This window comes from Kitasatospora sp. NPDC127060 (genome assembly GCF_042724935.1).
Lineage (GTDB): Bacteria > Actinomycetota > Actinomycetes > Streptomycetales > Streptomycetaceae > Kitasatospora.
In genome coordinates this window covers 1-49,949 of sequence record NZ_JBHXEG010000072.1, presented here as the reverse complement: position 1 = coordinate 49,949, position 49,949 = coordinate 1, and the positions used below count along the sequence as shown (strand labels likewise).

Genomic DNA, 49,949 nt, shown 5'->3' with positions numbered 1-49,949 from the left:
CTCCGCACCCACCCCCTCCACCGCCCCCTTCCGCAGCGCGTCCCTCTCGCCTGGGTGGGTGAGGGGGAGGTGGGGGGGTGGGTGCGGGTGGGTGGGGGTGCGGGGGTGGGGGGTGGGTGCCTAGGGGTGGGGGAGATGGGTCTGCCAGCGGGTTTCGCCGTCCTGGGTGTGGGGGGTGGGGTGCAGGCCGAGGGTGCGGGCGATGTGGGCGGAGGCGTGGTGGGCGGGGTGGATGTGGGCGGTGGCGGTGGTGATGCCGGAGGCGGTGAGGTGGGTGAGGAGGGCGCGGGCGGCTTCGGTGGCCAGGCCGCGGCCCTGCCAGGGGGTGCCGACCACCCAGGCGAGTTCGGCTTCGGCGGCCGCGGGGTGGACGGTGGCCTGGACGTAGCCGGTCAGGGTGGCGTCGGCGCGCAGGCGCAGGACCCAGTTGGCCCAGACCTCGGCCGGGTCGGGGGAGCCGGCGGCGAGTCGGGCGCAGCGGGCGCGCTGTTCCTCGGAGGTGGCGGGGCGGCCGCCGGTGAAGGTGTGCAGGGCGGGGTCGGCGAGGGCGGTGGCGAGGTGGTCGGCGTGGTCGGGGGTGAGGGGGAGGAGGTCGAGGCGCTCGGTGTGCAGCGGGGTGATCAGCATGGCGGTATTGAAACGGGGCGGCGCGGCGGTGCTTGGTAGTGGGTGGGGGCTCGGGTCGAATGGGTGGTTCGAGTCGGGTTCGGAGGAGGCTGTGGTGCGATACCTGGTCAGGGAGAAGCTGTTCGCGGTCGGCGACGACTACTGGATCGAGGACGACCGGGGGCACAAGGCCTACCTGGTGGACGGCAAGGTGCTGCGGCTGCGGCACACCTTCGAGCTGAAGGACGCCCACGGGCGGGTGGTCGTGGTGGTGAAGGAGAAGATGCTCACCGTCCGCGACGCGATGAGGATCGAGGACGCCGACGGCGAGGTGGTGGCGACCGTACGGGAGAAGCTGTTCACCCCGTTCCGGGACAAGTACCTGGTGGAGCTGGCCGGCGGTGGTGAGCTGCGGATCCACGGCGACCTGATCGACAAGGACTACCGGATCGAGAACCACCACGGGGACCAGCTCGCCCGGATCTCCCGCAAGTGGTTCCGGGTCCGCGACACCTACGGGGTGGAGGTCGCGGACGGGGCGGACACCGGGCTGCTGCTCGCGATCGCGGCCTGCGTGGACCACCTGGCGGAGGAGGAGCACTGAGGCATCGGTGTCACCGGTTCAGGACGTGGCTCCGGCCCCAGGCGCCCAGCGGGGCCAGGGCCGCGTTCAGGTGCCGCCCCGCTTCGGTCAGCGCGTACTCGACCCGGGGCGGCACCTCCTGGTGGGCCTCCCGGTGCACGATGCCGTCCGCCTCCAGCTCGCGCAGGTGGGCGGCCAGCACCTTCTCGGTGATGCCCGGCACCAGCCGGCGCAGTTCGCCGAAGCGGCAGTGCGGGCGCTCGCCGAGGGCCCACAGGATCAGCACCTTCCACTTGCCGCCGATCACGTCCATCGCGGCGTCGATTCCGCAGACGTGCGCCCCCGGCCTCGGCACGGTCGCCATGCCCCACCCCTTCCGACCTCGTCGCTCACCCCAGGGTAACCACCCACTCCGAAGTGCGTACTTGATCGGGGGTGGGGGTTGATCGAGGCTGATCGGCATGGCACAGAAGGCAGTTGAGAATCAGTCGAAGTTCCCCGTCGCGCTGCTCGGCCTCGGGGCGATGGGCACCGCACTGGCCCGCGCCTGGCTCGCCGCCGGGCACCCGCTCACCGTCTGGAACCGCACCGGCGCCCGCGCCGAACCGCTGGCCGCCGAGGGCGCCGAGGTGGCGGCCACCGCGGCCGAGGCCGTCGCCGCCGGGCGGCTGGTGGTGGTCTGCCTGCTCGACGACGAGTCGGTCGAACAGGCTCTGGGCGTGGTGGAACTGGCGGGGAAGGACGTGGTGAACCTGGTCACCGGCACCCCCGGGCAGGCGCGGGCCCGCGCGGCCTGGGCCGAGGCGCGCGGGGCCCGCTACCTGGACGGCGGGATCATGGCGGTGCCGCCGATGATCGGGGTTCCGGGGGCCGGGGCGTACGTCTTCTACAGCGGCTCGGGGGAGTTGTTCGAGGAGCACCGGGAGGTGCTGGGCGTCCCGGCTGGGGCCCGGTACGTCGGTGCGGACGCCGGGCACGCCGCACTGCACGACGTGGCGCTGCTCAGCGCGATGTACGGGATGTTCGCCGGGATCGCCCACGCGTTCGCGCTGGTGCGCGGCTCGGGGGTGGCGCCGGGCGAGCTGGCTCCGCTGCTGGGGAGTTGGCTCACCGCGATGGCCGGGTCGGTGGCCGGGACGGCGGAGCGGTTGGAGAGCGGGGACTACACCACCAGGGTGGCCTCCAACCTGGAGATGCAGGTCGCGGGGAAGGGCACGCTGCTGCGCACCGCCGAGGAACAGGGCGTGAGCGCCGAACTGCTGTCCCCGTACTTCCGGTTGATGGAGCACCGGCTGGCGCTCGGCAGTGGCGCCGAGGACCTCAGCGGCGTGGTCGACCTGCTGCGGCGGTGAGGGCCTGCCGGTAACGTACCGGCATGGCTGACCTTGAAGAACGCGCCAATGTCGTCGCGTCCGGCCCACCGTGGAGCGGGGTGGGGGTGGGCGTCCGTCGGCGCCGTGCCGCCGACCTCGCCGACTGTGTACGGGCCCTGGACGACGTCCACGCCACCGACGGCTACCCCGCCGAGTGGCCCGAGCGGCCGGCCGCCTGGCTCACCCCGGACGGCCTGCTGGCCGCCTGGGTCGCCGAGGCGGACGGCCGGATCGCCGGCCACGTCGGGCTGGTCCGCAGCGGACCCGGGGACATGGCCCCCGGACTGTGGAGCCTGCGCACCGGCGGCAGACCGGAACTCACCGCCGTGATCGGCCGGTTGTACGTGGCCCCGGCCGCCCGCGGCCGGGACGCCGGCGCCCGGCTGCTGGCCCACGCCGTGGTGCACGCCCGGACGCTCGGGCTGCACCCGGTGCTCGACGTGCTCGCCACCGACACCGCCGCCCTGGCCCTCTACCGCCGCCTCGGCTGGACCCTGCTCGGCAGCGGCGAACAGTGCTGGGCCTCCGGCCGTACGGTCCTGGTCCACTGCTTCGCCGCGCCGAGGGCGTGAGTTCGGTGCCGGACCCTGGGGCGTGTCTTCGAACTCCCGCCTGCGGGACGGCGACACGCCCGAGGCCTCAGGCGGCCGGGCGGTCGGGGGTGGGGCGGCGGCGGAGGGCGGGGGTGGTGAGGGACGGGGGCTGCCAGGCGCCGTCGGCCTGGTAGAGGTCGGTGCCGGGCGGGACGATGGCGTCGATCCGGTCCAGGGTGGCGTCGTCCAGGACCAGGTCGGCGGCCTTGAGGGCGGACTCGAGCTGGTCCAGGGTGCGGGGGCCGATGATCACCGAGGTGACGGCGGGGTGGGCCAGCGGGAAGGCGGTGGCCAGTTCGGGCAGGGTGCGGCCGAGGCCGTCGGCGAGCTCGGTGAAGGCCTCGACCGCGTCCAGCTTGGCGGCCGTGGTGGGCAGCGCCGGGTCGAAGCGGCCCGGGTTGATGGCGGGGCGGCCGGTGCTGAGGTCGACCGGGCGGCCCTTGCGGTAGCGGCCGGTGAGGAAGCCGCCGGCCAGCGGGCCCCAGGTCAGGGCGCCCATGCCGAGCCGCTGCACGACCGGCAGGACGTCCCGTTCGATGCCGCGGGCGAGCAGCGAGTAGGGCGGCTGTTCGGTGCGGAAGCGGGGCAGGGCACGGCGCTCGGCGACGTGGTGGGCGTCCACGATCTGCTCGGCGGGGAAGGTCGAGCAGCCGAAGGAGAGGATCTTGCCGGCCCGGACGAGGTCGCCCAGGGCGGCGAGGGTCTCCTCGATGTCGGTGGTGTGGTCCGGCCGGTGGATCTGGTAGAGGTCGATCCGGTCGGTGCGCAGCCGGCGCAGGCTCTCCTCGACCTCGCGGACGATCCAGCGCCGGGAGTTGCCGCCGCGGCCCCGGCCCTCGCCCATCGGGAAGTGCGCCTTGGTGGCCAGCACGATGTCGTCCCGGTCGCCGCGGGCGGCCAGGGTCTTGCCGACGATCTCCTCGGACTCGCCGGCCGAGTAGACGTCGGCGGTGTCGACGAAGTTGATGCCCCGGTCGAGCGCGGTGTTGATGATCCGGGCGCAGTCGTCGTGGTCGGGGTTGCCGATGGCGCCGAACATCATCGTGCCGAGGCAGTAGGCGCTGACCTCGATGCCGGTGCCGCCGAGGGCGCGGTAGCGCATGGGGGGTCCTTTGGTCGGTGAGTCGGTGGGTCGGGGGAGATGCTAGGAGTTGGAGTGCGCTCCAGGGCAAGGAGTTCCGGGGACCCCCTGGCGGGGGAACGGGATGGCCACCCCGGCAGCTTCGCGGGGACCAGCGGCGAGCAGATGTACGCCGCCTGCGTGCACAACGGCACCGCTACCTGTCGCTGTGCTCGCTCGGGGTGGTCGGCATCCGGCAGGGCGAACCGGCCACGCCCGGGCAGGTGTTGCAGGTGGCCTGGGTCGGGGCCGGGGCCTTCGCCGGGTACGGGGTGGCGCGGGTGGTGGCCGCCCGCCCGTACTGGCGGTGGACCGGGAGCGGGACGGAAGGTGTTTGCTGAGATGGCAACAAGGCTTGCCGGAATCGGGTGGTCGGTCGCAGCCTGGCGGTGGAGGTGAGCGACGATGAGCGAGAAGAGTACGGCGGAGCGCTACGACGCGGTCGTGGTCGGAGCCGGTGCGGCGGGACTGAACGCCGCCCTGGTGCTCGGCACCTCCCCGGCGGCGGTCGACCAGGCGCTGCTGCTGCGGCAGTGGTCGGCCGACGTGGTGCTGCTCGCCCACACCCTGGAGCCGACCGTCACCGAGCGGGAGCGGCTCGCGGCGCGCGGCGTACGGGTGGTCGACCGGGAGGCGGCGTTCGTCGTCCCGCGGCCGGTGCCCCGGGACGCGTTGCTCGTCGGCCTGGGCTGCGCCCGGGACGACGACGGCTGGGTCACCACGGACCGGACCGGCCGCACCAGCGGGCCCGGCGTCTGGGCGGTCGGCAACGTCGCCGACCCGCGCGCCCGGGTGGTCGTCGCCGCCGGGACGGGCGCGGCCGCCGCCTTCGCCCTCGATCACGACCTGCTGGACGAGGAGATCGGCCGCGCGTCCGGCCGGGCGCCGGCCGTCTGAGCGGGCAGGCTGCCATCGACCCGGCACCATCCACCACCGATCCACCATCTGAGAGGGGACACCATGTCCGCACACCAGCAGCACCAGCACCAGCAGCCCGGCCACGGCCACGGCCACAGTCATGGGCAGGTGCCCGCCGCCGACCTCGACTGGGACGCCCTCGCGGCGCACCTGGAGCAGGAGGCCGAACTGCGCGCCGAGGCCGTCACCGGGGCCGGGCACTGGCTGGCCGGGCTCGCCGGTGACGGCGGGGTGCGCCGGGTGCTCGACGTCGGAGCCGGGCCCGGGGTGATCGCCGGGCTGCTCGCGGACGTCTTCCCGGCGGCCGAGGTGGTCGCCGTCGACCAGTCGGCCGCCCTGCTGGAGCGCGCCCGGACCCGTTCCGGCGGCCGGCTCGGCACCCAACAGGCCGAGCTGCCAGCCGAGTTCGACAAGCTCGGCGAGGCCGACCTGATCTGGTCCGGCAACGCCATCCACCACCTCGGCGACCAGCAGGCCGCACTCACCGCCCTGGCCGGCCGGCTGCGCCCCGGAGGGCTGCTCGCCGTCGCCGAGAGCGGACTGCCGCCGCGCTTCCTGCCCCGCGACTTCGGCCTCGGCCGACCCGGCTTCCAGGCCCGGCTGGACGCCGCCCACGAGGACGGCTTCGCCACCATGCGGGCCGAACTCCCGGGCGCCACCGAGGAGATCGAGGACTGGCCGGCCATGCTGCGGCGGGCCGGGCTGACCCCCAGCGGCACCCGCACCTTCCTGGTCGACCGCCCGGCCCCGCTGGACCCCCCGGTCCGTGCGTACCTGCGCACCCAGCTCGCCCGGCGGTACGACCAGCTCGCCGAGGTGCTCGACCCGGAGGACCGCGCCACCCTGGCGGCACTGATCGACGAGGACGCCCCGACCGGGATCCTGCACCGGCCGGACGCCTTCTACCTGTCCGCGATGACCGTCCACACCGCCCGCAGGGGGTGAGGGACTCCGGCCCCGCCCGCCCGGGCGCCCGGCGGGAGACGCCCTAGGCTCGGGGGATGGCAGCGAACGAGCAGGGTTTCGTCGTGGTGACCACCACCCACGAGAGCGAGCAGCAGGCCCGGGGCCTGGCCGCCGCCGTGGTGCGGGAGCGGCTGGCGGCCTGCGCCCAGGTGTACCCGGTGCGGTCGGTGTACTGGTGGGACGGCGAGGTGCAGGACGCCGAGGAGTGGCGGATCGACCTCAAGACCCGGGCCGAACTCGCCGGCCGGCTGGCCGGGTTCGTCGCCGCGCGGCACCCGTACGAGACGCCCGAGGTGATCGCCGTGCCGGTGGTGTCCGGCAGCCCCGGCTACCTGCGCTGGGTGGCCGGGGAGACGGCGTCCTAGTCGGTCAGGGGGCGACCTGGAGGAAGGCCAGCACCGCCAGTACCCGGCGGTGGTCCTCCTCGGAGGGCGGCAGGTCGAGCTTGAGGAAGATGTTCGCGGTGTGCTTCTTCACCGCCCGCTCGGTGATCACCATCCGCTCGGCGATCGCCCCGTTCGAGCGGCCCTCCGCCATCAGCTCCAGGACCTCGCGCTCACGGGGCGTCAGGCGCGCCAGCGGCTTGGTGCGTTCGGTGTTGCTGACCAGCATCGCGATCACCTGGGGGTCGAGCGCGGTGCCGCCCGAGGCCACCCGGTGGACGGTGGCGACGAACTCGTCGGGGTCGAAGACCCGGTCCTTCAGCAGGTAGCCGATCGCTCCGCTGCCGTCGGCGAGCAACTCCTTGGCGTAGAGCTGCTCCACGTACTGGGAAAGCACGAGCACCGGCAGACCCGGGATCTGCCGGCGCGCTTCCAGAGCCGCCTGCAGGCCCTCGTCGGTGAACGTCGGGGGGAGTCGTACGTCGACGACTGCCACGTCCGGCCGTTCGGTGAGGAGGGCCTGCAGGAGGTCCGGTCCGGTGTCCACCGCGGCCACGACCTCGAAGTCGTAGGCCTGCAGCATCCGGATCAGACCGTCCCTCAGGAGGAAGAGGTCCTCCGCGAGTACAACTCGCACGGCAGCTCCATGGTCAGGGTCGTGGGGCCGCCGAGCGGGCTGCGGACGGCCAGGACTCCGTCGAAGGTAGCAAGTCGGCGCTCCAGGCCGCGCAGGCCGGTGCCGCGGGAGGGGTCGGCGCCGCCGGTGCCGTCGTCCGTGATCTGGGCCTTCAGGGTGCCGTTCTCGTACCAGAGTTGGACGTCCACGTGGGTGGCGCCGGAGTGCTTGGCGGCGTTGGTGAGGGCCTCGGAGACGGCGAAGTAGATGGCGGACTCGACCGGGGCCTCGGGGCGGCCGGGCAGTTCGGCGGAGACGGTCACGTTCAGCGGGCTGTCCATGCCCAGGGCCCGGACGGCGTCGGCCAGTCCGCGGTCGGCGAGCACCGGCGGGTGGATGCCGCGGACCAGGTCGCGCAGCTCGTTGAGGGCGGAGGCGGAGGCCTGGCGGGTCTCGGCGAGCAGCTGCTTGGCGGCCTCCGGGTCACGCTCGACCAGCCGCTCGGCGACGCCCAGGTTCATGCCCATGGCGACCAGTCGGGCCTGGGCGCCGTCGTGGAGGTCCCGCTCGATCCGGCGCAGCTCGGCGGCCTGGGTGGTCAGCGCGTCGCGGCGGGTCTCGGTGAGGTGGGCGACCTTGCGCTCGGCGGCCAGCGCCTCGGCCCGGGCGGTCGGGCCGAGCAGCGCCTTGGCGAGGGCGGTGTGGCCGCGCAGGGCGGCGGGGGCGAGCGCCAGGCCGGCCAGCATCACCGGGACGCCGAACAGGGCGGCGGTGCCGGCCGCGGCCGAGTCGGTGACGTGGAACCAGAGGTACCAGGTGTTGCCGCCGTTGTCGGCGATCGACTGCCAGACCTGGGGCAGCACCAGGCCGAAGACGCCGTAGGCGACCACCGCGAGCGGGAGCAGCGCCACCGTGAAGCCGATCACCGGGTCGACCAGCAGCCAGAGCAGGTCGCGCCAGGTGGCCTGGTCCGACAGCATCGCCTGGCAGCGCTTCCAGGCCCCCTTGAAGCCCGCACCGCCCTCCGGCAGCGGCTGGTAGGGGTCGCGGATCTCCACTCCGGACCAGCGGGCGGCCAGCCGGCGCCGCAGCCCGGCCAGGCCGCGGACCGCCAGGATCGTGGGCGGCACCAGCAGGGCGCCGACGCCGAGGCCCAGCAGGGAGGCGGCGACCGAGGCGGCGGTCAGCAGCGCCAGCTGCGGCACCGCGAAGGCGGCCAGGGCCGGGCCGCGGAAGAGCGACGCGACGGCGTTGCGCAGCGCGCCGAGCGGGTTCCGTCGGCCGGCGCGGCCGCTCGTGGTGTCGGTGTTCTGCACGTTGCTCACAACTCCCGTGGTGATGCTGCTGGTCATGACCGCTCGGCCCCTTCCGTGACGGCCTCGCGGCCGGTATCCCTACCCGTTGCGTCGCTTGCTGACGACAACAAGACTGCCGTCCGGCGCCGCTCCGATCACTGGGCCCTGGACCCCTGTTGGTGGTACCTGGGTACACCCCCCGATCGACGCCCAGAGGCCATGTCCCGGTGGTGCTCCCCGACCTAGTGTTGGGGGTGTCGGGAGGCAACCCGCCGCAGGGCGCCGGAGCTTCCACAAGCCACTTGTACCGAACGGGAGTTCACCATGAGCGTGCGACGTGAAGAGGGTAACCGGCCGCTGGTCCGGCGGGGTTGGGTGCGACTGGTCCTGGTGCTCGCGGCGATCGGCCTGTTCCTGTACGGGCTCACGCCGGACCGCGCCCACGCCGCCACCACGACGGCGGCCAGCGGGAGTTCGGCGGCGGCGGGCGGATCGACGGCACCACCCGACCCCGGGTCGGTGAAGCGGTTGTTCGACGAGATCGTGCCGAAACTGCTCGCCGAGCACAAGATCCCCGGCGCGGCGGTCGGCGTGGTGGCCGGCGGGCAGCAGGTCTTCGCCGGCGGTTACGGGGTCTCCGACGTGCCGAACCGCAAGGCCGTCGACCCGGCCCGGACCGCGTTCTTCATGGGCTCCGACGCCAAGGTGTTCACCGCCGTGGCCGTCCTCCAGCAGGTCCGGGCCGGGAAGTTGGACGTCCACGCGGACGTCAACACCTACCTGACCGGCTTCAAGATCAAGGACAGCTACCCGGGGCACCCGGTCACCGTGGAGAACCTGCTCACCCACACCGGTGGCTTCGACGACACCTTCATGGGGCTGGCCGAGGCCGCCCCGCAGCGCGTCGGCGGCCTGGGGGCGGCGCTGGCAGCCCACCAGCCGGACCGGGTCCGGGCGCCCGGGGTGACCGCCGCGTACGACAACTACGGTGTGGCGCTGGCCGGTTACCTGGTCGAGGTGGTATCCGGACAGCCGTTCGACCAGTACGTCGCCGAGCACGTCCTGCAGCCGCTCGGCATGGACCACACCACCTTCGCCCAGCCGCACCCGGCCGGCATCGACGCCGACCTCGCCCACGGCTACCGGCCGGACGGCGACGGCCAGACCGAGACCAAGGGGCTCTACGGCCCGCTCACCCCGACCGGCGCGGCCGCCGTCACCACCGTCACCGACATGGGGCGGCTGATGCTCGCCCAGCTCCAGGGGGGCTCGGTGGACGGCCGCTCGATCCTCGACCGGGAGGGCGACGCCCTGCTGCTCGCCCGGCACTTCGGGCCCGACCAGCGGATCCCCGGCATGGCCTACCTGCTCGAACAGCGCAACCGGAACGGTCAGCAGCTGCTGGTCAAGGACGGCGACGTGCCCGGCTTCCACAGCAACCTGGCGCTGCTGCCGGCGCGGGGCGTCGGGCTGTACGTGACCGTCAACGGGGACGGCGAGGACGCCACCGGCGGGTGGATGACCCAGCAGGTGCTGAACGCCTTCGTGGACCGCTTCTACCCGGCCTCCCCCTCCGCCGCCGCGCCGGCCGCGATCGGCGGGGACCTCGGGAAGTTCACCGGGGACTACCGGTCGACCCGGGTCAGCCAGTCCAATCTGACCAAGGCGGCGGCGCTGATGGGCTCCGTCCACATCGCCGCCCGGGACGGCAAGCTGATCGTGACCGGGCCGGTCAGCCGGGACCCGCAGGTCGACGAGACCCAGTGGGAGCAGGTGCAGCCGGGCCTCTTCCAGCAGGTCGGCGGCTCGGCGCAGCTCGCCTTCGAGCTGAACGGAGACGGGGACGTCGTCTCGATGGTCACGGACAGCGACCCGACCATCGCCTACCAGCCGCTGGCCTGGTACCAGGCCCCCGAGCTGCACCAGCGGATCGCGATCGGGAGCCTGGCGCTGCTGGGGCTCACCGTGATCGGCTGGCTGGTGGCCGCGGTGGTGCGGGCCGTGCGGGGCAAGGGGCGGGCCGGGCAGCCGGTGGTGCGGCTGCTGGGGTGGGTGACCGGCGCGGTGCTGGTCGTCGCCACCGGGTGCTTCGCGCTCCTCACCTCGGACTCCAACGCGCTCAACCAGACGCTCTTCCTGGGGGATTCGCCGCTGCTGAAGGTGGTGCCGGCGATGTACGCGGGGGCGGCGGTGCTCACCCTGCTGATGGTGGTCTGCGCGGTGGTCGCCTGGCGGCGCGGCTGGTGGGGGGTGTTCGGTCGGCTGCACTACACCGGGGTGACGCTGGCGGCGCTGCTGTTCGTGGTGCTGGCGGGCGGCTACGACCTGGTCGGGACGGGGCCCTGGGCGGGGACGCTGGACCTGATCGGGTGAGAGCGGGGTGGGGGTGCGGGAGGGCCCGGGGCCGGGGAGGCTCCGGGCCTCGCGGCTTCTCCGGGGGTGCGGCGCCGTCGGCGGCCGGGTCGGCGGTGTCGGCGGGCCGGCCCGCTACTCGGGCCGGCCGGGCACGGGCGGACGGGGGGTGAAGTCGTGCTTCGTCGCCCGGAGTTCGCGGGTCGTCGCCCGGAGGTCCCGGGGCTGGACGCTGACCAGCCAGACCAGCCAGCCGACGAATAGGACGGCGAGGAGGAGGGCGGACAATCCGGCGACGAGAAGGGCATTCACCGGGGTGCGGAAAAGCGCCGGGGAAGGTGGGGGCGATGGGGAAGGCGGAGAGGCGGGGGAAGGGGCATGGCTGTCTCCGGTCGGTGATGTCGAGCGCCCTGACCATGCATCTGGTGTGTATTTTACGGATGATTGGCGACTGTTTAGGGAGCAACAAGTCAGTGAGTGACACGGATGACCCTAGAGTCAGGGTGCCAGAGTTGCTACCGAGGGACTGGACGTTCACTCCATCGTGGGGTATCCCCCAATTCGCTAGCTAGGGCCCGGTGTGCACGGCACACTTCACCGGAAGCATCGACCGTAGCCGCGATCCGGAGAAGAGAGTCATGCCACCCCGCTTGTCGCCGACCGTGCGCCAGCAGCGCCTGGGGATCGAGTTGCGCAGGATGCGCGAACGCGTGGGCGTGACGCCCAAGAGCCTGGCCGCCACGATCGGCACCGACCTGCCCAAGATCTCCCAGATGGAGAACGGGAAGTCGGGCATCAGCGCCGAGCGGCTGCGGCTCTGGGCGCGCACCTGCGGCTGCCCGGACGGGCCGTACCTGGACGCCCTGCTCGCCATGACGCAGGACCGCCGGAAGTACTGGTGGGACGGCTACCGGGGGCGGATGCCCAGCGGGATCGTCGACATCGCGGAAATGGAGCACCACGCGGCCTCGCTGTCCATCCTGAACAGCACCTTCATCCCCGGGCTGCTGCAGACCCCGGACTACGCGGCCGCGGTGTTCGAGCGGCTCCCCGCGCAGCACCGGCAGGAGGCGGAGGTCCGGAAGGCATTCCGGATTCGGCGCCAGCAGATCTTCGTGGACCGTCCGAAGCCGTACAGCGCAATCCTGCACGAATCCGCGCTGCGCATGCAGTTCGGCGGCCCGGAAGTGCTGCGCTGCCAGCTGTTGGGCCTGCTGGAGAATTCCGAGCGCCCCGGAGTGGAGATCCGGGTGATCCCGTTCAGCGTCCCCACCTACACCGGGTCCGGGGAGAGCCTGTATCTCGCCCGGGGGCCCGTCCCGGAGCTGGACACCGTCCAGATCGACCTCTCCCACGGGCCGAAGTTCGTGCACTCCGAAGCGGAATTGGCCTCCTATCGGCGGATCAAGGAGAAGACCGCGGCGATCGCGCTCGGGACGGCGGAGTCCCGGGACTTCATCCTGGCCTTACTGAAAGATTTCGCATGAACGTTTGGCGCAAGGCGTCGGCCAGCGGTGAGAGCACCGACTGCGTCGAGGTCAGAGCGAGGGGCGGCCTGGTGGAGATCCGCGAGTCGGACCGGCCCGACGTGGTCGTGCGGACGACGCCGCGCAAGTGGGCGGCCTTCGTCCGCGGGGTGAAGGCGGGGGAGTTCGACCGGTACGCCGATCCCGCCCGGCCGTGAACCCGGCCGTGAATCCGGCTGTGGATCCAGCCGTGGATCCAGCCGTGGATCCAGCTGTGAACCTGGCCGTGAACCCGGCCGCCCGGGCCGGGCGGCGGAGCGGTCCGCCGGGTCGGCGGCGGTAGGCTTGGCAGCCCACAGTGGACCCCTGCGCCTGGCACAGCACTCCGGGTGGGGTGCGCGTGCGGGAGAAATCGGAGCATCCGAGGATGGCTCGGCACCTGATCACCAGCGCCCTTCCGTACATCAACGGGATCAAGCACCTGGGCAACATGGTCGGGTCGATGCTCCCGGCGGACGTCTACTCCCGCTACCTGCGCCAACGCGGCCACGAGGTGCTGTACATCTGCGCCACCGACGAGCACGGCACGCCCGCCGAGCTGGCTGCCCAGGAGGCCGGACTGCCGGTCGCCGAGTTCTGCGCCCGGGCGCACGAAGCGCAGAAGGCGGTGTACGACGGCTTCGGGCTGTCCTTCGACCACTTCGGCCGCAGCTCCTCGCCGCAGAACCGGGAGATCACCCAGGAGATCGCCCGCGAGCTGCAGCGCAACGGCTTCATCGAGGAGCGCGCCGTCCGCCAGGTGTACTCCAACACCGACGGCCGCTTCCTGCCGGACCGCTACATCGTCGGTACCTGCCCGCACTGCGGCTACGACAAGGCGCGCGGCGACCAGTGCGAGAACTGCACCCGGGTGCTGGACCCGACCGACCTGCTGGAGCCGCGCTCGGCGATCAGCGGCAGCTCCGACCTGGAGGTCCGGGAGACCAGGCACCTGTTCCTGCTCCAGTCGAAGCTGACCGAGGAGGTCGAGGCCTGGATCGCCGAGCACGGCGACGACTGGCCGGTGCTGGCCTCCTCGATCGCCCGCAAGTGGCTGACCGAGGGCCTCCAGGACCGCTCGATCACCCGCGACCTGGAGTGGGGCGTCCCGGTGCCGGCCGACGTCTGGCCCGAACTGGCCGCCGAGGGCAAGGTGTTCTACGTCTGGTTCGACGCCCCGATCGAGTACATCGGCGCCACCAAGGAGTGGGCGGACGCCGCCCGAGCCGGGCAGCCGCGGGACTGGAAGTCCTGGTGGTACGAGGCCGACGAGGCCGTCCGCTACACCGAGTTCATGGCCAAGGACAACGTCCCGTTCCACACCGTGATGTTCCCGGCGACGATCCTCGGCTCGCGCCGCCCGTGGAAGAAGGTCGACTACGTCAAGGCCTTCAACTGGCTGACGTACTACGGCGGGAAGTTCTCCACCAGCCAGAAGCGCGGCATCTTCACCGACGTCGCGCTGGAGCTGCTGCCGGCCGACTACTGGCGCTACTTCCTGATGGCCCACGCCCCCGAGTCGGACGACTCCAGCTTCACCTGGGACCTCTTCGCCTCGGTGGTGAACAAGGACCTCGCCGACACCCTCGGCAACTTCGTCAACCGGGTGCTCACGTTCAGCCGCAAGCGCTTCGGCGACGACGTCCCGGCCGGGGCCGCGGCGGGCGAGGCCGAGGCGCGGCTCGGCGAGCAGATCGCCGGCCTGCTGGCCGAGTACGAGGCCCAGCTGGACGCGCTCAACTTCCGCAAGGCCGCCCAGGCGCTGCGCGCGCTGTGGAGCGCGGGCAACTCCTACCTGGACGAGACGGCGCCGTGGCGGCAGGTGAAGACCGACCCGGAGGCGGCGGCGCTGACCCTGCGGACCGCGATGAACCTGATCCACCTGTACGCGGTGGTGTCCGAGCCGTTCGTCCCGGCCGCGGCGGCGGCGATGCGCGGAGCCTTCGCGCTCCCCGCGGACGAGCGCCGATGGATCACCGGGGACGAGGCGCGGGCGCTGGACCTCGTCCCGGCCGGAACGCCGTTCACCGTGCCGCCGGTGCTGTTCGCGAAGATCACCGACGAGGACCTGGCGGCCTGGACCGCCCGGTTCGGCGGCGCCGACGCCTGAGACCGACCGGTCCGAGCCCGCTCGGTCCGAGTCTGCTCGATCCGAGTCCGGAACCCCACGAGGGCCCCGACCGTGGTGAACGGTCGGGGCCCTCGTCGGTGGTGACGGGCCCGCTGGGGGACGGGCCCGGTGTCAGCGGTCCCGGTGGGGCGGGTCCGCGCCGTGGCCTACCAACGGGTGGTCTCCGCGAAGAAGCCGGGGATCTCGGTGGCCTTGCCCGCGGCCACCGCCTCGTCGTGCACCAGCGCGCCGACCGCGAGGTCGAGCACGCCGAGGCCGAACGGCGAGAAGACCACCGGGCGGTCGGTGCCGACGGCGACCTCGCCCTCGATCACCTGGGCGAGCGTGCCGGTGACGAACTCCCGGTTGCCGTAGAGCTGTTCGGCCAGGTGCGGGGAGGTGTTCGCCTTCATGCAGTGCTCCACGTCGTCGAGCACGTTGTACGCGCCGCCGATGATCTCCGGGGCGAGGTCGCGCAGCGAGATGTTGAGCACCAGCTGGCCGGGGGCGAAGGTCTCCGGGTCGAGGATGTAGGGCTCGCCCGCGGTGGTCGCCAGCACCACCACGTCGGCGCCCTTGAGCGCCTCGCCCAGGTCCTCCACCACCCGCGCCGGGTAACCGAGTTCGGCGTCGGCGTGGTCCACGAGCGCCTGGGCGTACTCGGCCTTGCGGTCGTGCACCACCAGCTCGTCGATCGCCCACTGCTGGGCGCCGAAGAACTCCAGGATGTTGCGGGCGATGATGCCGGCGCCGACCACCGCGAGCCGGCCCGCCGTACGGCCGCCACCGAGCACCTCGGCGGCGAGCACGGCGGAGGCCGCGGTACGGGCCGCGCTGATCTGCGAGGCCTCCAGGACGGCGAACGGGTAGCCGGTCTCGTAGTCGTTCAGCAGCAGGGCGGCCGAGGCGCGCGGGAAGCCCCGCTCGATGTTGGCCGGGAAGCTGCTGATCCACTTGAGGCCGGCCAGGCCGACGCCGCCGCCGAGGTAGGCCGGGAGGGCGATGATCCGGGCGTCCGGCTTGGCCGGGAACCGCAGGAAGTAGCTGTCGGGGTTCACGGACTCGCCGGCGCCGTGGGTCAGGTAGGTCTCCCGGACCTCCTGGACGATCCGGGGCCTGGCTCCCGCGATGACCTCGCGGGCGGTGGTGCCGTCGATGACTCTGAACTCGAACACGGTGGTGGCTCCAGTGGTGAACGGAGGAGGAGGGGCGCTCGGTCAGCCGACGTAGGCGGTGCCGGCGGGCTCGTGGTGCCCGTTGGCGGCGGGCGCCCCGGCGGCGTGGGCGGCCCGGGTGGTGCGACCGCCGCCCAGCCAGCGCGGCAGGTACCAGTTGCCGTCGCCGAGCAGGGCCATCACCGCGGGCAGCAGCACCGCGCGGACCAGGGTGGCGTCCAGCAGGACCGCGACCGCCAGGCCGATGCCGAGCTGCTTGAAGTCCTGCATGCCCAGGGTGCCGAAGACCGCGAACACCGCGACCATGATCAGACCGGCGCTGGTGACCACCCCGGCGGTGTTGCGGATGCCGAGGCCGACCGCCTCCCGGCTGGACTTGCCGGAGAGGTAGGCCTCGCGGATCCGGGAGACCACGAACACGTGGTAGTCCATCGAGAGGCCGAACAGCACCACGAAGACGAACAGCGGCATCCAGGACTCGATCGCGCCCGGCGCCTTGGTGCCGACGATCGAGGCCCCCCAGCCGTGCTGGAACACCGCGGTCATCACGCCGTACGCGGCCGCCACCGAGAGCAGGTTGAGCAGGATCGAGGTGATCGAGATGGTCAGCGAGCGGAAGGAGAAGAGCATCAGCAGGAAGGTGACGCCCATGACGAAGGCGAACACCGGGACGATGCTCTTGTCCAGCTGGTCGTTGTAGTCGACCGAGAAGGCGAGGTCACCGGCGACCAGGGCGGTGGTGCCGGGGACGGACTTGAGGGTCTGCGGCACCAGCTGCCCGCGCAGCGCCGTCAGAGCCGCCTTGGAGGTCGCGTCGGTGCCGTTGCCCGCCAGCGGAACGCTGATCTGGGCGATGTTCTTGTCCTTCCAGTACCGCACGTCGATCTGGTTGCCGGTCTTGCCGGAGGCCAGCGCGGCCTGCTTGAAGTCCTCGATGCCCTTGGCGATCTGCGGCGACTCGATGTCGTCGGCCTTGACCACCACGGTGGCGGGCGAGGGCGAACCGGGGAACTCCCGGTCGATCTGCTGGGAGACCGAGACCAGCGGGTTGTCCGAGGGCAGCAGCTTGTCCATGCCGAGCTTCTCGGTCTTCATGCCGAGCGCCGGCAGGGCCAGCACCAGCAGCACGGCGGCGGCCAGCGCGGCGAAGATCCCCGGGCGGGCCAGCACACCGCGCAGCAGCGCGTTGGCGGGCTTGGGGCTGGCCGCGGCGGCCTGGCGGCGCTTGCTGATCCACGGGATCCGGCCGGAGGCGACCTTGTCGCCGAGCATCGACATCAGGGCCGGCAGGACGGTCATCGAGCCGACCACCGCGACGGCGACGACCTCGATGGTGGCCATCGCGAAGCCCTCGAAGACGGTCAGTCCGGAGAGGAACATGCCGGCCATCGCGACCATCACGGTGAGGCCGGAGACCATCACCGAGTGGCCCGAGGTGTGGGCGGCGATCCGCAGCGCGGTCGCCTTGTCCCGGCCTGCCGCCCGCTCCTCGCGCTCACGGCGCAGGTAGAACAGGCAGTAGTCGACGCCGACGGCGAGGCCCATCAGGAACATCACCGAGTTGGTCATGCCGTCCACCGGCACCGCCTGGCTGCTCAGCGCGAGCAGGCCCATGGCGCCGATGCAGGCGGTGACCGCCAGGGCGACCGGCAGCACGGCCGCCACGAAGGCGCCGAAGACCACCAGCAGGATGCCCAACGCGACCGGCAGTGCGGTGAGTTCGGCGCGGGTGAAGTCCTCGCCGAGGCTGTCGTTGATGCCCTTGAGGGCGGTCGCGCCACCGAACTCGCCGAGCGTCACCTGCGGGTGCGCCTTGGCGGTGTCCTGCACCGCGGTGATCACCGGGTCGATCCGGTCGGCCGCGGTGTCCGGGTCCCCGGTGACGGAGAACATGATCAGCGCGGAGTGCTTGTCGGCCGAGAAGGCCTGGGTGGTGTACGGGTCGCGCAGGTTCTCCGCGAGACCGGTCTTGCCGACCGCGTCGGCGGTGGCCTGGACGGCGCTGCGGAACTCCGGGGAGTCCGAGGTCAGGCCGTCGCTGTGGACCAGGATCAGCTCGTTGACCGGGTCGTTGATCCCGGCGTCCTTGAGGACCTGGGCGGCGCGGCCCGACTCCCCGGTCCCGTAGTCGGCCTGGGTCAGGCTCTTCTGGCCGGCCATGCCACCGAGCACGGTGACCAGGACGACCAGGATGATCCAGCCGAAGACGGCGGTCTTGCGGTGCTGGGCACTCCACTCGCCCAGCCGAGCCGCGAAATTCCTTTGACTTGCCATTACCTCTCCTGCGATCGGCGGCATGATCAAGCCGCGGTGGCGACAGTGGGTCGGGATGTGTCCTCACCGGCATGAGGGAGACCGGGGGAATACCCATGACCGTAGAGCCTCCCGAACGGCTGCGGAGCCCTTGGGAGTTGCAGCATCCTGCGGTGGCAAGCTGCTGCCAGCCGAGCCGGGCCGGAGCCCCTTACCGGGCCCGTTTCCCCGGTGCTACGGTCGGTCCCCGTTGAGGGACAACCATTCGAGCGGGCCACATTCGGGTGACGCCGGGCCAATGATTCGGGAAAGTCGGCAGGCCGCCGCACGCGGCCGACCGGTCGTCGAACACCTCGCTGCCCGACCGGGCCGACGCCCGCACGATTCCGAAGAATTTCGTGATCCCACGCCGGGAATTCGCTCCGGCGTCTGCTTTCCGAACGATCCACTGACCTCCGTGGAAGGGGGAATGAATGATGGACACCGCGATTCGGGCGACCGGACTCGGCAAGAGATACGGCGATCACCATGCGTTGAAGGGCGTGGACCTGGAGGTGGCGGCCGGCACCGTGCTCGGCCTGCTCGGCCCCAACGGCGCCGGCAAGACCACCACCGTCCGGCTGCTGGCCACCCTGCTGGAGCCGGACCAGGGCCGGGCCGAGGTGGCCGGCTACGACGTGGTCCGCCAGCAGCGCCAGGTGCGCCGGCGGATCGGCCTGGCCGGCCAGTACGCCGCCGTGGACGGGCTGCTCACCGGCCGCGAGAACCTCGAACTCCTGGGCCGGCTGCTGCACCTGGGCCGCAAGGGCGCCCGCGAGCGGGCGGCCGAGCTGCTCGCCCGGTTCGAGCTGGAGGACGCCGCCGAGAAGCCGGCCCAGACCTACTCCGGCGGCATGCGCCGCCGGCTGGACCTGGCGGCCGCGCTGATCGGCCGGCCCGAGGTGCTGTTCCTGGACGAGCCGACCACCGGGCTGGACCCGGCGAGCCGGCTGGTGCTCTGGGAGATGGTCCGCGAGCAGGTCGCCCAGGGGGTGACCGTGCTGCTCACCACCCAGTACCTGGAGGAGGCCGACTTCCTGGCCGATCGCATCCTGGTGATCGACACCGGCCAGGTGATCGCCGAGGGCACTCCGGACGAGCTCAAGCGCAAGGTCGGCGAGGAGTGGCTGGAGGTGGGCGTCGCCACCGACGCGGCCCTTCCGCAGGCCCTGGCCGTACTCGCCCCGGTGGCCGCCGCCCAGCCCGAGGTGGACCGCACCGGGCGCCGGATCACCGTCCAACTGGCCGACGGCATCGGTACGATCGCCGCCGCCGCGGTCGCCCTGGAGACGGCCGGCGTGCCGGTGACGGACTTCGCGCTGCGCCGCCCGTCGCTGGACGACGTGTTCTTCCACCTGACCGGGCGCGGTACCCAGGTGGGCCGGGCCCCCGAGCAGGCCGCCCCGCAGCCCGAGCGCGGCGATCAGGCCGGACAGCAGAACGAGGACGGACCGGACGGGCCGGACGGGCCGGAGCAGCGCGAACCGGTGGCCGTCGCCGCCGGACGGACGGGAGACCAGCAGTGAGTGACATCGGCGCCCCGGCCGGCCTCGGCACGGCCCTCGGAGACACCGCCGCGCTGATCGGCCGCCACCTGCGGCATCTGCGGCGCACCCCGGAGAAGATCATCGCGATCACCCTCACCCCGGTGACCATGGTGGTCGTGCTCGGCTACCTGTTCGCCACCGTGGTGACGGTGACCGGCTCGGGTGAGTACCACGACTACGTGATGGCCGGGGTGTTCGCCCAGGTCGGTCTGACCTGCGTCGGCGTGGCCGCGCTGGGCGTGGCCACCGACCTGCGCACCGGGCTGATCGACCGCTTCCGTTCGCTGCCGATGGGCCGCTCCGCCGTCCTGGTCAGTCACACCGCGGCCGACCTGCTGACCGCCGCGGCCGCCACCTTCGCGGTCACCCTGGCCGGCCTCGGGGTCGGCTGGCGGATCCACAAGGACGTCGGCTCGGCCGCGCTGGGCTTCGTCCTGGTGCTGGCCTTCGCCTACGCGATGCTCTGGCTGGGCGCGCTGGTCGGCATGCTGATGCGCAACGCCGAGGCGATCAACGGCATTTCGGCGCTGTTCCTGGTGGTGCTGTCGTTCCTGTCCAACTCGTTCATGCCGCTGTCCGGGCTGCCCGCCTGGCTGCGCGCGGTGGCCGAGTGGAACCCGGTCAGCCTGGTGGCCGCGGCCTGCCGGGAGCTGTGGGGCAACGCCCCGACGGTGGTCGGCGGCAGCCTGCCGGACCGGCATCCGGTGCTGCTCGCGGTGATCGTGGTGGCGGCCATGCTGGCGGTGTTGATCCCGGTGAACCTGAGGGTCTACCGCACCGCGGTGACGCGTTGACGCTCCACCGGGCAGGCCGGTTCGGGCGGGGCGGTACCCGTCCCGTCCGGACCGGCCGTTGGCGTGGGCGCGCGGGGGTCTCAGTCGACCTCGCGCGCCGCCGCGCCGCCCTGCAGCAGACCGCGCTCGCCGGCGATCACCCCGGCCTGGAAGCGGCTCCGGCCGCCGAGCCAGGCCATCAGCTCCGCCGTGATCCGGCGCGAAGTGCGCACCGAGACGCCGAGCTTGCGGGCCACCACCTCGTCGGTGTGGCCCTGGGCGAGCAGGCTGAGCACCGCCATCGCCTGCGGGTTCAGGCCGTCGGCCCCCTTGGTCGAGGCCGTCCCGTACGGGGCGGCGTTCTCCCAGACGTACTCGAACAGCGCGCAGAGCGCGGAGACCAGTCCGGGACCGGACAGCACCAGGGCCCCCACGCTGGTGTCGTCCGGATCGGTGGGGACGACGGCCACCTTGCGGTCGAAGACCACCAGGCGCATCGGGAGCGACGGGGCTATCCGCACCCGGGCGCCCCGCTCGGTGAGCCAGTCCAGGTGGGAGATGGTGCCGCCGTCGTTGGCGGCGCTCTCCAGGTAGATGCTGCGCATCTGCACGCCGCGGTCGAAGACCTCCTGGTCGGCGGTCTGGCCGGCTCGGCGGGCGGCGGGGGACTGTCCGCCGCCGGTCGCGAAGCCCATGATCTCGCTGGTGCAGGAGTGCGAGAGCTCCTCCAGCCGCAGCCGGATCTGGTCGACGCCCTCCAACTGCTCCACGCCCAGCCCGCGTTCACCCTTGCGGTTCTCCGCGTACTGGGCGACGAGCTTGGCGGCCTCCAGCCGGCTCTGCGCGATCTGGCGCTGCCGCTCGGCGAGTTCGGCCTCCTGGCGGCCGATCAGCATGGCCAGGCTGACCTCCGGGTTCACCAGGAGCAGGTGCCCGGGATCCAGCTCGGAGTGCCTGATCAGGGTGAGCCGGGCCAGCCCGTCCAGGGCGTCCCGGACGCGTTGTTCGGGCCAGTCGAGGTCCTGCGCCACTCCCGCGATGCCGAGCTCCGGACGCGTCAGCACCGTCCGGTACACGGCCTCGGCGTCGGGATCCAGTCCTAACACTGACAGCACCGCCTGCCCCCCCGATATCTCGAACCTGATGACGCCACGTCATTGCCGGATCTCGGGGGCATGCTACGACACCCTGCCCACAGCCACCCGCCGTTTCGGGTTCAGGCCCTTTCCTGCGGACTTCGAGCGGGTCCACCCACGAGAGGATTTGACATGTATATCACTGTCGGACGTCTGGTTCGGGGTATGGTCGGGCCGGAACAGGTCACGCCCGACAAACTCGTCGAACTGCTCCGTAAGGCCGCCGAACCGGCCGACGGACTGGAGCACGTTTACGTCGAGATCGATCCCCTGGGGGCGGATCTCGTCTTCTTTCTCGGCCCACCTAAATCCGGAAACCTGGATTCCGCTGCGAACCGGATCGCCAGCCGCTGCCTGCGCGATGCACCTGAACTGCGCGGATGGCGGCTGGCGGCCGAATTCAGCGACGACAGGCTGCCGTTGTTGGAGGAGTGACCCCGGGGTCGGCCGCTGTGCAGGGTGCTGCCAGGGCAGGACCCTGACAGTGGAGAACTGTGGCACGGAACGTGTGTGCGAGACAGACTTGGTCATGCCGAAGGGGGCCGGAACCCCCTTCCGGGGGGATTCGAGAGCCGGGCCCGCGCGATCATTCACCGCGGGAATTTGAACCAGGCACAGCACTCATCCGTTATGGCCTGTCTCGCCGCCGCCGATTTAACGGCCCGCGGCACCATTGTCACCGGGGGTTCATCATGAGCAGCATCACCGTTGTCGCCGCCCGCACCGCCGCCGTCCTCGGCCTGCTGGTCGCCGGCGTCGCCCTCACCGCGCCGGTCGCCGGCGCCGCCACCACGGCGACCGCCCCGGCCGCCAAGGGCGCCGGTTCGGTGCACGGCGACGACATCATCTGGGACGGTCCGGTCGCCCAGGGCACCCCGGCTCGCATGACGACCGGTTCGGTGCACGGCGACGACATCATCTGGGACGGTCCGGTCGCCAAGGTCGCCGCTTCCGCGCACGCCGACGACATCATCTGGGACTGACCTCCCACCACTCGACGCGAAGGGGGCCGGAAGCCCCTTCCCGCGATTCGGGATTCCGGGTTCGCCCAGCGATTCAGCGCGGGAGCCGAGCCCGGCCGAGCGCTCATCCGTTCCAGTCGTTCCGCCGCCGCCGATTCCACGGCCCGCGGCTCCATCGTCTCCGGGGATCCATCATGAGCAGCAGCACCGTTGTCGCCGCCCGCACCGCCGCCGTCCCGGCCGCCACGGGCACCGTTTCCGTGCAGGGCGACGACATCATCTGGGACTGACGTCCCGTCACTCACTCCACTGCGAAGGGGGACGGGCGATGCCCATCATCAGAACGCCGCAGGAGTTCAACGAGGACGAACTCTTCGTCGACCTGCGGGCGATGTTCGACTACCCGCTGTACCTCAAGTGCGAGGGCTTCAACTTCGCGGGCTCCGTGAAGCTCAAGGCGGCCCTCAGCATGGTCGACGCCGCCGAGCGGGACGGACGGCTGAACCGCGACTCCATCCTGGTGGAGTCCTCCTCGGGGAACCTCGGGATGGCGCTGAGCATGATCGCCTCCGTCCGGGGCTACCAGTTCATCTGCGTCGTCGACCCACGTACCAATCTGTCCACCCGTCAGCTCATCGAAACGCTCGGCGGCAAGGTGCACATGATCACCGAGCCCTCGCCGGAGACCGGGTTCCTGGGCGCCCGGCTCGACTACGTCCGTGAGCTGTGCGCCTCCTCGCCCCGCTACGTCTGGCTGAACCAGCACGCCAACCCGGACAACTGGCGGGCCCACTACCGCACCACGGCTCCGGCGATCCTAAGTCAATTCCCGGACCTGGAGCTGCTGTTCATTGGCGCCGGCACCACCGGCACGCTGATGGGCTGCGCCCGCTACTTCAGGGAGCACCGGCCGTCCACCCGGATCGTCGCGGTGGACAGCGTCGGCTCCGTCACCTTCGGCGGTGAGTCCGGGCCGCGGATGCTCCCCGGGCTCGGCGCCGGCGTCCGGCCGGCCCTGCTGGACGAGAACTTCGTCGACGACGTGGTGCACGTGCCCGAGATCGACACCGTCCGCACCTGTCACCGGCTCGCCCGCGGCGGCTTCCTGTTCGGCGGTTCCACCGGCACGGTGGTCAGCGGAGCGGCGGCCTGGCTGGCGGAGCACCGGGCCGGCCGGGACGACGTCGTCGCCGTCGCCGTGTCGCCCGACCTGGGTGACCGCTACCTCGACACCATTTACCAGAGCGCGTGGGTGCGCGACATCTACGGCGCCGACGCACTGGATGCGATCGAACGCCTGGCGCCGCCCAACGCCATTGCCACGGGGGTAAGATGACGATGCGTCACGTCGCGCGTCCTTTTGAAGCAGTGCGTCCCGAAGAGCTGCCGCTGTCCGATGCCCAGCGCGAGATGTGGTTCGCCCAGCAGCTGGACCCGGGCAACCCGGTGTTCACCATGGCGGACTGCCTGGAGTTGACCGGCCCGCTGGACCACGACCGGCTGCGGGCCGCCTGGCAGCGGGTGCAGGACCGCACCGAGTGCCTGCGGGTGCGCTTCGCCGAGCGCGACGGCCGGCCGGTGCAGATCGTCGAGCCGCCCCGCGAGCGCCCCCTCCCGGTGCTCGACCTGACCGGTGAGTCCGACCCGCGGGCCGCCGCTGAAACGTTTCTGGAGGCCGACCGGCAGCTCCCGTCCAGCCTCGGCCCCGACTCCCTCGCGGCCACCCTGCTGCTGATCGGCCCCGAACTGGCCTGGCTGTACGTCAAGGCCAACCACATCCTGCTGGACGGCTTCAGCCGCACCCTGGTCTACCGCCGGCTCGCCGCCGAGTACGACCTGCCCGACGCCGAGCCCGCCACCGACCCGACCCTGGCCGAACTGCTCGCCGAGGAGCGCGACTACCTCGCCTCCGCCACCCACGAGCGCGACCGCGCCTACTGGGCCGAGCGGCTGGCCGACGGCATCGAGCCCACCGTGCTCTCCGGCCACCTCGGCACGCCCGCCCGGGCCACCCTGCGCAGCAGCGGCCTGATCCCGTCCGAGACCGTCACCAGGCTGCAGGACGCCGCCTGGGCCGAGCGGGTCACCTGGCAGACCCTGCTGATCGGCGCCACCGCCGGCTGCCTGGCCCAGCTCTGCGGCACCGACCGGGTCGTGCTGACCCTGCCGGTCGCCGCCCGGACCACCCCGCTCGCCCAGTCCGTGCCCGGCATGCGCGCCAACTTCCTGCCGCTGCCGCTCTCCGCGCACCCCGCGCTCGGCCGCGACGGCCTGCTCACCCAGGTCGCCGCCGCTCTGCGCGGCACGCTGCGCCACCAGCGCCACCGGCACGACGCCATCCGCCGCGAGCTCGGACTCACCGGCGACGCCGGCCGCACCTTCGGCCCGACCGTCAACGTGCTGCAGACCGGCGGCGAGTTCGCCCTCGGCGACTGCCGCGCCGAGGTCCGCAACCTGTCCACCGGCCCCGTCCCGGACCTCCAGATCCTCTTCCTGGACAACGGCACGGAAGGTTGCGAACTGCGGGTCGACGGCGACGCCGACCGCTACCCCCAGGAGCGGCTGGACCTCTTCCGCGACGCCCTGCTCGGCTACCTCGCCGAGTTCGCCACCGTCTCCACCGAGCTGCCGGTCGGCCGGATCACCGCGCTGCCCGACGCCGAGCGCGAGCGCGTCCTGGTCGAGTGGAACAGCTACGGGGAGCAGCCGGAGGTCTTCACCGACGTGCTGCCCCGGATCCGCGCCCTCGCCCTGGCGCAGCCCCGGGCCGTCGCCGTCCAGGACGACGCCGGCCGGCTCGACTACGCCGAGCTGGTCGCCCGGGCCAGCGCCCTCTCCCGCCGACTGCTCGACGCCGGCGCCGGCCCGGACCGGCTGGTGGCGATCGCCGCCGCCCCCGGCACCGGCTTCGTGACCGCCGTCCTCGGCGTGCTCGGCGCCGGCGCCGCCTGGCTGCCGCTGGACGTCCACGCCCCGGCCGCCCGCGGCGCCGCCCTGGTGGAGGCCGCCGGCGCCGCCGTCCTGCTGCACGGCGCGGACCAGCGGCCGTACGTCGACACCCTGCTCGGCGCCCTGCCGGACCGCCCCGCCGTCCTCGCCCTCGACGACGCCCGCGACGAGCAGCTGCTGGCGCCCGCCGGCGGCCCCGCCGAACTGGCCTACGTCATCTACACCTCGGGCTCCACCGGCCGCCCCAAGGGCGCCATGGTGCACCGCGACGGCATGGTCAACCACCTGCTCGCCAAGCACGCCGACCTGGAGCTGTCCGAGGCCGACACCGTGGTGCACAACGCCCCGGTCACCTTCGACATCTCGGTCTGGCAGATGCTCAGCCCGCTGGTCGCGGGCGGCCGGCTGCGGGTGGTCTCCCGCGAGCTCGCCGCCGACCCGGGTGCGCTGTTCGCGCTCGCCGACGCCGAGGGCGTCACCGTGCTGGAGGTCGTCCCCTCGCTGCTGCGCGCCGCCCTGGACGCCTGGGAGGCCGGCGCCGCGTTGCCCGGACTCGCCGCGCTGCGACGGCTGGTGGTCACCGGCGAGGCGATGCCCGCCGACCTGGCCCGGCGCTGGTTCGCGCTGCGCCCCGGCATCCCGCTGGTCAACGCCTTCGGCCCGACCGAGTGCTCGGACGACGTCACCCACGCCGTGATCGGCTCCCCGGCCGAGCTGGACTCGGTGCGCGCCCCGATCGGCCGCCCGGTCCGCGACACCCGGCTCTACGTGCTCGGCGACTCGCTGCAGCCCGTCCCGGCCGGCCAGCCCGGCGAGCTGTACGTGGGCGGGCGCGGCGTCGGCCGCGGCTACCTGAACGACCCGCGGCGCACCGCCGGCGCCTTCGTGGCAGACCCGTACGCGGCGGCGCCCGGTGCCCGGATGTACCGCACCGGCGACCGGGTGGTGCACCGGACCGACGGCCAGCTGGAGTTCCTGGAGCGGGTCGACCACCAGGTCAAGATCCGCGGCCACCGGATCGAGCCCGGCGAGGTCGAGGCCGCGCTGCGCGCCGTGCCCGGCGTGGCCGACGCGGTGGTCACCGTAGCCCGGGACCCCTCCGGCGGCGCCCGGCTGGTCGCCCACCTGACCGGCGGCGCCGACCCGGCCGGGGTGCGCGCCGAACTGGGCCGCACGCTGCCCGACTACATGGTCCCGGCCGTGCTGGTGCCGCTGGCCGCGCTGCCGCTGACCCCCAACGGGAAGGTGGACCGCAAGGCCCTGCCGCTGCCGGACTTCAGTGCGCTGCGCCGCGAGCGGCGGGCGCCGGCCACCGAGCGCGAGGCGCTGCTGTGCGCGCTGTTCGCCGAGGTGCTGGAGCTGGACGAGGTCGGCGCCGACGAGGACTTCTTCCAGCTCGGCGGGCACTCGCTGCTGGCCGGCCGGGTGGTCACCGGGCTGCGCGCGCGGCTCGGTGTCGAGCTGCCGATCCGGACGCTGTTCGAGGCGCCCACCCCGTACGCCCTGGCCCTCGCCCTGGACGGTGCCGAGGCGGCCCGGGAGAAGCTGGTGGCCGGCCCCCGGCCGGAGCTGGTCCCGCTCTCCCCGGGGCAGCAACGGCTGTGGTTCCTCTCCCAGCTGGACGCCGCCGGTGCCACCTACCACCTCTCGCACGCGGTCCGGCTGACCGGCCCGCTGGAGCGGGCGGCCCTCGCCGAGGCGCTGGCCGACGTGGTGGCCCGGCACGAGAGCCTGCGCACCGTCTTCCCCGCCGAGGACGGCCGCCCGCACCAGCGGGTGCTCCCGGTCGGCGAGGCCGGCCCCGAGCTGCCGGTGGTGCCGTTCGCCGGCCGTCCGGCCGAGGAGCTGGACGCCGAGCTGGCCGCCCGGGCCGGCGCGCCCTTCGACCTGGCCGCCGAACCGCCGCTGCGCGCGGTGCTGTTCGAGACCGGCGTCGAGGAGCACGTGCTGCTGCTGGTGCAGCACCACATCGCGGCCGACGGCTGGTCGGTGCGCCCGCTGGTCGGCGACCTCCAGGCCGCCTACCGGGCCCGGCTGGCCGGCGGCGCCCCGGAGTGGGCCGAACTGCCCGTCCAGTACGCCGACTACACGCTCTGGCAGCGCCGTCTGCTCGGCGAGCCGGACGACCCGAACAGTCTGATGAGTCGTCAGCTGAACTACTGGGCCGGTCAGTTGGCAGACCTGCCGGAAGAGCTGGCGCTGCCCGTCGACTTCCCCCGCCCGGCGGTGCCCAGCTACCGGGGCGCTACCGTGCCGCTGCGGCTGGACGCCGCGGCGCACCGCGCCCTGACCGAGCTGGCCCGCGAGTCCGGCGCCAGCCCGTTCATGGTGGTGCAGGCGGCGCTGGCCGTCCTGCTCGGCAAGCTCGGCGCCGGCACCGACATCCCGCTCGGCACCCCGGTCGCCGGCCGCACCGACGACGCCCTGGACGACCTGGTCGGCTTCTTCGTCAACACCCTGGTGCTCCGCACCGACCTGGGCGGCGACCCGACCTTCCGCACCCTGGTCGGCCGGGCCCGGGAGACCGTGCTCGCCGCCCTGGCCCACCAGGACGTGCCGTTCGAGAGGCTGGTCGACCGGCTCGGCGCCGGCCGCTCGCTGGCCCGCCAGCCGCTCTTCCAGGTGATGCTGGCCTTCCAGAACAACGCCGGGGCCCGCCCCGAGCTGCCCGGGATCACCGCCGAGGTGAGCCCGGTCGGCAACGGCACCGCCAAGTTCGACCTGGCCTTCGAACTCGTCGAGCAGTACGGCGCGTCGGGCGAGCCGGACGGCCTCACCGGCACCCTGGAGTACAGCACCGACCTGTTCACCGAGCGGACCGCGCAGGGCCTGGCGGACCGCCTGGCGCACCTGCTGCGGCTGCTGACCGGCGAGCCCGACCGGCCGCTCAGCGGCCTGGACGCCCTGCTGCCCGAGGAGCGCGAGCGGCTGCTCGGCTCCTGGAGCGGGGCCGCCACGCCGACCACCGTCGGCGCGGTCCGGCTGCCGGAGCTGTTCCAGGCCCAGGCCCGGCGCGCGCCCGAGCGGCCCGCGCTGCGCTGGTTCGAGGACGGCGCGGTGCGCACCGAGCTCGGCTACGGCGAGCTGAACGAGCGCGCCAACCGGCTCGCCCACCACCTGATCGCCCTGGGCGCGGGCCCCGGACGGATCGTCGCCCTGGCGCTGCCGCGCACGGTCGACGCGGTCGTCGCGGTGCTCGCGGTCCTCAAGACCGGCGCGGCCTACCTGCCCGTCGACCCGGCGTACCCGCGCGAGCGGATCGCCTACCTGCTGGCGGACTCCGGTCCGCTGGCGGTGCTCAGCCACGGCTCGGTGGCCGGGCGGCTGCCCGAGCAGCCCGCCGCGCCGGTGCTGCTGCTGGACGACCCGGCGACCACCGCCGCGATCGCCGGCTCCCCCGGGCACGACCCGCAGGACGCCGAGCGGACCACCCCGCTGGGGCCCGACCACCCGGCGTACGTGATCTACACCTCCGGCTCCACCGGCCGCCCCAAGGGCGTGCTGGTGCCGCACCGGGCGGTGGCCGCGCTGGCCGCCGAACACGACCGGTTCGGCGTCGGTGAGGGCACCCGGCTGCTGCAGTTCGCCTCGTTCAGCTTCGACGCCGCCGCCTGGGAGCTGCTCACCGCGCTGCTCAACGGCGCCGTCCTGGTGCTGGCCGCCGAGGCCGACCGGGCGCCCGGCGAGCCGCTCGCCCAGCTGGTCGCCGAGGCGGGCGTCGAGGTGGTCTGCCTGCCGCCGACGGTGCTCGCCGCCTGGCCGGTCGGGCTGCCGATGCCCGAGGGGCTGACCCTCATCACGGCCGGCGAGGCCTGCCCGCCCGAGCTGGTCGAGCGGTGGTCCGCGGGCCGGCGGATGCTCAACGCGTACGGCCCGACCGAGACCACGGTCTGCGCCACCGTCAGCGAACCACTGGCCGGAGCGGTCAAGCCGCCGATCGGCCGACCGCTGGCCGGCGCCCGGGTGTACGTGCTGGACGAGGCGCTGCGGCCGGTCCCGCCGGGCGTGATCGGCGAGCTGTACGTGGCCGGCGCCGGGGTGGCCCTCGGCTACCTGCACCGGCCGGAGCTCACCGCCCAGCGCTTCACCGCCGACCCGTACGGCGGCCTGAACGACCGGATGTACCGCACCGGGGACCTGGTCCGCTGGACGGCCGACGGCCAGCTGGACTACGTCGGCCGGGTCGACGAGCAGGTCAAGCTGCGCGGCTTCCGGATCGAGCTCGGCGAGATCGAGACCGCTCTGCTCGCTCAGCCGGGCGTCGAGCAGGCCGCCGCGGTGGTCCGTGAGGACCGCCCCGGCGACAAGCGGCTGGTCGCCTACGTGACCCCGGCCGGCCTGCCGGTCGGCGAGCTGCGGGCGGCGCTCGCGGCGGAGCTGCCGGACTACCTGGTGCCCTCGGCGTTCGTCCCGCTGGAGACCCTGCCGCTGACCGGCAACGGCAAGCTGGACCGCCGGGCGCTGCCCGCGCCCGACTACGCCGCCGCCTCCACCGGCCGGGCCCCCGCCGACGCCCGGGAGGCCGCGTTCTGCGCGGTCTTCGCTGAGGTGCTCGGACTGCCCGAGGTCGGCGCCGACGACGGGTTCTTCGACCTGGGCGGCGACAGCATCGTCTCCATCCAGCTGGTCAGCCGGGCCCGCGCGGCCGGGCTGGTGGTCACCGCGCAGGACGTCTTCACCCACCGGACCCCGGCGGCGCTGGCCGTGGTGGCCCGTGACGGCGAGGGCGAGGGGGTGCCGGTCACGGTCGGCACCGACGACGGCGTCGGCCCGCTCGGCCAGCTGCCGATCGGGCACTGGCTGCGCGAACTCGGCGGGCCGGTGGACGGCTTCCACCAGGCCGTCCTGGTCCGCACCCCGGCCGACGCCACCCGGGAGTCGCTGACCGCCGCCCTGCAGGCCGTGCTGGACCACCACGACGGGCTGCGGATGCGGCTGCTGCCGGACTGGTCGCTGCTGATCACCGAGGCCGGCACGGTGGACGCCGCCGCCCTGCTGCGGGTCATCGACGGCCCGGCGCCCGACTGGCCGGCCGAGGCGGTCGCGGCCCGGCAGCGGCTGGTGCCGTGGGAGGGCGTGATGGTTCAGGCGCTCTGGCACCGGGGCACCGGGGAACTGCTGCTCACCCTGCACCACCTCGTGGTGGACGGGGTGTCCTGGCGGGTGCTGCTGCCCGACCTGGCCCGCGCCCACGGCGCCGTCCGGGCGGGCGAGCCGGTGCGGCTGCAACCGGTCGGCACCTCGCTGCGGCACTGGTCCGGACTGCTGGAGCGCACCGCGGCCGAGCCCGGGACGCGCGCCCAACTCGACTGGTGGCGCGCCGAGTCGGCCGCGGCCGAGGCCCCGCTGGGGCACCGGGCCGCCGACCCGGCGGTGGACACCTTCGCCACCGCCCGGACGCTGCACCTGGTCCTGGACGCCGACACCACGGCGGCGCTGCTCACCGAGGTCACCGGGGCGTTCCACGCCGAGGTGAACGACGTGCTGCTGACCGCCCTGGCGCTCGCCGTCGCCGACTGGCGGCGCCGCACCGGGCGGCCGGAGGGGCCGGTCCCGGTCGAGCTGGAGGGCCACGGGCGCGAGGAGTTCGCCCCCGGCGTGGACCTCTCCCGCACGGTCGGCTGGTTCACCACCGCCTACCCGCTGCGGCTGGACCCGGGCGCGGTGGACCTCGCCGAGGCACTGGCCGGCGGTCCCGCCGCCGGGCACAGCCTCAAGCTGGTCAAGGAGCACCTGCGGATGGTGCCCGCGCACGGGCTCGGCTGGGGCCTGCTGCGGTATTTGGACGGGCACGGCTCGGACGGCGGGAGCGCCGAGGAGCTGTCCGGCACCGCCCGGCCGCAGCTCGGCTTCAACTACCTGGGCCGGCTGCCCGCGCCCACCGGCGAGGACTGGTCGCTGACCGGGCAGTCCGCCGCCCTGGCCGCCGGGGCCGACCCGGGGATGCCGCTGCCGCACGTCCTGGACGTCAACGCGGTGACCGAGGACGGCCCGGACGGACCCCGGCTCAGCGCCCGCTGGACCTGGGCCGGCCAGGCCATGGCGCAGACCGACGCCGAGGACCTCGCCGAGGGCTGGTTCGCCGCCCTGCGGGCCCTGGTGCGGCACACCCGGGAGCCGGGCGCCGGCGGCTGGACGCCGTCCGACCTCGACCTGGTGGCACTCAGCCAGGACGAGATCGACGAATTCGAGGACGAGATGGACGACTGGGGGGACGAGCTGTGACCACGGCCTCGGCCGAGCCCCGCACCGGGCGACGACCCGCGCGGAGCTCCAATCTGAGCGACATCCTGCCGGTCGCACCGCTGCAGGAAGGACTGATGTTCCACGCGCAGTACCACCGCGAGGAACTCGACGTCTACACCGTGCAGTTGGTGCTGGACCTGGCCGGCGAGCTGGACCCGGCGCGGCTGCGCGGCGCGGTCGGCGCCCTGCTGGAGCGCCACCCCAACCTGCGGGCGGCCTTCCGCTACCGCAAGAACGGCGACCCGGTGCAGATCGTGCCGCGCGAGGTCCCGCTGGACTGGCGGGAGGTCGACCTGCGGGCCGTCCCCGCCGCCGCCCGGGAGACCGAGAGCGAGGAGCTCTGCCGACGCGACCGGCTGCGCCCCTTCGACCTGGCCCGCCCGCCGCTGCTGCGCTTCAGCCTGCTGCGGCTGGCCGACCGGCAGCACCGGCTGGTGCTGACCTCCCACCAGATCGTCTTCGACGGCTGGTCCATGCCCATCGTGGTGCGCGAGCTGTTCGCCTGCTACGCCGACGGCGGCGTCTCGCTGCCCCGCCCCGCCCCGTACAAGTCCTACCTGGCCCACCTGGCCCGGCAGGACCGCGCGGCGGCCGAGGCGGCCTGGACGGCCGCGCTGGAGGGCTTCACCGAGCCCACCCGGCTGTCCGGCGCGGCCGGCGCCCCGGAAGCACCGAGGGGCATGCCCGGCGAGCACGCCGTGGAGCTCGACGCGCAGGAGTTCGCCGCGCTCACCGGCTGGGCCCGCAGCCGCGGCCTGACCGTCAACACCGTGGTGCAGGGCGCCTGGGCGACCGTCCTGGGCACCCTGACCGGACTGCGCGACATCGTCTTCGGCGGCACCGTCTCCGGCCGCCCGCCGGAGCTGCCCGGGGTCGAGGGCATGGTCGGGCTGTTCATCAACACCCTGCCGGTCCGGGTCGACCTGGACCCGGCGCAGAGCTTCACCGACCTGCTGTCCGCCCTCCAGGACCGCCAGTCCCTGCTGCTCCCGCACCAGCACCTCGGCCTCAACACCATCCAGCGCCTCGCCGGGGTCGGCGACCTCTTCGACAGCGTGCTGGTCTTCGAGAACTACCCGCTCGACCCCGAGGCGCTGGCCGGCGAGGTCGCCGGGCTGCGGCTGACCGGCCTGCGGGCCGGCGACGCCAACCACTACCCGCTCAGCCTGATGGCCCTGCCCGGCGAGCGGCTGCGGCTCCAGATCGGCTACGACACCGCCCGGTTCACCCCGGCCGAGGCCGCCGTCGTCGCCGAGCGGCTGCTGCACGTGCTGCGCACCGCCCGGGCCGAGCCGGACCGCCCGCTCGGGCGGCTGGACCTCCTGCTGCCCGGCGAGAGCACCCGGCTGGCCGTCCCCGCCCCCGAGCCGGCCGAGACCGACCCGTGGACGGACGTGGTGGCACGGGTCCAGGAGTTCGCCCGCACCACCCCGGCCGCGATCGCCGTATCCGACGGCACCGAGCGGCTCGACTACCGCGAGCTGGCCGGCCGGGCCGGCGCCCTCTCCCGGGCGCTGGTCGCCGCCGGCGCCGGGACCGGACCGGTCGGCGTGCTGGCCCAGCCCGGCTGCGGCTTCGTCACCGCCGTGCTCGGCGTGCTCGGCGCCGGCGCCGCCTGGCTGCCGCTGGACGTCGCCGCACCGGTCAAGCGCGGCGCCGTCCTGGCCGGCGAGGCGCGCATCAGCGCCCTGCTGGCCGGCCCCGGCGAGCGCGCCATGGCCGCCGAACTGCTGGCCGAGGCCGGACTGGACGTCCCGGTGCTGGAGCTGGGCACGGACACCGCCAAGCGGCTGCCCGCCCCGCGCGGCACCGGCGACGACCTGGCGTACGTCATCTTCACCTCGGGCTCCACCGGCCGCCCCAAGGGCGCCATGGTGCACCGGGCGGGCATGGTCAACCACCTGTTCGCCAAGATCGCCGACCTCGAACTGGACGAGCACACCGTGCTGGTCCACAACGCCCCGGTCACGTTCGACATCTCGGTCTGGCAGATGCTCTCCGCGCTGGTCGTCGGCGGGCGGCTGCGGGTCACCGGCCGCGAACTCGCCGCCGACCCCCAGGCGTTGTTCGGCCTGGTCGCCCCCGAGGGGGTCACCGTGCTGGAGGTCGTCCCCTCGCTGCTGCGGGCCGCCCTGGACAGCTGGGACGACGGCGCCCGGCCGCCCGTCCTGGACGGGCTGCGCAAGCTGGTCGTCACCGGCGAGGCACTGCCCGCCGACCTGGCGCACCGCTGGTTCGCCCGCTACCCGGCGATCCCGCTGGTCAACGCGTACGGGCCGACCGAGTGCTCGGACGACGTCACCCACGCCGTGATCGGTTCTCCGGCCGAGCTGGACTCCGTCCGGGCCCCGATCGGCCGGGCGGTGCGCGGCACCGGCCTGTACGTCCTGGACGACGCGCTGCGCCCCGTCCCGGACGGCGTCCCCGGCGAGCTGTACGTGGGCGGGCGCGGCGTCGGCCGCGGCTACCTGGACCAGCCCGGCCGCACCGCCGCGGTGTTCGTCGCCGACCCGTTCAGCCCGCTGCCCGGCGCCCGGATGTACCGCACCGGCGACCGGGTGATCCGGCGGCCGGACGGCCAGCTGGAGTTCCTGGAGCGGGTCGACCACCAGGTCAAGATCCGCGGCCACCGGATCGAGCCCGGCGAGGTCGAGGCCGCGCTGCGCTCGATCGACCGGATCGGCGACGCCGTGGTGGTGGTCCGCCGCGGCGGGGCCGGCGACGCCCGGCTGGTCGGCTACGTCACCGGCGACCTCGACCCGGCCTGGGGCCGGGCGGCGGCCGCCGCGATCCTGCCCGAGTACATGGTGCCCTCCGCCCTGGTGGTGCTGGACGCCCTGCCGCTGACCCCCAACGGCAAGGTGGACCGCAAGGCACTGCCCGAGGCCGACCTGGCCGCCTCGACCGGCCGCGGCCCGCGCACCCCCCAGGAGGAGGTGCTGTGCGCCGCCTTCGCCGAGGTGCTCGACCTGCCCGGGGTCGGCATCGACGAGGACTTCTTCCAGCTCGGCGGCCACTCGCTGCTCGCCACCCGGCTGGTCAGCCGGGTGCGTACGCTGCTCGGCGCCGAACTGGCGATCCGCACCCTGTTCGAGGCCCCCACGGTGGCCGCGCTGGCCGGCCGGCTCACCCAGGACGCCGTCCGCCCCGCGCTGACCGCCGGGGAGCGCCCGGAGCTGCTGCCGCTGTCGTACGCCCAGCAGCGGCTCTGGTTCCTGGACCGGCTGGAGGGCCCCTCCGCCACCTACAACCTGCCCTGGACGCTGCGGCTGCGCGGACCGCTGGACCGCGCCGCGCTGACCGCCGCGCTCACCGACGTGGTCGAGCGGCACGAGAGCCTGCGCACCGTCTTCCCGGACCGCGACGGGCTGCCGTACCAGCGCGTCCTGTCGGTCGGCGAGGCCGCCGTCGAGCTGCCCGTCCGCGAACTGGCCGAGAGCGAACTGGACCGGGCCGCCGCGGAGTTCGCCACCGGCAGCTTCGACCTGGCGAACCGGCCGCCGATCCGCGCCACCCTGCTCGCGGCCGGCCCCGAGGACCACCTGCTGGTCGTGGTGATCCACCACATCGCCGGGGACGGCTGGTCCAACGGCCCGCTCACCCGCGACCTCTCCACCGCCTACGCCGCCCGGCTGGCCGACCGCGCCCCCGCCTGGACGCCGCTGCCGGTGCAGTACGCCGACTACGCGCTCTGGCAGCGCGAACTGCTCGGCGAGGAGGGCGACCAGGAGTCCCTCATCGCCCGCCAGACCGCCTACTGGAAGGAGCAGTTGGCCGGAATCCCCGACGAGCTCCAGCTCCCGGTGGAGACCGCCCGCCGGGCCACCACCGGCTACCGCGGCGCGAGCGTGAGCTTCGCCGTCCCGGCCGAGCTCCACCGGCGGGCGGTCGCGCTGGCCCGGCAGAGCGGGGCCAGCCTGTTCATGGTGCTCCAGGCCGCCCTGGCCACCCTGTACGGCCGGCTCGGGGCGGGCGAGGACATCCCGCTCGGCACCCCGATCGCCGGCCGTACCGACGACGCCCTGGACGACCTGGTCGGGATGTTCGTCAACACCCTGGTGCTGCGCACCGACCTGTCCGGCGCCCCGACCTTCCGCGAACTGCTGGACCGGGTCAAGGCCACCGACCTGGCCGCCTACGCCCACCAGGACCTGCCGTTCGAGAAGCTGGTCGACGCCCTCGGCCCCGAGCGCGCCCCGGCCCGCAACCCGCTGTTCCAGACCCTGCTGGCGCTGCACAACAACGCCGCCGCCCGGCTGGAGCTGCCCGGCATCACCGCCGAGGCGGGCGCGGCCGAGCTGGGCGTGGCCCGGCTCGACCTCTGCTTCGAACTCGTCGAACTCCCCGGGCCGGACGGCCCCGGCGGGCTGGACGGCCGGCTGGAGTACAGCACCGACCTGTTCAGCGCGGCCGGCGCCCAGCGCCTCGCCGACCGGCTGGTGCACCTGCTGGGCGCCCTGGTCGACCAGCCGGACCGGCCGATCGTTGCCGCACCGGTGCTGCTGCCCGGCGAGCAGGAGGAACTGCTGACCATCGGGACCGGCGCCGACGCCCTGACCAGCGAGCGGACGCTGGCCGAACTGCTGGAGGCCGCGGCGGACGCCGACCCGGCCGCGGTCGCACTCGAATTCGCCGACCGGCGGCTCGACTTCGCCGAACTGCACCGTCGGGCCAACCGGCTCGCCCGCACCCTGGTCGCCCAGGGCGCGGCGCCGGACCGGCTGGTGGCGATCGCCCTGCCGCGCTCGGTCGACCTGGTGGTCGGCGCACTCGCGGTGATCAAGAGCGGCGCCGCCTACCTGCCGATCGACCCGTCCTACCCGGCCGACCGGATCGCCGGCATGGTCAAGGACGCCCGGCCGGTGCTGACCGTCACCACGGCCGAGGTGGCCGCCGCCGTCCCCGGCCTGGACGCCGGCCCGCTCCTGCCGCTCGACGACCCGGCCACCCGCGCCCTGGTCGACGGCCAGCCGGCACACCACCTGAGCCCGGCCGAACTGGCCGCGCCGGTACGGCCCGAGCACGCCGCGTACGTCATCTACACCTCGGGCTCCACCGGCCGCCCCAAGGGCGTCGTGGTGCCGCGCGGTGCGCTGGTCAACCACCTGCTGGACCTGGCGGGCCGGCTCGACCTCACCGCCGGGCGCACCCTGCTGGCCGTCACCACCTTCGGTTTCGACATCGCCAACCTGGAGCTGCTGGCCCCGCTGCTCGGCGGCGCCCGGCTGGTGGTCGCCCCCCTGGAGACGGTCCGCGACCCAGAGCTGCTCGCCGGACTGATCGGCAGCAGCCGGCCGGACGTCCTCCAGGCCACCCCGACGCTGTGGCACACCCTGGTCACCACCAGGCCGGAGTCGCTGGTCGGCCTGCACGTCCTGACCGGCGGCGAGGCGCTGCCCCCGGTCCTGGCCGCGGCGCTGACCGGCGCCGCCGCGAGGGTCGGCAACCTGTACGGGCCGACCGAGGCCACCATCTGGTCGCTGGCCGCGGACGTCCTGCCCGGCCAGGACGGCACCCCGCCGATCGGCCGGCCGCTGGCCGGCAACCAGGTCCGGCTGCTGGACGCGGCGCTGCGCCCGGTGCCCCCGGGGGTGGTCGGCGAGCTGTACCTGTCCGGCGCCGGCCTGGCCCGGGGCTACCTCGACCGCCCCGGGCTGACCGCCGAACGCTTCACCGCCGACCCGTACGGGCCGCCCGGCTCCCGGACGTACCGCACCGGGGACCTCGCCCGCTGGCGGCCGGACGGCTCGGTCGACTACCTCGGCCGGGTGGACCACCAGGTGAAGATCCGCGGCTTCCGGATCGAACTCGGTGAGATCGAGGCCGTGTTGACCGACCATCCGCTGGTCGGACAGGCCGCGGTGATCGACCGGGAGGACTCGCCCGGCGAACGCAGGCTGGTCGCCTACCTGGTGCCCGCCGGCCCCGAACGTCCCGAACCCGCCGTGCTGCGCGCCCACTTGGCGGCCGTGCTGCCGGAGTACATGCTCCCGGCCGGCTACGTCCCGCTGGACGCGCTGCCGCTCACCCCGAACGGCAAGGTGGACCGCAAGGCGCTGCCCGCACCCGGGGCCGGCGACCGGGCGGTGGCCCGTTCGCACGGCCGCGCCCCCAGCGGGCCGGTGGAACTCGCGCTCGGCCGGGTGTTCGCCGAGGTGCTCGGCCTGGACGGGGTCGGGGCCGAGGACGGCTTCTTCGAGCTGGGCGGCGACAGCCTGAAGTCCATCCAGCTGGTCACCCGGGCCCGCGCGGCCGGGCTGTCGCTCACCCCCGCCGACGTCTTCGCGCACCGCACCGTGGCCGGGCTGGCCCTGGTGGCCGGCACGGTCGACGGCACCGGTGTGCCCGAGGATCCGTTCGCGCCCGTCCTGGCCGTCCGCCCGACCGGCACCGGCCGGCCGCTGTTCTGCGTGCACGGCGCCGTCGGACTCGGCTGGCCGTTCCTGACCCTCGCCGCGGAAATTGACGCGGACATTCCCGTGTACGCTTTCCAGGCGGCCGGGGTGCGTTCCTCGGAAAAGGCCCCGGAGTCCGTCCGAGAAATCGCCGGAAAATATCTCGGCGAAATGCTGGAAATCCAGCCGCAGGGGCCTTATCGTATTCTCGGCTGGTCGTTCGGAGGGGTTGTCGCCCACGAGATCGCCGTCCAGCTGCAGGCCCGCGGCGAACAGGTCGAACTGCTCGCCGACCTGGACGGCTACCCCGGCAGCGGCTCGCCCGCCGAGGACGCGCCGGACGACGCGGCCGTCCTGACCGAACTGCTCGAACGGGCCGGCCTCCCCGGCGACGGCCCGGTCGACCTCGCCATCGCCCGCGAACGCCTCGCCGAGGCCGGCAACGCGCTCGCGGAACTGGACGAGACCGAGCTGGTCAGGCTGCTCGGGGTGATCCGCACCCACAGCCTGCTGGGCGACGCCCACCGGCCCGGCCACTACCGGGGCGACCTGCTCCTGTTCACGGCCACCCGCGGCCTCGCCCCCGGCGACCCGGACGCGGAGTCCTGGCGGGAGCACGTGACCGGCCGCATCCTCCGGCACCCGGTCGACAGCGACCACGACTCGATGCTCGAACCGGCGCCGGCCGCATTCATCGGAAAGACCCTGTCGGCCGTCCTGGCATAGCCATCCTGGAATGGCCGACCTGAAATGGCCCTGAACTGGCCACCCTGAAAGAACCGGCGGCCGCCCCGGAAATTCCATCCCGGGGGCACTGCGCCCGGAACCGGACGATTTCCGGGAACTCCGAAAGGACCGAGAAATCATGAGCAATCCGTTCGACGACGAGCAGGGCACCTTCCTCGTCCTCGCCAACCACGAGAACCAGCACAGCCTCTGGCCCGCCTTCGCCGAGGTCCCGGCCGGCTGGCGGACCGTCAAGGGCGCGAGCACCCGGCAGGAGGCGCTGGACCACATCGAGCGCACCTGGACCGACCTGCGCCCGCAGAGCCTGATCGACGCCACCGCCTGAGCACCCACTCACCCAACACACCTCTGGAGCACCCCATGAGCACCGTCGCCATCAACGAGCCCAAGGTCCGCGAGATCGTCGCCGACTGCCTCGACCTCGAGCTCGACGAGCTCACCCTCACCGACCACTTCATCGACCACTACGGCGCCGACTCGCTGAACGCCATCGAGGTCCTGGCCCGCCTGGAGAAGGAGTTCCACGTCACCATCCCCCAGGAGGAGCTGCCCAACATGGTCAACCTGGCCGCCGTGCTGGAGGTCCTCTCCCGGGCGACCGCCCGATGAGCGAGCCGCAGCGCGTGGTGGTGACCGGCATCGGCGTCCTGTCGAGCATCGGCAACGGCGTGGAGGAGTTCACCTCGGCCCTGCGCGAGGGCCGCTGCGGCGCCGGTCCGATCACCAGCTTCGACACCACGGGCTTCCTGCGCACCAACGGCCACGAGGTCGACGGCTTCGAGCCGGAGCAGTGGATCCGCCGCCTCGCGGTCGAACAGCTCGGCCGCGCCACCCAGTTCGCCGTCGCGGCGGCCCGGATGGCCGTCCAGGACGCCGGCCTCGACGAGCAGGAGCTCGCCGGACTGCGCGCCCAGATCACCATCGGCACCACCGACGGTGAGGCCCCCGAGCTGGACAAGCTGATGGCGGAGTCCGTCGCGAAGGGGCCGGAGCACCCGGCCGACCAGCTGGTGGCCGGCCGCCTGCCGGCCCACCAGCTGGCCCTGGCGATCGCCCGGGAGCTGCGGCTCCCCCGGGTCGTCCCGGCCGTCCTCGGCACCGCCTGCGCGGCCGGCAACTACGCGATCGGCGACGGCTTCGACGCGGTGCGCACCGGCGAGGCGGACATCGCCGTCGTCGGCGGCGCGGACGCGATCTGCCGCCGCACCTTCGCCGGGTTCAGCCGGCTCGGCCTGGTCTCCTCCGACGTCTGCCGTCCGTTCGACGCCGACCGCGAGGGGCTGCTCACGGCCGAGGGCGCGGGGGTTCTCGTCCTGGAGACGCTGGAGTCCGCCAGGCGCCGCGGCGCCCGGATCTACGCCGAACTGCTCGGCTACGGTCTCAACTGCGACGCCCACCACCCGACCGCGCCCGACCAGGCGAGCGTCGCCCGCTGCATGGAGCTGGCGCTCGCCGACGCCGGGGTCAAGGCGGCCGAGGTGGACCTCGTCTCCGCCCACGGCACCGGCACCCCCACCAACGACATCACCGAGACCCGCGCGATCCGCGAGGTCTTCGGCGACACCCCGCCGCGCACCGTCGCCCTCAAGGCGATGCTCGGCCACTCGATGGGCGCGGCGAGCGCGCTCGGCGCGGCCGCCTCGGCGCTCGCGCTGACCCACGGGTTCGTCCCGCCCACCGTCAACCACCGCACCACCGACCCCCAGTGCCAGATCGACTGCGTGCCCAACCACTCCGTCCCCGCGGACCTCCGGGTGGTGGTCAACAACGGACTGGCCTTCGGCGGCAACAACGCCTCCGTCGTCCTGGGGCGCCATGACGAGGAGCCCAGCCGATGAGCGAGCGCAGCGAGCGAGCCATCGAGAGGAGCGCGTGGGCGATTGCCCCCGCCGAGCGCAGCGAGCGAACCATCGAGAGGTGCGCATGAGTGCGACCACGATCCACCGGGACCGGCCGCTGATCACCGCGTGGTCCGCCGTCTCCCCGTTCGGCCTCGGCCGCGACGCGTTCGCGGCCGGGGTCGGCCGGGGGGAACCGGCCCACGAGGTACCCGACTTCGACACCCGCAAGGTGCTCGGCAAGGCCGGCACCCGCACCTTCGACCGGGCCACCGGCCTGGTCGTCACCGCCGTCCGCGAACTCCTCGGCGAGGCCGAGGCCGCGCAGAGCCCGATCGCCACCGGCGGCGGCACCGCCCTCGTCCTCGGCACCACCCTCGGCAGCGCCCAGAGCGCGGCCGGGTTCAGCCGGGCCTCCTTCGAGGGCGACAAGCCCTACGACGTGCCCGCCCAGCTGATGCCCAACGTGCTGATGAACGGCCCGGCCGCGGCCACCGCCATCCGCTTCGACCTCAAGGGCCCCAACACCACCCTGGCCGGCGGCGCCGCCGGCGGACTGCTCGCCCTCGGCTACGCCCGCCGCCTGCTGGCGGCCGGCCGCGCCGAACGCGCCGTGGTCGGCGCGGTGGAGGAGCAGTCCGAGGCCCGCGAGTGGCTGGCCGGCGACCACGACCAGCCGACCGGCGAGGGCAGTGCCGTGCTGCTGGTGGAGACCGCGCGGACGCTGCCGCCCGGTCGCCGGGTGCTGGCCGAACTGCTGGCTCTGGACGTCCGGTTGGACGTCGACGACGACCCGCAGGCGGCCCTGGCCGCCACCGTCCGCGACGCCCTCGCCCAGGCCGACGCGACACCCGACCAGGTCTGGGCCGCGGCCGTCACCGGGCAGCCGGCCGAGGCACAGCTCGCCGAACTGGTCGGCGCCGAGGCCGTCAGCCGGATCCGCACGGCTGAACTCCTCGGCGACACCGGCTCCGCGGGCACCGTCTTCTCCCTCACCACCGTCCTGTCCCTGGCCGAGCACGACCCCGCGGCCGCCGGCCGCCTCGCCGTGATCGCCTCGCTCGACCACCAGGGCCTGGCCGCCTGCGCCGTCCTGCGCCTCACCGGCGGTGGCCGATGAGCACCCCGGGCATCGCCCTGATCAGCGGCGGCTCCCGCGGCATCGGCAAGGCGGCGGCCCTGCGACTGGCCGCCGAGGGCTACGCGATCAGCTTCTGCTACCAGTCCGACCAGCAGGCCGCGGACCTCCTGGCCAAGGAACTCGACGCCCTCGGCGTCGGCGTCCTGGCCGTGAAGGTCGACGTCACCGACGCCGCCGCGGTCCGGGCCTGGGTCACCCGCACCGAGGAGGAGCTCGGCCCGATCACCGTCGCCGTCGCCAGCGCCGGCATCACCCGGGACAAGCCCCTGCTGCTGATGGCCGACGAGGACTGGCGGTCCGTCACCGACACCAACCTGAACGGCACCGCCAACCTGTGCCGCGCGGTGGCCTTCCCGATGGTCAAGCGCCGCGGCGGCTCGATCATCACCCTCTCCTCGGTCTCCGGCGTCTACGGCAACCCCGGCCAGAGCAACTACGCGGCCTCCAAGGCCGGCATCATCGCGCTCACCCGCGCCCTGGCCAAGGAGGTCGGCCGGTACGGGGTCCGGGTCAACGCGGTCGCCCCCGGAATGATCGAGACCGACATGACCTCGGTGCTCACCGACAACCAGCGCACCGACGCGCTCAAGCACATCCCGCTCGGCCGTTTCGGCACGGCGGACGAGGTGGCCGACTCGGTCGCCTTCCTGGCGGGCCCGCGATCCGCCTACCTCACCGGCTCGGTCCTGCAGATCGACGGCGGAATCGTCCTGTGACCAGACGCACCAGACGCACCGTCAACTTCGATTAGGAGATACGACCATGACCATCCCCGCCGTGCGCACCTTCGACAACCACACCCCGCTGGTCGACACCGAGCTGCTCCCCGGCCGTGGCAGCGGCGTCAGCGCCGCCCACCGGATGTACGAGCACCTCATCGGCATCTGGGCCACCGGTGTCATCGAGGCCGCCCACGACCTCGGCGCCTTCACCGCCCTGATCAGCGGCCCGGCCACGGCCGGCGAGCTGTCCACCCGTCTCGGCACCGACCTGCGCGCCACCCGCGTCCTGCTGGACGGCCTGGCCGCCTACGACGTGGTCGAGCGCAGCCGCGCGGCGGACGGCCAGGCGGTCTACACCCTGCCACCGGAGATGCACGACATCTTCGCCCCCGAGGGCCTGTACAGCCTGGTCGGCAAGATCCGGCACGACCGCAACGTGGCCTGGGGCGCCTGGCGCAACCTGGCCACCAACGTCCGCACCGGCGCCCGCAACTCCGAGGGCTCCCAGCAGCTCAACCAGATCTCCGAGGAGGACTACACCTCCCTGGTCCGCGGCATCAACTTCTGGGCGCCGCCGATCGCCGCCACCCTCGCCACCGCGCTGCGCGAGCAGGGCTGGACCGACGGCACCGGCCGTACCCTGCTCGACGTCGGCTGCGGCACCGGCATCTACAGCCAGCTGCTGCTCCAGGAGTTCAGCGGCCTCAACGCCCGGGCCCTGGACGCCGAGCGGATCATCCCGATCGCGAACGCCCAGGCCCACCGCCTCGGGGTCGCCGAGCGCTTCAACCCGGAGGTCGTCGACTTCTGGGCGGACGACTGGGGCACCGGCGTCGACGTCGCCCTGTTCGTCAACATCTTCCACCTGCAGACCCCCGAGTCGGCCCGCGAGCTGCTGCTCCGCTCGGCCAAGGCGCTCACCGAGGACGGTGTGATCGCGATAGCCGACCACATCGTCGACGAGGACAGCACCGACGGGAACACCCAGAACCGCTTCTTCCGGCTGTTCGCCGCCTCCATGCTCGCCACCGGCGGCGGTGACGCCTTCACCGTGCACGACTACGACCAGTGGCTGGCCGACGCCGGCCTGCGCAGGGTCGCCCTGCTGGACACCCCGATGCACCGCCTGCTGCTCGTCAAGCACGCCTGACGCCTGACGCCTGACGCCTGACGCCTGACGCCCGACCCCAGCGCCGCCAACCCCCCTCGACGGCCCCGACGCACCGCGTCGGGGCCGTCGGGGTTCCCGCACCAGGAGGCCCAGATGCCCGTCCAGCCCGTCCAGCCCGAACGGCCCGCCCTCTTCCGCACCGACCGGACCGACCTGACCCCGGAGGAGATCGCCGCCCTCACCGTGCTGCTCCTGCGAAGAGCCCGCAGTGCCGCCGCCCCGGCGCCCCGCCCCGCCCGCCGCACCGTCCGCTGGCACGACGTCTCGCTCCGGCCCCCCGTCCCCACCACGTCATGGCAGATCGTCGCCTGACCCCACTCCCCGCCGGCCCCGCCCCCGCCGGGGCCGGCCCCGCCGACCCCGCCCCCGCCGACCCCGCCCCCGCCGGGGCCGGCCGGTCAGCCGCGGGAGAGGCGCTCGGTGAGGCGGGACTTGGCGGCGGGCCACTCGCCGGCGAGCATCGAGAAGTAGGCGGTGTCGCGCCAGGTGCCGGTGGGCCGGAGGCGGTGCCGGCGGTGGACGCCCTCGAACTGGGCGCCGAGGCGCAGGACGGCGTTGCGGGAGCGCTCGTTGTCGGCGTCGGTCTTCCAGTAGACGCGGCCCATGCCGAGGTCCTCGAAGGCGTGGGTGAGCAGCAGCAGCTTGGCCTCGGTGTTGACGGCGGTGCGCCAGTAGGAGCGGCCGTAGAAGGTGGCGCCGATCTCGAGGGACTCGTTCCGGGTGCTGATGTCGTGGTAGCCGGTGATGCCGACGGCGGTGCCGGTGGTGAGGTCGACGGCGGCGAAGTAGACGCACTCGCCGGTGGCGGCCTCGGCGATGCGGGCGTCGAGGTCCTGGCCGAGGTCCTCCTCGGTGGCCGGCGGGAGGGACATGGTCCAGCGCCAGACCTCGGGGTCGGGGCCGACGGTGGCCCAGAGGTCGGCGGTGTGCCGGTGCTCCAGCGGCTCCAGGCGGATGTGCCTGCCGGTGAGGGTGACGGGTGCGGGCTGCTTCGCGGTCATGCCCAGAACGTAGCGCTACTCTGCACTAGAGGCAATGCGTTTATGCACTAGTTCAATTGTCTCGACGTGGCGCAGAACGAAGGGCCCCGCGGGACGGCGTCCCGCGGGGCCCTTCGTGGAGAGCGGTCAGGTGAGCGATCAGATGAACGAGTTGATCTGGATCGTCTCGTCCCGGCCCGGGCCGACACCGATGGCGGAGATCGGCGCGCCCGACATCTCCTCCAGCGCCTTCACGTAGGCCTGGGCGTTCTTCGGCAGCTCGGCGAAGGTCTTCGCCTTGCTGATGTCCTCGGTCCAGCCCGGCAGCGTCTCGTAGATCGGCTTGGCGTGGTGGAAGTCGGACTGGTTGTACGGGAGTTCCTCGACCCGGCGGCCGTCGATCTCGTACGCGACGCAGACCGGGATCTGCTCCCAGCCGGTCAGCACGTCGAGCTTGGTGAGGAAGAAGTCGGTGAGGCCGTTGACCCGGGTCGCGTAGCGCGCGATGACGGCGTCGAACCAGCCGCAGCGGCGGTCGCGGCCGGTGGTGACGCCGCGCTCGCCGCCGATGCGGCGCAGTGCCTCGCCGTCCTCGTCGAGCAGCTCGGTCGGGAACGGGCCGGAGCCGACGCGGGTGGTGTAGGCCTTGAGGATGCCGATGACCCGGTCGATCTTGGTCGGGCCGATTCCGGCGCCGGTGCAGGCACCGCCCGCGGTCGGGTTCGACGAGGTCACGAAGGGGTACGTGCCGTGGTCGACGTCCAGCAGGGTGCCCTGGCCGCCCTCCAGCAGGACGACCTTGTTCGCCTTGAGGGCCTCGTCCAGGACGAGGGTGGTGTCGGCGAGGAAGGGCTTGATCTTCTCCGCGTAGCCCAGGTACTCCTCGACCACCAGGTCGGCCGGGATGGCGCGGCGGTTGTAGAGCTTGACCAGGATCTGGTTCTTGTCGTGCAGCGCCGCCTCGATCTTCTGGCGCAGGATCGACTCGTCGAACAGGTCCTGGACCCGGATGCCGACGCGGTTGATCTTGTCCGCGTAGGTCGGGCCGATGCCGCGGCCGGTGGTGCCGATCCGGCGCTTGCCGAGGAAGCGCTCGGCGACCTTGTCGATGGTCCGGTGGTACGGGGTGATCAGGTGGGCGTTGCCCGAGACCAGCAGCTTCGAGGTGTCGATGCCGCGCTCGTTCAGGCCGTTGAGCTCGGAGAGCAGCACGCCCGGGTCGATCACGACGCCGTTGCCGATGACCGGAGTCACGTTCGGGCTGAGGATGCCGGAGGGGAGCAGGTGCAGGGCGTACTTCTGGTCGCCGATGACCACCGTGTGACCGGCGTTGTTGCCGCCCTGGTAGCGGACGACGTAGTCGACGGAGCCGCCGAGGAGGTCGGTGGCCTTCCCCTTGCCCTCGTCCCCCCACTGAGCGCCAACGAGCACGAGTGCCGGCACAGGCGTACACCCCTTCCGGTTGGGGCATCCTGCGTAGGCCGCAGTCTGCCCCGAGATAGACGAAGCCCCTGGCGCAATGGCGCAAGGGGCTCTTGCACCGAGAGATTACCTGAGGAAGGACCGGTCGTGTCGTCCCTGTCCACGCCTGCTACCGGCGGTCCCGAGCCCCTTCTGCTGCTGCTCGACCCGGTGGCCCGGCAGACCGACGGGGAGTCGGTGCGGATCGCGAAGGACGTGTTGTGCGGGGGCGCGGACGCCAAGGTGGCCTATCCGGAGAGCCCGTTCGAACTCGACCGGATGCTTTCGCACCGAGGTCGGCGGAGACCGGTGGTGATCGGTTCCGACCTGGCGCTGCAGCGGGTGCTGCAGGCCCTGCACCGGCAGCGTGAGCTGGGTGCCGATCCGGTGGGGATGGTTCCGGTCGGCCGGGCGGAGGAGCTGGCGACGGCCCGCGCGCTCGGCGTGCCGGGGGAGCCGGTGCGGGCGGCGCGGGCGGTGCTGTCGGGCGCGCCGCGCACCTTCGACCTGCTGGTGGACGACGGCGGCGGGGTGGCCCTGGGCGGGGTGCGGATCATCGGTGGCGGCGGGCGCCGGCCGGGGGGCCGTCCGGGTGGCTGGCGTTCGCTATGGGCGAAATTGGCTGCGGCCGAGCAGGCGAACGCACTCACCCCGGAGCCCGTCGACCACAGCGCCCGGGTCCGGGTCGAGGCGGACGGCCGGCTGCTGGCCGACGTGCACCGCCCGGTCCGGCTGGTGCAGGTCTTCCTCCCGGGCGCCGGGGACGCGGCCGGCGCGGGCGTGCTGGAGGTGGTGGTCCGCGGCCCGGGCGCGCTGGTGCGGGCGCGGGCCGCGAGCGTCTCGGTGGTCGGGCGCGGCTTCGGCTACGAGGCGGACGGCCACCCGGTGGGCCCGGTGCGCGCCCGCACCTGGACGGTCCACCCGGGCGCCTGGGGCCTGCTGCTGCCCGCGGCGTGACCTCCGGGTGAACGACGGGTGAGCAGGCTCACGTTCGGGGTCGCCCGCCGATCACCGGTCCGCACACGGAAAGCCCCAACGGGCGCGAACCACAAGGCCAACCGCCGTCCGCCGGAATTCCCCCACCCGAATTCCCGGCCCCGTAAGGGGTTTTGTCTACGCGCGTTACTCCGCGATCCCGGTCCGAACCGGGCCTCCCGGGTTCCGGAAGCCCTGGTCAACTGCCCTAGACTCGAAGGCGTGCCACGTGGTGACGGAAGACTCAACCACGATCTTCTTCCCGGTGAGAAAGGCCCCCAGGACGCTTGCGGCGTCTTCGGAGTCTGGGCTCCCGGCGAGGAGGTCGCCAAGCTCACGTTCTTCGGCCTTTACGCCCTGCAGCACCGCGGTCAGGAATCCGCGGGCATCGCAGTGAGCAACGGCTCCCAGATTCTCGTCTTCAAGGACATGGGGCTCGTCTCCCAGGTCTTCGACGAGGCCTCGCTGGGGTCGTTGCACGGGCATATCGCCGTCGGACACGCCCGCTACTCGACCACCGGTTCCTCGGTCTGGGAGAACGCCCAGCCGACCTTCCGGGCGACCGTGCACGGTTCGCTGGCCCTCGGGCACAACGGAAACCTGGTGAACACCGCCGAACTGGCGGCCATGGTCGCCGAACTGCCCGGCGAGGAGCACGTATCGCGCTCCGGCCGGACCGCCGCGACCAACGACACCGACCTGGTGACCGCCCTGCTGGCCGGCCACCCGGACCTCTCCATCGAGGAGACGGCCAAGGTCGTGCTGCCCAAGGTCAAGGGCGCGTTCTCGCTCGTCTTCATGGACGAGCACACCCTCTACGCCGCCCGCGACCCCCAGGGCATCCGCCCGCTGGTGCTCGGCCGGCTGGAGCGCGGCTGGGTGGTCGCCTCCGAGACGGCGGCGCTGGACATCTGCGGCGCCTCCTTCATCCGCGAGGTCGAGCCGGGCGAGCTGATCGCCATCGACGAGAACGGCATGCGCAGCTCGCGGTTCGCCGAGGCCAAGCCCAAGGGCTGCGTCTTCGAGTACGTCTACCTGGCCCGCCCCGACACCTCCATCGCCGGCCGCAACGTGCACCTCTCCCGGGTGGAGATGGGCCGTCGGCTGGCCGAGGAGGCGCCCGTCGAGGCCGACCTGGTGATAGCCACGCCCGAGTCCGGCACCCCCGCCGCGATCGGCTACGCCGAGGCCAGCGGCATCCCGTACGGCTCCGGCCTGGTGAAGAACGCCTACGTGGGCCGCACCTTCATCCAGCCCAGCCAGACGATCCGCCAGCTCGGCATCCGGCTCAAGCTGAACCCGCTGCGCGAGGTCATCGCCGGCAAGCGCCTGGTGGTCGTGGACGACTCGATCGTCCGCGGCAACACCCAGCGCGCGCTGGTGAAGATGCTCCGCGAGGCGGGCGCCGCCGAGGTGCACATCCGGATCTCCTCGCCGCCGGTGAAGTGGCCCTGCTTCTTCGGCATCGACTTCGCCACCCGCGCGGAGCTGATCGCCAACGGCATGACCATCGAGGAGATCGGTCGCACCCTCGGGGCCGACTCGCTCTCCTACATCTCGATCGACGGCATGATCGAGGCCACCAAGCAGCCCAAGGACAAGCTCTGCCGGGCCTGCTTCGACGGCGAGTACCCGATGGAGCTGCCGGACCCGGCGCTGCTCGGCAAGCTCCTGCTGGAGGCCGAGATCAAGGGCGGCCGGCAGCAGCCCGCCGTCCGCGGCAAGCCGACCAGCGGCAGCGACCTGGACGGCGTCCAGTCGCTGCTCGGCGGGGCGGGCGCGGCCGACGCGCTGCGCCGCCCGTAGGAACGCACGGTGGGGTCCCGCGAACCGGGGCCCCTCCGCCGTTCCACTCCCTTGCTGTAACGAACCGCCCCCACCCTGACCCGAAAGGGCCGCACGCAGTGACCACGAACCAGAACGGTGCCACCTACGCCGCCGCCGGTGTCGACATCGAGGCGGGCGACCGCGCCGTCGAGCTGATGAAGCAGTGGGTGAAGAAGGCCAACCGCCCCGAGGTGGTCGGCGGTCTCGGCGGCTTCGCCGGCCTCTTCGACGTGTCCGCCTTCAAGAACTACGAGCGGCCGCTGCTGGCTTCGGCCACCGACGGCGTGGGGACCAAGGTGGCCATCGCGGCCGCCATGGACAAGCACGACACCATCGGCCACGACCTGGTCGGCATGGTCGTGGACGACATCGTGGTGTGCGGCGCCGAGCCGCTGTTCATGACCGACTACATCTGCGTCGGCAAGGTCGTCCCGGAGCGGGTCGCCTCGATCGTCAAGGGCATCGCCGAGGGCTGCGCGCTGGCCGGCTGCGCCCTGGTGGGCGGCGAGACCGCCGAGCACCCGGGCCTGCTCGGCCCGGACGAGTACGACGTCGCGGGCGCCGGCACCGGTGTGGTCGAGGCCGACGCGCTGCTGGGCTCCGAGCGGGTCCGGGCCGGCGACGTGGTGATCGCGATGGCCGCCTCCGGCCTGCACTCCAACGGCTACTCGCTGGTCCGCCACGTGCTGTTGAACGAGGCCGGCTGGAAGCTGGACCGCAAGGTCGAGGAGTTCGGCCGCACCCTCGGCGAGGAGCTGCTGGAGCCGACCCGGATCTACTCGCTGGACTGCCTGGCGCTCACCCGCGCGACCGAGGTGCACGCCTTCTCGCACGTCACCGGCGGCGGCCTGGCGGCCAACCTGGCCCGGGTCGTCCCGGACGGCCTGCACGCCCGCCTGGACCGCGGCACCTGGACCCCGCTGCCGGTCTTCCGGACCGTCGCCGAGGTCGGCCGGGTGGCCACCCTGGAGCTGGAGAAGACGCTCAACATGGGCGTCGGCATGGTCGCCGTCGTCCCGCCGCACTCGGTGGACGCGGTGCTGTCCATCCTGGAGGACCGCGGCGTCGAGGCCTGGCTGCTCGGCGACATCGTGGAGCGCACCGACGAGCACGAGGCCGGCGCGGCCCTGTACAACGCCTACGAGGGCTTCACCGCGGGCTGACCGGCCCGCGGACGCGAGAGGGCCCCTCC

Annotated in this window: 38 protein-coding genes; 27 read left to right on the top strand and 11 right to left on the bottom strand. The window is 73.3% G+C overall.

Going from position 1 to position 49,949, the window contains the following annotated elements; genetic code table 11:
* Positions 1-120: 120 nt before the first annotated feature.
* On the bottom strand, positions 121-627 hold the full coding sequence (locus ACFWIS_RS31030) for a GNAT family N-acetyltransferase (protein WP_380459252.1): 507 nt from the start codon (positions 625-627) through the stop codon (positions 121-123).
* A 94-nt stretch (positions 628-721) separates the two neighbouring features.
* Between ACFWIS_RS31030 and ACFWIS_RS31025 the strand changes: the two genes are divergently transcribed.
* Positions 722-1,210, top strand: a complete 489-nt coding sequence (locus ACFWIS_RS31025; protein ID WP_380459255.1) for an LURP-one-related/scramblase family protein — start codon at positions 722-724, stop codon at positions 1,208-1,210.
* Positions 1,211-1,220: 10 nt separating this feature from the next.
* Here ACFWIS_RS31025 and ACFWIS_RS31020 read toward each other — a convergent pair whose 3' ends face one another.
* Positions 1,221-1,553, bottom strand: a complete 333-nt coding sequence (locus ACFWIS_RS31020; RefSeq protein WP_380459258.1) for a winged helix-turn-helix transcriptional regulator — start codon at positions 1,551-1,553, stop codon at positions 1,221-1,223.
* 97 nt (positions 1,554-1,650) lie between these two features.
* On the opposite strand from ACFWIS_RS31020, the gene ACFWIS_RS31015 reads away from it, so the two are divergent.
* The gene (locus ACFWIS_RS31015) at positions 1,651-2,541 is read left to right on the top strand and encodes an NAD(P)-dependent oxidoreductase (protein ID WP_380459261.1); all 891 of its coding nucleotides are present in this window, start codon (positions 1,651-1,653) and stop codon (positions 2,539-2,541) included.
* 23 nt (positions 2,542-2,564) lie between these two features.
* Entirely contained in the window at positions 2,565-3,134 is a 570-nt protein-coding gene (locus ACFWIS_RS31010) for a GNAT family N-acetyltransferase (protein WP_380459264.1), read from the top strand.
* Between the two features lie 67 nt (positions 3,135-3,201).
* Here the strand turns inward: ACFWIS_RS31010 and ACFWIS_RS31005 are convergent, their stop codons facing one another.
* Positions 3,202-4,257: an aldo/keto reductase gene (locus tag ACFWIS_RS31005; protein ID WP_380459266.1), complete on the bottom strand. Its 1,056-nt coding sequence runs from the start codon at positions 4,255-4,257 to the stop codon at positions 3,202-3,204.
* A gap of 423 nt (positions 4,258-4,680) precedes the next feature.
* Between ACFWIS_RS31005 and ACFWIS_RS31000 the strand changes: the two genes are divergently transcribed.
* The 3 genes from ACFWIS_RS31000 to cutA all read left to right on the top strand — a co-directional run bounded on the left by ACFWIS_RS31000 (position 4,681) and on the right by cutA (position 6,524).
* Positions 4,681-5,172: a hypothetical protein gene (locus tag ACFWIS_RS31000; RefSeq protein ID WP_380459269.1), complete on the top strand. Its 492-nt coding sequence runs from the start codon at positions 4,681-4,683 to the stop codon at positions 5,170-5,172.
* 63 nt (positions 5,173-5,235) lie between these two features.
* Entirely contained in the window at positions 5,236-6,138 is a 903-nt protein-coding gene (locus tag ACFWIS_RS30995) for a class I SAM-dependent methyltransferase (RefSeq protein ID WP_380459271.1), read from the top strand.
* Positions 6,139-6,194: 56 nt separating this feature from the next.
* The gene (gene cutA / locus ACFWIS_RS30990) at positions 6,195-6,524 is read left to right on the top strand and encodes a divalent-cation tolerance protein CutA (protein ID WP_380459274.1); all 330 of its coding nucleotides are present in this window, start codon (positions 6,195-6,197) and stop codon (positions 6,522-6,524) included.
* Positions 6,525-6,528: 4 nt separating this feature from the next.
* Here cutA and ACFWIS_RS30985 read toward each other — a convergent pair whose 3' ends face one another.
* Together ACFWIS_RS30985 and ACFWIS_RS30980 are read right to left on the bottom strand one after the other, a co-directional pair.
* Entirely contained in the window at positions 6,529-7,179 is a 651-nt protein-coding gene (locus ACFWIS_RS30985) for a LuxR C-terminal-related transcriptional regulator (RefSeq protein WP_380459276.1), read from the bottom strand.
* On the bottom strand, positions 7,143-8,510 hold the full coding sequence (locus ACFWIS_RS30980; protein WP_380459279.1) for a sensor histidine kinase: 1,368 nt from the start codon (positions 8,508-8,510) through the stop codon (positions 7,143-7,145). Before ACFWIS_RS30980 ends, ACFWIS_RS30985 begins: the two co-directional genes overlap by 37 nt.
* A 267-nt stretch (positions 8,511-8,777) precedes the next feature.
* Between ACFWIS_RS30980 and ACFWIS_RS30975 the strand changes: the two genes are divergently transcribed.
* Complete coding sequence (locus ACFWIS_RS30975; protein ID WP_380459281.1) at positions 8,778-10,826, top strand: serine hydrolase domain-containing protein; 2,049 nt, start codon at positions 8,778-8,780, stop codon at positions 10,824-10,826.
* A 114-nt stretch (positions 10,827-10,940) separates the two neighbouring features.
* Here the strand turns inward: ACFWIS_RS30975 and ACFWIS_RS30970 are convergent, their stop codons facing one another.
* A complete protein-coding gene (locus ACFWIS_RS30970) occupies positions 10,941-11,093 on the bottom strand; it encodes a hypothetical protein (protein ID WP_380459284.1) in 153 nt (50 codons plus the stop codon).
* A 350-nt stretch (positions 11,094-11,443) separates the two neighbouring features.
* Here ACFWIS_RS30970 and ACFWIS_RS30965 point away from each other — a divergent pair, with 350 nt between their 5' ends.
* The 3 genes from ACFWIS_RS30965 to metG all read left to right on the top strand — a co-directional run bounded on the left by ACFWIS_RS30965 (position 11,444) and on the right by metG (position 14,420).
* Positions 11,444-12,292 carry a helix-turn-helix domain-containing protein gene (locus ACFWIS_RS30965; RefSeq protein ID WP_380459285.1) on the top strand — a complete coding sequence of 283 codons (849 nt, stop codon included), beginning with the start codon at positions 11,444-11,446 and terminating at the stop codon, positions 12,290-12,292.
* Complete coding sequence (locus tag ACFWIS_RS30960; RefSeq protein ID WP_380459286.1) at positions 12,289-12,489, top strand: DUF397 domain-containing protein; 201 nt, start codon at positions 12,289-12,291, stop codon at positions 12,487-12,489. Before ACFWIS_RS30965 ends, ACFWIS_RS30960 begins: the two co-directional genes overlap by 4 nt.
* Positions 12,490-12,698: 209 nt before the next feature.
* Positions 12,699-14,420, top strand: a complete 1,722-nt coding sequence (gene metG / locus ACFWIS_RS30955; RefSeq protein WP_380459288.1) for a methionine--tRNA ligase — start codon at positions 12,699-12,701, stop codon at positions 14,418-14,420.
* 167 nt (positions 14,421-14,587) lie between these two features.
* On the opposite strand, the gene sbnB is transcribed toward metG, so the two are convergent.
* Both sbnB and ACFWIS_RS30945 read right to left on the bottom strand, forming a co-directional pair.
* Entirely contained in the window at positions 14,588-15,595 is a 1,008-nt protein-coding gene (gene sbnB / locus ACFWIS_RS30950) for a 2,3-diaminopropionate biosynthesis protein SbnB (protein WP_380459291.1), read from the bottom strand.
* Between the two features lie 42 nt (positions 15,596-15,637).
* Positions 15,638-17,869: an MMPL family transporter gene (locus tag ACFWIS_RS30945; protein ID WP_380459293.1), complete on the bottom strand. Its 2,232-nt coding sequence runs from the start codon at positions 17,867-17,869 to the stop codon at positions 15,638-15,640.
* A gap of 455 nt (positions 17,870-18,324) precedes the next feature.
* Between ACFWIS_RS30945 and ACFWIS_RS30940 the strand changes: the two genes are divergently transcribed.
* Together ACFWIS_RS30940 and ACFWIS_RS30935 are read left to right on the top strand one after the other, a co-directional pair.
* A complete protein-coding gene (locus ACFWIS_RS30940; RefSeq protein ID WP_380459296.1) occupies positions 18,325-19,413 on the top strand; it encodes an ATP-binding cassette domain-containing protein in 1,089 nt (362 codons plus the stop codon).
* The gene (locus ACFWIS_RS30935; protein WP_380459299.1) at positions 19,410-20,228 is read left to right on the top strand and encodes an ABC transporter permease; all 819 of its coding nucleotides are present in this window, start codon (positions 19,410-19,412) and stop codon (positions 20,226-20,228) included. Before ACFWIS_RS30940 ends, ACFWIS_RS30935 begins: the two co-directional genes overlap by 4 nt.
* 80 nt (positions 20,229-20,308) lie before the next feature.
* On the opposite strand, the gene ACFWIS_RS30930 is transcribed toward ACFWIS_RS30935, so the two are convergent.
* Positions 20,309-21,322, bottom strand: coding sequence for a LuxR family transcriptional regulator (locus ACFWIS_RS30930; RefSeq protein WP_380459302.1), 1,014 nt, complete (start codon positions 21,320-21,322; stop codon positions 20,309-20,311).
* Between the two features lie 153 nt (positions 21,323-21,475).
* On the opposite strand from ACFWIS_RS30930, the gene ACFWIS_RS30925 reads away from it, so the two are divergent.
* From ACFWIS_RS30925 to ACFWIS_RS30870, 12 genes are all read left to right on the top strand, one after another.
* The gene (locus ACFWIS_RS30925) at positions 21,476-21,778 is read left to right on the top strand and encodes a hypothetical protein (RefSeq protein ID WP_380459304.1); all 303 of its coding nucleotides are present in this window, start codon (positions 21,476-21,478) and stop codon (positions 21,776-21,778) included.
* Between the two features lie 257 nt (positions 21,779-22,035).
* Complete coding sequence (locus ACFWIS_RS30920; RefSeq protein ID WP_380459307.1) at positions 22,036-22,326, top strand: hypothetical protein; 291 nt, start codon at positions 22,036-22,038, stop codon at positions 22,324-22,326.
* Between the two features lie 307 nt (positions 22,327-22,633).
* Positions 22,634-23,641 (top strand): 2,3-diaminopropionate biosynthesis protein SbnA, encoded by a 1,008-nt coding sequence (gene sbnA / locus ACFWIS_RS30915; protein WP_380459309.1) that lies wholly within the window; start codon positions 22,634-22,636, stop codon positions 23,639-23,641.
* A gap of 32 nt (positions 23,642-23,673) precedes the next feature.
* Positions 23,674-31,479, top strand: coding sequence for an amino acid adenylation domain-containing protein (locus ACFWIS_RS30910; protein WP_380459312.1), 7,806 nt, complete (start codon positions 23,674-23,676; stop codon positions 31,477-31,479).
* The gene (locus tag ACFWIS_RS30905; protein WP_380459315.1) at positions 31,476-38,621 is read left to right on the top strand and encodes an amino acid adenylation domain-containing protein; all 7,146 of its coding nucleotides are present in this window, start codon (positions 31,476-31,478) and stop codon (positions 38,619-38,621) included. The genes ACFWIS_RS30910 and ACFWIS_RS30905 overlap by 4 nt, the downstream gene beginning before the upstream one ends.
* Positions 38,622-38,760: 139 nt before the next feature.
* Complete coding sequence (locus ACFWIS_RS30900; protein WP_030289532.1) at positions 38,761-38,967, top strand: MbtH family protein; 207 nt, start codon at positions 38,761-38,763, stop codon at positions 38,965-38,967.
* 35 nt (positions 38,968-39,002) lie between these two features.
* Positions 39,003-39,251 carry an acyl carrier protein gene (locus ACFWIS_RS30895; RefSeq protein ID WP_380459318.1) on the top strand — a complete coding sequence of 83 codons (249 nt, stop codon included), beginning with the start codon at positions 39,003-39,005 and terminating at the stop codon, positions 39,249-39,251.
* Positions 39,248-40,480, top strand: a complete 1,233-nt coding sequence (locus tag ACFWIS_RS30890) for a beta-ketoacyl-[acyl-carrier-protein] synthase family protein (RefSeq protein WP_380459321.1) — start codon at positions 39,248-39,250, stop codon at positions 40,478-40,480. The genes ACFWIS_RS30895 and ACFWIS_RS30890 overlap by 4 nt, the downstream gene beginning before the upstream one ends.
* Before the next feature lie 85 nt (positions 40,481-40,565).
* Positions 40,566-41,600 carry a beta-ketoacyl synthase N-terminal-like domain-containing protein gene (locus ACFWIS_RS30885; protein WP_380524065.1) on the top strand — a complete coding sequence of 345 codons (1,035 nt, stop codon included), beginning with the start codon at positions 40,566-40,568 and terminating at the stop codon, positions 41,598-41,600.
* Complete coding sequence (gene fabG, locus ACFWIS_RS30880) at positions 41,597-42,337, top strand: 3-oxoacyl-ACP reductase FabG (protein ID WP_380459326.1); 741 nt, start codon at positions 41,597-41,599, stop codon at positions 42,335-42,337. Before ACFWIS_RS30885 ends, fabG begins: the two co-directional genes overlap by 4 nt.
* Before the next feature lie 46 nt (positions 42,338-42,383).
* Positions 42,384-43,493 (top strand): methyltransferase, encoded by a 1,110-nt coding sequence (locus ACFWIS_RS30875; protein WP_380459328.1) that lies wholly within the window; start codon positions 42,384-42,386, stop codon positions 43,491-43,493.
* A 114-nt stretch (positions 43,494-43,607) separates the two neighbouring features.
* A complete protein-coding gene (locus ACFWIS_RS30870; RefSeq protein ID WP_380524064.1) occupies positions 43,608-43,826 on the top strand; it encodes an acyl-CoA carboxylase epsilon subunit in 219 nt (72 codons plus the stop codon).
* 86 nt (positions 43,827-43,912) lie between these two features.
* Here the strand turns inward: ACFWIS_RS30870 and ACFWIS_RS30865 are convergent, their stop codons facing one another.
* Together ACFWIS_RS30865 and ACFWIS_RS30860 are read right to left on the bottom strand one after the other, a co-directional pair.
* Positions 43,913-44,515: a GNAT family N-acetyltransferase gene (locus ACFWIS_RS30865; RefSeq protein ID WP_380459333.1), complete on the bottom strand. Its 603-nt coding sequence runs from the start codon at positions 44,513-44,515 to the stop codon at positions 43,913-43,915.
* A 138-nt stretch (positions 44,516-44,653) separates the two neighbouring features.
* Positions 44,654-45,937 (bottom strand): adenylosuccinate synthase, encoded by a 1,284-nt coding sequence (locus tag ACFWIS_RS30860; protein ID WP_380459335.1) that lies wholly within the window; start codon positions 45,935-45,937, stop codon positions 44,654-44,656.
* A gap of 126 nt (positions 45,938-46,063) precedes the next feature.
* On the opposite strand from ACFWIS_RS30860, the gene ACFWIS_RS30855 reads away from it, so the two are divergent.
* The 3 genes from ACFWIS_RS30855 (at position 46,064) to purM (ending at position 49,920) form a co-directional block, all read left to right on the top strand.
* Entirely contained in the window at positions 46,064-46,912 is an 849-nt protein-coding gene (locus ACFWIS_RS30855; protein ID WP_380459338.1) for a diacylglycerol kinase, read from the top strand.
* Between the two features lie 240 nt (positions 46,913-47,152).
* Complete coding sequence (purF, locus tag ACFWIS_RS30850) at positions 47,153-48,736, top strand: amidophosphoribosyltransferase (RefSeq protein ID WP_380459341.1); 1,584 nt, start codon at positions 47,153-47,155, stop codon at positions 48,734-48,736.
* Between the two features lie 98 nt (positions 48,737-48,834).
* Positions 48,835-49,920 (top strand): phosphoribosylformylglycinamidine cyclo-ligase, encoded by a 1,086-nt coding sequence (purM, locus tag ACFWIS_RS30845; protein ID WP_380459343.1) that lies wholly within the window; start codon positions 48,835-48,837, stop codon positions 49,918-49,920.
* Positions 49,921-49,949: the final 29 nt, after the last annotated feature.

Bases quoted from the DNA above. Each gene is read 5' to 3' on its own strand.
- sbnA (WP_380459309.1), top strand. From the start codon at position 22,634: ATGCCCATCATCAGAACGCCGCAGGAGTTCAACGAGGACGAACTCTTC.
- ACFWIS_RS30890 (WP_380459321.1), top strand. From the start codon at position 39,248: ATGAGCGAGCCGCAGCGCGTGGTGGTGACCGGCATCGGCGTCCTGTCG.
- ACFWIS_RS30885 (WP_380524065.1), top strand. From the start codon at position 40,566: ATGAGTGCGACCACGATCCACCGGGACCGGCCGCTGATCACCGCGTGG.
- ACFWIS_RS31015 (WP_380459261.1), top strand. From the start codon at position 1,651: ATGGCACAGAAGGCAGTTGAGAATCAGTCGAAGTTCCCCGTCGCGCTG.
- ACFWIS_RS30925 (WP_380459304.1), top strand. From the start codon at position 21,476: ATGTATATCACTGTCGGACGTCTGGTTCGGGGTATGGTCGGGCCGGAA.
- ACFWIS_RS31020 (WP_380459258.1), bottom strand. From the start codon at position 1,553: ATGGCGACCGTGCCGAGGCCGGGGGCGCACGTCTGCGGAATCGACGCC.
- ACFWIS_RS30965 (WP_380459285.1), top strand. From the start codon at position 11,444: ATGCCACCCCGCTTGTCGCCGACCGTGCGCCAGCAGCGCCTGGGGATC.
- metG (WP_380459288.1), top strand. From the start codon at position 12,699: ATGGCTCGGCACCTGATCACCAGCGCCCTTCCGTACATCAACGGGATC.
- ACFWIS_RS30995 (WP_380459271.1), top strand. From the start codon at position 5,236: ATGTCCGCACACCAGCAGCACCAGCACCAGCAGCCCGGCCACGGCCAC.
- ACFWIS_RS30940 (WP_380459296.1), top strand. From the start codon at position 18,325: ATGGACACCGCGATTCGGGCGACCGGACTCGGCAAGAGATACGGCGAT.
- ACFWIS_RS30875 (WP_380459328.1), top strand. From the start codon at position 42,384: ATGACCATCCCCGCCGTGCGCACCTTCGACAACCACACCCCGCTGGTC.
- cutA (WP_380459274.1), top strand. From the start codon at position 6,195: ATGGCAGCGAACGAGCAGGGTTTCGTCGTGGTGACCACCACCCACGAG.
- ACFWIS_RS30960 (WP_380459286.1), top strand. From the start codon at position 12,289: ATGAACGTTTGGCGCAAGGCGTCGGCCAGCGGTGAGAGCACCGACTGC.
- ACFWIS_RS31010 (WP_380459264.1), top strand. From the start codon at position 2,565: ATGGCTGACCTTGAAGAACGCGCCAATGTCGTCGCGTCCGGCCCACCG.
- ACFWIS_RS30865 (WP_380459333.1), bottom strand. From the start codon at position 44,515: ATGACCGCGAAGCAGCCCGCACCCGTCACCCTCACCGGCAGGCACATC.
- ACFWIS_RS30895 (WP_380459318.1), top strand. From the start codon at position 39,003: ATGAGCACCGTCGCCATCAACGAGCCCAAGGTCCGCGAGATCGTCGCC.
- ACFWIS_RS30870 (WP_380524064.1), top strand. From the start codon at position 43,608: ATGCCCGTCCAGCCCGTCCAGCCCGAACGGCCCGCCCTCTTCCGCACC.
- ACFWIS_RS31000 (WP_380459269.1), top strand. From the start codon at position 4,681: ATGAGCGAGAAGAGTACGGCGGAGCGCTACGACGCGGTCGTGGTCGGA.
- ACFWIS_RS30900 (WP_030289532.1), top strand. From the start codon at position 38,761: ATGAGCAATCCGTTCGACGACGAGCAGGGCACCTTCCTCGTCCTCGCC.
- ACFWIS_RS30980 (WP_380459279.1), bottom strand. From the start codon at position 8,510: ATGACCAGCAGCATCACCACGGGAGTTGTGAGCAACGTGCAGAACACC.
- fabG (WP_380459326.1), top strand. From the start codon at position 41,597: ATGAGCACCCCGGGCATCGCCCTGATCAGCGGCGGCTCCCGCGGCATC.
- ACFWIS_RS31005 (WP_380459266.1), bottom strand. From the start codon at position 4,257: ATGCGCTACCGCGCCCTCGGCGGCACCGGCATCGAGGTCAGCGCCTAC.
- ACFWIS_RS30920 (WP_380459307.1), top strand. From the start codon at position 22,036: ATGAGCAGCATCACCGTTGTCGCCGCCCGCACCGCCGCCGTCCTCGGC.
- ACFWIS_RS30945 (WP_380459293.1), bottom strand. From the start codon at position 17,869: ATGGCAAGTCAAAGGAATTTCGCGGCTCGGCTGGGCGAGTGGAGTGCC.
- ACFWIS_RS31030 (WP_380459252.1), bottom strand. From the start codon at position 627: ATGCTGATCACCCCGCTGCACACCGAGCGCCTCGACCTCCTCCCCCTC.
- ACFWIS_RS30975 (WP_380459281.1), top strand. From the start codon at position 8,778: ATGAGCGTGCGACGTGAAGAGGGTAACCGGCCGCTGGTCCGGCGGGGT.